General features: G+C 44.2%; 50 protein-coding genes, 1 rRNA gene and 2 pseudogenes (1 of these 53 running past the window's edge). 22 read left to right on the top strand and 31 right to left on the bottom strand.

Annotated features, from left to right (window positions below; genetic code table 11):
- Positions 1–626: the 5' portion of an aminotransferase class V-fold PLP-dependent enzyme gene (locus ACLGGO_RS10725; RefSeq protein ID WP_446419302.1), read on the bottom strand. Its footprint begins 550 nt before the window's first position; the window shows 626 of its 1,176 coding nt (coding positions 1–626); it begins with the start codon at positions 624–626; the stop codon falls past the left edge of the window.
- Between the two features lie 124 nt (positions 627–750).
- On the opposite strand from ACLGGO_RS10725, the gene rpsB reads away from it, so the two are divergent.
- The 4 genes from rpsB to recG all read left to right on the top strand — a co-directional run bounded on the left by rpsB (position 751) and on the right by recG (position 6,807).
- Positions 751–1,662 carry a 30S ribosomal protein S2 gene (gene rpsB / locus ACLGGO_RS10720; protein WP_446419301.1) on the top strand — a complete coding sequence of 304 codons (912 nt, stop codon included), beginning with the start codon at positions 751–753 and terminating at the stop codon, positions 1,660–1,662.
- A gap of 94 nt (positions 1,663–1,756) precedes the next feature.
- Positions 1,757–2,371: a translation elongation factor Ts gene (gene tsf / locus ACLGGO_RS10715; protein ID WP_446337842.1), complete on the top strand. Its 615-nt coding sequence runs from the start codon at positions 1,757–1,759 to the stop codon at positions 2,369–2,371.
- Between the two features lie 1,064 nt (positions 2,372–3,435).
- Complete coding sequence (locus ACLGGO_RS10710) at positions 3,436–4,278, top strand: hypothetical protein (protein ID WP_446337843.1); 843 nt, start codon at positions 3,436–3,438, stop codon at positions 4,276–4,278.
- Positions 4,279–4,326: 48 nt separating this feature from the next.
- Entirely contained in the window at positions 4,327–6,807 is a 2,481-nt protein-coding gene (recG, locus tag ACLGGO_RS10705; protein ID WP_446419300.1) for an ATP-dependent DNA helicase RecG, read from the top strand.
- 144 nt (positions 6,808–6,951) lie between these two features.
- Here recG and ACLGGO_RS10700 read toward each other — a convergent pair whose 3' ends face one another.
- Positions 6,952–7,299 (bottom strand): hypothetical protein, encoded by a 348-nt coding sequence (locus ACLGGO_RS10700; RefSeq protein ID WP_446419299.1) that lies wholly within the window; start codon positions 7,297–7,299, stop codon positions 6,952–6,954.
- 268 nt (positions 7,300–7,567) lie between these two features.
- On the opposite strand from ACLGGO_RS10700, the gene ACLGGO_RS10695 reads away from it, so the two are divergent.
- Genes ACLGGO_RS10695 through ACLGGO_RS10685 form a run of 3 tightly spaced genes read left to right on the top strand, consistent with a single transcriptional unit; the run spans position 7,568 to position 9,575 of the window.
- The gene (locus ACLGGO_RS10695; RefSeq protein WP_446419298.1) at positions 7,568–7,690 is read left to right on the top strand and encodes a hypothetical protein; all 123 of its coding nucleotides are present in this window, start codon (positions 7,568–7,570) and stop codon (positions 7,688–7,690) included.
- A 54-nt stretch (positions 7,691–7,744) separates the two neighbouring features.
- Positions 7,745–8,686: a glycosyltransferase family A protein gene (locus ACLGGO_RS10690; RefSeq protein ID WP_446419297.1), complete on the top strand. Its 942-nt coding sequence runs from the start codon at positions 7,745–7,747 to the stop codon at positions 8,684–8,686.
- 31 nt (positions 8,687–8,717) lie between these two features.
- Positions 8,718–9,575: a sulfotransferase family protein gene (locus ACLGGO_RS10685; RefSeq protein ID WP_446419296.1), complete on the top strand. Its 858-nt coding sequence runs from the start codon at positions 8,718–8,720 to the stop codon at positions 9,573–9,575.
- Between the two features lie 12 nt (positions 9,576–9,587).
- Here the strand turns inward: ACLGGO_RS10685 and ACLGGO_RS10680 are convergent, their stop codons facing one another.
- The 6 genes from ACLGGO_RS10680 to ACLGGO_RS10655 form a co-directional block, all read right to left on the bottom strand.
- On the bottom strand, positions 9,588–11,495 hold the full coding sequence (locus ACLGGO_RS10680) for an ArnT family glycosyltransferase (RefSeq protein ID WP_446419295.1): 1,908 nt from the start codon (positions 11,493–11,495) through the stop codon (positions 9,588–9,590).
- A gap of 287 nt (positions 11,496–11,782) precedes the next feature.
- A complete protein-coding gene (locus tag ACLGGO_RS10675) occupies positions 11,783–14,047 on the bottom strand; it encodes a WD40/YVTN/BNR-like repeat-containing protein (protein ID WP_446419294.1) in 2,265 nt (754 codons plus the stop codon).
- A 502-nt stretch (positions 14,048–14,549) separates the two neighbouring features.
- The gene (locus ACLGGO_RS10670; RefSeq protein ID WP_446419293.1) at positions 14,550–15,719 is read right to left on the bottom strand and encodes a serine/threonine protein kinase; all 1,170 of its coding nucleotides are present in this window, start codon (positions 15,717–15,719) and stop codon (positions 14,550–14,552) included.
- Positions 15,720–15,742: 23 nt separating this feature from the next.
- Positions 15,743–16,753 (bottom strand): serine/threonine protein kinase, encoded by a 1,011-nt coding sequence (locus tag ACLGGO_RS10665; RefSeq protein WP_446419292.1) that lies wholly within the window; start codon positions 16,751–16,753, stop codon positions 15,743–15,745.
- A 61-nt stretch (positions 16,754–16,814) separates the two neighbouring features.
- The gene (locus tag ACLGGO_RS10660) at positions 16,815–18,212 is read right to left on the bottom strand and encodes a serine/threonine protein kinase (RefSeq protein WP_446419291.1); all 1,398 of its coding nucleotides are present in this window, start codon (positions 18,210–18,212) and stop codon (positions 16,815–16,817) included.
- Between the two features lie 35 nt (positions 18,213–18,247).
- On the bottom strand, positions 18,248–19,549 hold the full coding sequence (locus tag ACLGGO_RS10655) for an RNA-guided endonuclease InsQ/TnpB family protein (protein ID WP_446419290.1): 1,302 nt from the start codon (positions 19,547–19,549) through the stop codon (positions 18,248–18,250).
- A 411-nt stretch (positions 19,550–19,960) separates the two neighbouring features.
- Between ACLGGO_RS10655 and ACLGGO_RS10650 the strand changes: the two genes are divergently transcribed.
- Positions 19,961–20,458 carry a hypothetical protein gene (locus ACLGGO_RS10650; protein ID WP_446419289.1) on the top strand — a complete coding sequence of 166 codons (498 nt, stop codon included), beginning with the start codon at positions 19,961–19,963 and terminating at the stop codon, positions 20,456–20,458.
- A gap of 38 nt (positions 20,459–20,496) precedes the next feature.
- On the opposite strand, the gene ACLGGO_RS10645 is transcribed toward ACLGGO_RS10650, so the two are convergent.
- The 4 genes from ACLGGO_RS10645 to ACLGGO_RS10630 all read right to left on the bottom strand — a co-directional run bounded on the left by ACLGGO_RS10645 (position 20,497) and on the right by ACLGGO_RS10630 (position 28,175).
- Positions 20,497–21,894: a hybrid sensor histidine kinase/response regulator gene (locus tag ACLGGO_RS10645; RefSeq protein ID WP_446419288.1), complete on the bottom strand. Its 1,398-nt coding sequence runs from the start codon at positions 21,892–21,894 to the stop codon at positions 20,497–20,499.
- The gene (locus ACLGGO_RS10640) at positions 21,884–23,107 is read right to left on the bottom strand and encodes a hybrid sensor histidine kinase/response regulator (RefSeq protein ID WP_446419287.1); all 1,224 of its coding nucleotides are present in this window, start codon (positions 23,105–23,107) and stop codon (positions 21,884–21,886) included. Before ACLGGO_RS10640 ends, ACLGGO_RS10645 begins: the two co-directional genes overlap by 11 nt.
- 119 nt (positions 23,108–23,226) lie before the next feature.
- Positions 23,227–27,204, bottom strand: a complete 3,978-nt coding sequence (locus ACLGGO_RS10635; protein WP_446419286.1) for a PAS domain S-box protein — start codon at positions 27,202–27,204, stop codon at positions 23,227–23,229.
- A 341-nt stretch (positions 27,205–27,545) separates the two neighbouring features.
- Positions 27,546–28,175: an alpha/beta hydrolase gene (locus tag ACLGGO_RS10630; RefSeq protein WP_446419285.1), complete on the bottom strand. Its 630-nt coding sequence runs from the start codon at positions 28,173–28,175 to the stop codon at positions 27,546–27,548.
- On the opposite strand from ACLGGO_RS10630, the gene ACLGGO_RS10625 reads away from it, so the two are divergent.
- Positions 28,153–28,509, top strand: coding sequence for a hypothetical protein (locus ACLGGO_RS10625; RefSeq protein ID WP_446419284.1), 357 nt, complete (start codon positions 28,153–28,155; stop codon positions 28,507–28,509). The two genes, ACLGGO_RS10630 and ACLGGO_RS10625, sit on opposite strands and share 23 nt — an antisense overlap.
- 6 nt (positions 28,510–28,515) lie before the next feature.
- Here ACLGGO_RS10625 and ACLGGO_RS10620 read toward each other — a convergent pair whose 3' ends face one another.
- Positions 28,516–28,743 carry a response regulator gene (locus ACLGGO_RS10620; RefSeq protein WP_446419283.1) on the bottom strand — a complete coding sequence of 76 codons (228 nt, stop codon included), beginning with the start codon at positions 28,741–28,743 and terminating at the stop codon, positions 28,516–28,518.
- Between the two features lie 27 nt (positions 28,744–28,770).
- On the opposite strand from ACLGGO_RS10620, the gene ACLGGO_RS10615 reads away from it, so the two are divergent.
- A complete protein-coding gene (locus ACLGGO_RS10615) occupies positions 28,771–29,136 on the top strand; it encodes an NACHT C-terminal helical domain 2-containing protein (RefSeq protein ID WP_446419282.1) in 366 nt (121 codons plus the stop codon).
- Positions 29,137–29,184: 48 nt separating this feature from the next.
- Positions 29,185–30,111: a histone deacetylase family protein gene (locus tag ACLGGO_RS10610; RefSeq protein ID WP_446419281.1), complete on the top strand. Its 927-nt coding sequence runs from the start codon at positions 29,185–29,187 to the stop codon at positions 30,109–30,111.
- Between the two features lie 106 nt (positions 30,112–30,217).
- Here ACLGGO_RS10610 and ACLGGO_RS10605 read toward each other — a convergent pair whose 3' ends face one another.
- Positions 30,218–30,895: a hypothetical protein gene (locus ACLGGO_RS10605; protein WP_446419280.1), complete on the bottom strand. Its 678-nt coding sequence runs from the start codon at positions 30,893–30,895 to the stop codon at positions 30,218–30,220.
- Positions 30,896–31,028: 133 nt separating this feature from the next.
- Complete coding sequence (locus ACLGGO_RS10600) at positions 31,029–31,229, bottom strand: hypothetical protein (protein ID WP_446419279.1); 201 nt, start codon at positions 31,227–31,229, stop codon at positions 31,029–31,031.
- Positions 31,230–31,544: 315 nt separating this feature from the next.
- On the opposite strand from ACLGGO_RS10600, the gene msrA reads away from it, so the two are divergent.
- Positions 31,545–32,207: a peptide-methionine (S)-S-oxide reductase MsrA gene (gene msrA, locus ACLGGO_RS10595; RefSeq protein ID WP_446419278.1), complete on the top strand. Its 663-nt coding sequence runs from the start codon at positions 31,545–31,547 to the stop codon at positions 32,205–32,207.
- A 551-nt stretch (positions 32,208–32,758) separates the two neighbouring features.
- On the opposite strand, the gene ACLGGO_RS10590 is transcribed toward msrA, so the two are convergent.
- On the bottom strand, positions 32,759–32,881 hold the full coding sequence (locus ACLGGO_RS10590; RefSeq protein ID WP_446364605.1) for a hypothetical protein: 123 nt from the start codon (positions 32,879–32,881) through the stop codon (positions 32,759–32,761).
- Between the two features lie 251 nt (positions 32,882–33,132).
- On the opposite strand from ACLGGO_RS10590, the gene iscB reads away from it, so the two are divergent.
- The 3 genes from iscB (at position 33,133) to ACLGGO_RS10575 (ending at position 38,699) form a co-directional block, all read left to right on the top strand.
- Positions 33,133–34,416, top strand: a complete 1,284-nt coding sequence (gene iscB, locus ACLGGO_RS10585) for an RNA-guided endonuclease IscB (RefSeq protein WP_446419277.1) — start codon at positions 33,133–33,135, stop codon at positions 34,414–34,416.
- A gap of 227 nt (positions 34,417–34,643) precedes the next feature.
- A complete protein-coding gene (locus tag ACLGGO_RS10580; protein WP_446419276.1) occupies positions 34,644–37,301 on the top strand; it encodes an EAL domain-containing protein in 2,658 nt (885 codons plus the stop codon).
- 108 nt (positions 37,302–37,409) lie between these two features.
- Positions 37,410–38,699: an alpha/beta hydrolase fold domain-containing protein gene (locus tag ACLGGO_RS10575; protein WP_446419275.1), complete on the top strand. Its 1,290-nt coding sequence runs from the start codon at positions 37,410–37,412 to the stop codon at positions 38,697–38,699.
- Between the two features lie 59 nt (positions 38,700–38,758).
- Here ACLGGO_RS10575 and ACLGGO_RS10570 read toward each other — a convergent pair whose 3' ends face one another.
- Positions 38,759–39,001: a hypothetical protein gene (locus ACLGGO_RS10570; protein WP_446354868.1), complete on the bottom strand. Its 243-nt coding sequence runs from the start codon at positions 38,999–39,001 to the stop codon at positions 38,759–38,761.
- A gap of 282 nt (positions 39,002–39,283) precedes the next feature.
- Positions 39,284–39,616 (bottom strand): annotated as a pseudogene (locus tag ACLGGO_RS10565) (Uma2 family endonuclease); the annotation flags it as partial.
- 384 nt (positions 39,617–40,000) lie between these two features.
- Between ACLGGO_RS10565 and ACLGGO_RS10560 the strand changes: the two are divergent.
- Entirely contained in the window at positions 40,001–40,213 is a 213-nt protein-coding gene (locus ACLGGO_RS10560; RefSeq protein ID WP_446419274.1) for a hypothetical protein, read from the top strand.
- 41 nt (positions 40,214–40,254) lie between these two features.
- Here the strand turns inward: ACLGGO_RS10560 and ACLGGO_RS10555 are convergent, their stop codons facing one another.
- Together ACLGGO_RS10555 and ACLGGO_RS10550 are read right to left on the bottom strand one after the other, a co-directional pair.
- The gene (locus ACLGGO_RS10555) at positions 40,255–40,683 is read right to left on the bottom strand and encodes an HNH endonuclease (protein ID WP_446419273.1); all 429 of its coding nucleotides are present in this window, start codon (positions 40,681–40,683) and stop codon (positions 40,255–40,257) included.
- Positions 40,683–41,042: a hypothetical protein gene (locus ACLGGO_RS10550; protein ID WP_446419272.1), complete on the bottom strand. Its 360-nt coding sequence runs from the start codon at positions 41,040–41,042 to the stop codon at positions 40,683–40,685. The genes ACLGGO_RS10555 and ACLGGO_RS10550 overlap by 1 nt, the downstream gene beginning before the upstream one ends.
- Before the next feature lie 266 nt (positions 41,043–41,308).
- Here ACLGGO_RS10550 and ACLGGO_RS10545 point away from each other — a divergent pair, with 266 nt between their 5' ends.
- From ACLGGO_RS10545 to ACLGGO_RS10530, 4 genes are all read left to right on the top strand, one after another.
- A complete protein-coding gene (locus ACLGGO_RS10545) occupies positions 41,309–41,725 on the top strand; it encodes a XisH family protein (RefSeq protein ID WP_446354865.1) in 417 nt (138 codons plus the stop codon).
- On the top strand, positions 41,713–42,048 hold the full coding sequence (locus ACLGGO_RS10540) for an element excision factor XisI family protein (protein WP_446419271.1): 336 nt from the start codon (positions 41,713–41,715) through the stop codon (positions 42,046–42,048). The genes ACLGGO_RS10545 and ACLGGO_RS10540 overlap by 13 nt, the downstream gene beginning before the upstream one ends.
- Positions 42,049–42,327: 279 nt before the next feature.
- On the top strand, positions 42,328–42,540 hold the full coding sequence (locus ACLGGO_RS10535; protein WP_446419270.1) for a hypothetical protein: 213 nt from the start codon (positions 42,328–42,330) through the stop codon (positions 42,538–42,540).
- Positions 42,540–42,719: a hypothetical protein gene (locus ACLGGO_RS10530; RefSeq protein ID WP_446419269.1), complete on the top strand. Its 180-nt coding sequence runs from the start codon at positions 42,540–42,542 to the stop codon at positions 42,717–42,719. The genes ACLGGO_RS10535 and ACLGGO_RS10530 overlap by 1 nt, the downstream gene beginning before the upstream one ends.
- A 130-nt stretch (positions 42,720–42,849) precedes the next feature.
- On the opposite strand, the gene ACLGGO_RS10525 is transcribed toward ACLGGO_RS10530, so the two are convergent.
- The 8 genes from ACLGGO_RS10525 to ACLGGO_RS10490 all read right to left on the bottom strand — a co-directional run bounded on the left by ACLGGO_RS10525 (position 42,850) and on the right by ACLGGO_RS10490 (position 49,464).
- Positions 42,850–43,362 carry a hypothetical protein gene (locus ACLGGO_RS10525; protein WP_446419268.1) on the bottom strand — a complete coding sequence of 171 codons (513 nt, stop codon included), beginning with the start codon at positions 43,360–43,362 and terminating at the stop codon, positions 42,850–42,852.
- 148 nt (positions 43,363–43,510) lie between these two features.
- Complete coding sequence (locus tag ACLGGO_RS10520) at positions 43,511–43,894, bottom strand: hypothetical protein (protein WP_446419267.1); 384 nt, start codon at positions 43,892–43,894, stop codon at positions 43,511–43,513.
- 140 nt (positions 43,895–44,034) lie between these two features.
- Complete coding sequence (locus tag ACLGGO_RS10515) at positions 44,035–44,610, bottom strand: hypothetical protein (RefSeq protein ID WP_446419266.1); 576 nt, start codon at positions 44,608–44,610, stop codon at positions 44,035–44,037.
- Positions 44,611–44,643: 33 nt separating this feature from the next.
- A complete protein-coding gene (locus ACLGGO_RS10510) occupies positions 44,644–46,326 on the bottom strand; it encodes a S8 family serine peptidase (RefSeq protein ID WP_446419265.1) in 1,683 nt (560 codons plus the stop codon).
- Between the two features lie 41 nt (positions 46,327–46,367).
- Positions 46,368–46,604, bottom strand: a complete 237-nt coding sequence (locus tag ACLGGO_RS10505; protein WP_446419264.1) for a hypothetical protein — start codon at positions 46,602–46,604, stop codon at positions 46,368–46,370.
- Between the two features lie 55 nt (positions 46,605–46,659).
- Positions 46,660–47,307 (bottom strand): DUF2589 domain-containing protein, encoded by a 648-nt coding sequence (locus ACLGGO_RS10500; protein WP_446419263.1) that lies wholly within the window; start codon positions 47,305–47,307, stop codon positions 46,660–46,662.
- Between the two features lie 122 nt (positions 47,308–47,429).
- Positions 47,430–48,431, bottom strand: a complete 1,002-nt coding sequence (locus ACLGGO_RS10495; protein WP_446419262.1) for a hypothetical protein — start codon at positions 48,429–48,431, stop codon at positions 47,430–47,432.
- A 229-nt stretch (positions 48,432–48,660) separates the two neighbouring features.
- A complete protein-coding gene (locus ACLGGO_RS10490; RefSeq protein ID WP_446419261.1) occupies positions 48,661–49,464 on the bottom strand; it encodes a DUF2589 domain-containing protein in 804 nt (267 codons plus the stop codon).
- Between the two features lie 314 nt (positions 49,465–49,778).
- On the opposite strand from ACLGGO_RS10490, the gene ACLGGO_RS10485 reads away from it, so the two are divergent.
- On the top strand, positions 49,779–53,315 hold the full coding sequence (locus ACLGGO_RS10485) for a WD40 domain-containing protein (RefSeq protein ID WP_446419260.1): 3,537 nt from the start codon (positions 49,779–49,781) through the stop codon (positions 53,313–53,315).
- A gap of 447 nt (positions 53,316–53,762) precedes the next feature.
- Here ACLGGO_RS10485 and ACLGGO_RS10480 read toward each other — a convergent pair whose 3' ends face one another.
- Positions 53,763–54,365, bottom strand: coding sequence for a hypothetical protein (locus ACLGGO_RS10480; RefSeq protein ID WP_446419259.1), 603 nt, complete (start codon positions 54,363–54,365; stop codon positions 53,763–53,765).
- A gap of 259 nt (positions 54,366–54,624) precedes the next feature.
- Between ACLGGO_RS10480 and ACLGGO_RS10475 the strand changes: the two genes are divergently transcribed.
- Complete coding sequence (locus ACLGGO_RS10475) at positions 54,625–55,599, top strand: SDR family NAD(P)-dependent oxidoreductase (protein ID WP_446419318.1); 975 nt, start codon at positions 54,625–54,627, stop codon at positions 55,597–55,599.
- Positions 55,600–56,483: 884 nt separating this feature from the next.
- Here the strand turns inward: ACLGGO_RS10475 and ACLGGO_RS10470 are convergent.
- Positions 56,484–57,183, bottom strand: a pseudogene (locus tag ACLGGO_RS10470) (RNA-guided endonuclease InsQ/TnpB family protein); the annotation flags it as partial.
- 406 nt (positions 57,184–57,589) lie between these two features.
- Positions 57,590–57,671, bottom strand: a 5S ribosomal RNA gene (gene rrf, locus ACLGGO_RS10465); the annotation flags it as partial.

The following is a 57,671-nucleotide window of genomic DNA, read 5'->3' as shown; positions in this document are numbered from 1 at the left end:
GCTGAGAGCATATCGCAGCCAATTTCATGCACATCAATGGGCATTTGCCCCACCGATTGACAGGCGTCGAGTAAATATAAAATACCCGCCTCTTTTGCCACTTTCCCCACTTCCACGGCTGGGTTAACTAACCCGCCATTGGTGGGAACATGGGTAATCGCAATTAACTTCACCCGCTCATCAATTGCTTGGCGTAATCCAGCAATGGAAATTTGCCCAAATTCATCATTCGGAATCACCTCAATTGTTGCCCCTGTCTTCCGGGCAACTTGCAGAAAAGCAATGAAATTACTACCATATTCCGATACACCCGTAAGAATGCGATCGCCTTTTCCTAGAGGAACGCTATAAAACCCCATATCCCAGGCTCTTGTAGCATTCTCAATCATGGCAACCTCCTGGCGCTGACACCCTAACAAAGTCGCCACCGCATCATAAACCCGTTCCACTGCCTCAAATTGCTGTGCCGCCGCTTCATATCCACCGATTTGGGCTTCTAACTGTAAATGCCCAACCACAGCCTCTAAAACCGACTCTGGCATTAATGCTGCACCCGCATTATTGAAATGTAAAACAGTCTCACAGCCCGGTGTGTCTTGACGGGCGCCTTGCCAATCCAATGTCATGAGCAAAAATTATGTTACCTTAGGAAGGTTGTCATAAATCGCACATTCAGGGTTTCGGGTGTTTCCCTCACAGGAAATCCGCCTGAATGGAGGATAAACCCGAATTAAGGAGTTTAAATTAATTATGCCAGTCGTCTCTTTGGCTCAAATGATGGAGGCAGGGGTTCACTTTGGTCATCAGACCCGCCGTTGGAACCCGAAGATGGATCAGTACATTTATACTGCCCGAAATGGAGTTCATATCATTGACTTGGTGCAAACTGCCCAGTTGATGGAAGAAGCCTACAGCTATATGCGAACCGCTGTAGAGCAAGGTAAACGCTGTCTTTTTGTCGGTACAAAGCGGCAAGCGGCGGGAATTATTGCCCAAGAAGCCAGTCGTTGTGGCGCGTACTACGTCAACCAACGCTGGTTGGGTGGAATGTTGACCAACTGGGAAACGATTAAAGGGCGGGTTGAACGACTCAAAGAACTCGAACGCCGCGAAGAAAGTGGTGCTCTTGACCTCTTGCCGAAAAAAGAAGCAGCAGTACTGCGCCGTGAACTGGGTAAGCTGCAAAAATATCTGGGTGGCATCAAAATGATGCGGCGAATCCCCGACATTGTCGTCATCATTGACCAGCGCCGGGAATACAATGCCATCAAAGAGTGTGAAAAACTCGGCATTCCCGTGGTGTCGATGCTTGATACGAATTGTGACCCGGATGTGGTCGATATTCCGATTCCCGCGAATGACGATGCGATTCGGTCGATTAAACTAATTATTGGCAAGTTAGCCGATGCCATCTATGAAGGGCGTCACGGTGAACTGGAGGTAGACGAAGAGGAGCGAGAGTTTGCCCAAGCCCTAGACGAGATGGAAGACGATTACAGCGACGATGTGGACTCCTTTGAGTCAGACATGGAGGAAGTTGAGGACAGCGCCGAGGAAGTTGAGGACAGCGCCAAGGAGGACGAGGACAGCGCCAAGGAGGACGAGGACAGCGCCAAGGAGGACGAGGACAGCGCCAAGGAGGACGAGGACAGCGAAGAATAAGCAATGATGCATTTGTAGGTCTACCCGATACACTGGGGTTATCTGTCCGTTGTTCACTGGCACTGACAAACAACAAAGGAGGAATAAAGGCAAGATGGCGGAAATATCAGCAAAACTCGTCAAAGAGTTACGAGAAAAAACTGGCGCAGGCATGATGGACTGCAAAAAAGCGCTCAAAGAAAATGACGGCGATATGACCAAAGCCATCGAATGGCTACGTCAGAAAGGGATTGCTTCAGCCGAGAAAAAATCCGGTCGGGTGGCGGCTGAAGGAATTATCGGTAGCTATATCCACACGGGGGGACGAGTTGGTGTCTTAGTGGAAGTTAACTGCGAGACGGATTTTGTTGCCCGTCGCGAGGAATTCCAAGCCTTGGTTAAGGATATCGCGATGCAAGTTGCGGCTTGTCCGAATGTCGAGTATGTGTCTGTGGACGATATCCCAGCCGCTGTTGCCCAAAGGGAAAAAGAAATTGAAATGGGGCGCGATGACCTGGCAAAGAAACCGGATAATATTAAGGAGAAGATTGTTCAGGGTCGGATTGAGAAACGGTTGAAAGAATTATCGTTAATTGATCAACCCTACATCCGGGATCAAAGCAAGTCCGTCGAAGAGTTGGTCAAAGAAACCATTTCCCTGTTGGGGGAAAATATCCAAGTACGCCGCTTTACCCGTTATGTTTTGGGTGAGGGGATTGAATCAGAATAAACTCACTTCGCTCAAGAAGTAGCCGCCCAGACAGGTCAACCAAAATAGACACTCAACTCTTGTGTATCGTGGTGTCCACCAGAAATATAGAGACGTTGCAGGTAACGTCTCTATATTTCTAGAGAAAGTAGAATGTGGGGTGTCGGCTTGCGCCCTGCCCTTGTGGGAAAAAATTTTCAATCTCGTAGTGGACTGACACAGCTAAAATGTTGGAATAGGTTGTAGGTTGGGTTGGCGCATGTTACTAGGGCGGAATCTAGGGATTTAACCCTTACTACAAGCTGAATCTAATCTATCAATTTAGGTGTGCCACGCCGCCATCGTGGGTTAGGTGGAATTGAAGAAACTATCCGCCGTAACCCACCCATATTCAGGCGATAAATGTATTAAAATTGACTGAATTTTTGGGTAGATGTTGGGTTCAACTGTGCAATTAAATTAAGCGAGTTCGTAGTTAGGGATGTGAGCCTTTAATTCCTTGAATAAAATTTTACAAATATTTACAGATAAGCGATGGTGCAGGCTCCCTCGTGATTTATCCGAGGGATGAAACCAAGCAAGGCGTTTAGCCTAGCAACTTTAGTTGCTTTTTTTGTTGGATTTAGGTACAATAGTGACGTGAGAAACAGAGTTTGTAGGTGATAACTCTGTATACATAAAAACCTTCTGAAAAACATAAATGGTGTAATTGGTCTTGCTAGGATTTCAAACGAGCCAAAATTCGTAAAATGCCGATTTTCTCAGTCGGAATAGCATTTTTGTAAAAACTAAATAGTTAATAAGTACCGTAGGGCATACGGAAACTTCCTAATTAATTTAGGTAAAAGCTTGGAGAGCTACCCGAAAAAGTGGAGTTCTAGATATTAAGTGATATTCGAGTTGGCTTCGGGTAGGACATAATTGTGTAAGACCTAATTAGAGGTGACTCGAAAGGGCAACGATTAGCTCAAGAATTCCCCGTATTTTAAGCGGGGGAGTGTCAATAAGGGGTGTCAACTTCGTCGGGGGATAATATCATGTTCGGTTGAATACTTACATTTTGATATCGCCCAAGGCAAATGACAGTGAACGCAGTTGAACGCATTGAGCAGGATTTAGCTAAGATGGAGGAAGCGAGCGCACATCTGGCTTCCCAACTCCACGACAGTTACGCCACCTATGTGACCCTGTTGGGGCAAACGGTGCAAAAACATTTGAAACAGGCAAGTTATCAGGTTTGTACTCAAGGCTATCCAGACGCATTTTTAAGTTTGTCCTTCAATCAGCGCCAAAATCTACAGCAAGCCTTGCGTCAGCTTGGTAAGGAAGGACAAGAGGAGTTAATCTTACACCTACAGCTTCCTCAAGACCTATCATCAATCCTGGAAGACGAGGATTTAGAACCCATAGCGGAGTCAACGGAATCCTCGGCTGAAACCACAGCAAACCATTCCCCAGATTCAGCCCTAGCCCCACAAAAACCGATTCTGCCCAATCAACTGCTACAGTGGCAAGAGATGCTAGAAGATAAAATTGCTCTCACCTTGCAAACTGTTTCCGTGAAGACCAATCATCTTTTACAACAAGAGGGTATTATTCCCGATAAACTACCACCAACTGTCCTGGAAGCGGCAACCAAAGCAGATGCGGCGGGTGAAAGCAGTCCCGGTTCAAATCTACTCAACCTTTTAGTCGAAACCCAAAGGTCGGATGATGACGATGATACAACCCTAACCCGAATTGTTGCGGTTAACCTGCGCCTATCCGAAATTGAGTTTACTGAACCGCAATTAGTCAAAGTGCGGAATCAAATTCGGCACCTGATTGCCCATACCACTAAATTTCAGCAACAGTATCGCAAAAAACAACGGGAGTGGACAGTGGTTCAAGCCGAAGCCGCATGGCGTGCGAGTTGGTTTGAGGATTAGTTATTCGTCATTGGTTATTGGTCATTTGTCATTCATAATTCAGAAATTGTGGGTACAGAATTTCCAGATTGGACACGATTACAAAAAGCACTTTCTGTCGAAGCAGAAAAGGGCTTTACTGATTTGCAGGGGAATCAGTACCGTTTTAGTGAATTTCTCTGCCTCAGTTTAGGGAAAACACCAGACGGACTTCTACCTGTGGAACGGCGCAAATGGCAGTCCATTGCGGCTGAGTTTGGGCGTTATGATCATAAGACTGTTGAAGACCGTCAACATCTGGTAGCTGATACACGACAGTTTCTCCACAAGCTGCAACAGGAAATTCAGCGTCGGGAATGGGAAAAGACTCATCCGCCTCAAACCCCAACCGTTAAATCCCCCCAGACTACGCCTCTGGTTGCGGAAACATCAACGTTAAACGTCAATTGTACCCTGGACTCACCTTTGTCCGAGTTACCCGATATTGGTCGTCGCCGCAGTGATTATTTAGGGCGTTTGGGAGTATATACGGTGCGAGATATGCTCTACTATTATCCGAGGGATCATATTGATTATGCCCGTCAGGTGAATATTAAGGATTTAGTCGCCGGGGAAACGGTAACGGTGGTGGGTACGGTGAAGCGTTGTAACTGTTTTACCAGCCCTCGGAATAAAAAGTTATCGATTTTTGAGTTATTACTTAAAGACAACACCGGTCAACTTAAACTGAATCGCTTCTTTGCCGGAAATCGCTACAATCATCGCGGTTGGCAAGAACAACAAAAGCGTCGCTATCCGGCGGGGGCGATTGTGGCGGCGTCAGGGTTAGTGAAAAAGAATAAGTATGGGATTACCCTAGATACCCCAGAAATTGAGGTTTTAGACCATTTGGGTGGGAGTATTGACTCCTTAAAAATTGGTCGAGTTATGCCCGTTTATCCTTTAACGGAAGGGGTACCCGCCGATTGGGTGAGACAGGCGGTGATGGCGGCGTTACCCGCAGTGAATCAACTGAAAGAACCGTTGCCGAAGGGGATGCGCCAGCAGTATGATTTGATGGGCGTGAGTGATGCGATCGCGAATTTACACTTTCCCACAGATACAGATACCCTCAGCCGCGCCAGACGCCGCTTGGTCTTTGATGAGTTCTTCTATTTACAGTTAGGATTTCTCCAGCGGCGGAAAATGCAGCAGCAAATTCAATCCAGTGCCATTCTCGCGCCCACGGGGAAACTCGTTGAACAATTTTATCACCTGCTGCCCTTTGAACTCACCTGTGCCCAAAAACGGGTGGTCAACGATATTCTCAACGACTTACAAAAATCGAGTCCGATGAATCGTTTAGTCCAAGGGGATGTGGGTTCGGGGAAAACCGTGGTAGCTGTGATTGCGATTTTGGCGGCGATTCAGTCGGGGTATCAAGCCGCATTAATGGCACCAACGGAAGTATTAGCAGAACAGCATTATCGTAAATTAGTCAGTTGGTTTAATTTACTCCATCTACCCGTCGAATTGCTAACCGGTTCGGTGAAGGTGAAGAAGCGCCGGGAAATCCATTCCCAGTTAGAAACCGGGGAATTACCCCTGTTGGTAGGAACTCATGCATTAATTCAGGACCCCGTGAATTTTCAGCGCTTAGGATTGGTGGTGATTGATGAACAGCATCGGTTTGGCGTGGAACAACGGGCGCAGTTGCAACAAAAGGGACAATCCCCTCATGTGTTAACCATGACAGCTACACCGATTCCTCGGACACTGGCGTTAACCTTGCATGGGGATTTGGATGTGAGTCAGATTGATGAGTTACCGCCGGGACGCCAAACGATTCACACCACAGTATTAACCGGGAAAGAACGCCAAAACGCTTATGACTTGATGCGTCGAGAAATTGCCCAAGGGCGTCAAGCGTATATAGTCCTACCTTTAATTGAAGAATCAGAAAAACTGGATGTGCGATCGGCAGTAGAGGAGCATCAGCGACTATCTGAGAGTATTTTCCCACAGTTTCAGGTGGGATTATTACATGGGCGGATGAGTTCGGCGCAAAAGGATGAGGCGCTGAATGCGTTTCGGGATAATCAGACGCAAATTATTGTCTCCACCACGGTGATTGAGGTGGGGGTAGATGTCCCGAATGCGACGGTGATGATGATTGAAAATGCGGAACGGTTTGGCTTGTCACAGTTGCACCAATTACGAGGGCGTGTGGGAAGGGGTTCCCATCAGTCCTATTGTTTATTAATGAGTGGGTCGAAAACTGATACAGCGCGTCAGCGTTTGGGGGTGTTGGAACAATCCCAGGATGGCTTTTTTATCTCGGAGATGGATATGCGGTTTCGCGGTCCTGGGGAGGTTTTAGGGCGGCGTCAGTCGGGGTTGGCGGATTTTGCCTTAGCCAGTTTGGTAGAAGACCAAGAGGTGTTGAATTTGGCAAGAGATGCGGCGGAGAAGATTGTGCTTGAGGATAAGGCGTTAGAGAGTTTGCCGTTAATTAAGGCGGAGTTGGACTATCGGTATTCTAAGTTAATGGGTGGGGCGATTTTAACCTAAAGGAATACTGTTGTAGAAACCGTCCATGTTTGGTCTCTACATAAATGATGCATCCTAACCGCTATGGCGATTGCTATAATTCTGCTATGGTGTTGGGTTTCACTATCGTTCAACCCAACCTACTGGACTAGAGCCTTCTGCCTTTTAGTTTTCCTTGAACAGCGAGTTAAACTGGGCTTTGAGCGACGGCATATCTGCGATTCGTGACACCAGTACATTGGCGTTCCCGGCACCCTCTAGACGATCTTTCCAGTAGCGAATCCGCTCCGGGTGATTCATCCAAAATTGAATTACAGTATCCACCGCTCTATCCATATCCCATCCTTTCTGAGTCGGAACGGTTTCAACCGATTCTAAGAAGGCGTCCAGGGTACATTGATAGGTTCCTAAGTATTCAACACCTAGGGCGGTGGCTTTTTGACTAACCTGCTGTTGATGATTAAAAAATTCTAAGACGGGCGAAACGCCTAGGATATCAAATGTATAGTTCATAGGATTCGACCTCTACTTTTACAGCCTTTATCCCCAATAATAATCAAAGCGATTGATTTTAGATTATCATTGTGAACAATTTTATAAAAATTTTATTTAACGGTCGAGGGCAAGTTCAAGTGAGTCGTAAAATTAGCACTCAATGACATGGAGTGCTAATAAAAACTAGAACAAATTCGGTGGTTTAGCAACAACTAAAAGAGCCAATGAGCAGCAAAACCTTAATGATGCAAGGGATGGTGCGATCAAACATCGCCGCTTTGGAAAATTGATTAGTGAATCAGAAGCGATCGCACTCCTTAAGGATATCTTACAGGTCTTAGCCTTTGTTCGCCAACAGCAGGTGATTCACGGCGACATTGAACCAGCGGACTTGATCCGTCGTGGTTAGAGAAATCGAATTCAGTTTATAATAGGGAAAGGGTGTTTACTGATTAATTAATTAATGGTATCTGCAACCTGTTCCCTATCCATTATGGTGGCGCGAACTGATATCCCATTCATGATGCATACAATTCCTCATATTGTGAGGATGTGTAATTTTCCGTTTACTCAACGTCTTTTAGCCGTAGATACAGCCCCATTGTCCGGTGACAAAGTGAATCGTCCGGGTGTGGGAACCCTGGAACAACTCCGGAACTATTGTGATCAGCTACTCGCGGCGGGTGTGGTTGACAAAGTTGTTGATATTGATTACTCCCCGGATTACCAAAAACGGATCTATCAAAAACATTTTGGGACGAGGATACGCCAGAGCCATAACTATAAAGGCTATCCAATCCTCGGCACAATTTTCTCCATTGAAGAAGTTCCCGGAGACTACGTGGTTCACTTTGATAGTGATATGCTGATTCACCAGCAACCAGACTACAGTTGGATAGAAGAGGGAATTAAATTACTGCAAAACCATCCAGATGTGATGTCAGTTAGACCTCTGACTGGTTCACCCAAAGATGATGGTGAAATCAATCAGCGGGTTTCTTACGAACGAGATCCGCAGGGATTCTATAAATTTAAGTTTTTTAGCAGTCGTGTTTATCTGAGCGATCGCAAACGTTTTGATAGCTTACTTCCACTTCCGATTTTCTGGAGAACTTACAAAAATAAGGTATTGAATGGATTACCGATATCATTAAAAACCCAACTAAATTATTTAACTGGAAAAGGACAATTAGATTCTTGGGAAGTTATGGTATCAAATCGCTTGGAAGAAACGTCCTATGTTCGAGCGGTGCTGGATTCACCCAAAGCTTGGACTGTTCACCCCAAAAATCGGGAGCCAGAATTCATAAAAGCGCTCCCTAAACTTATTGATAAGATTGAGAAAGGGTGGTATCCGCCCGAACAAGCAGGGTATTATGATCTTATTTTTGAGCATTGGTTATAAATGATATTCGTAACGATTCAGTTGGCTTACCATGAAACAAATGCAAACACTACGTCACCGGATTAGACTGTATAAAAATGATCTGGTTTCTGGATACTTTCACTTTCGGATCAACACCCTTGCTGATCCGTACACCATCCTTGGACGAGCGCAACCGTACAAAATTCTTTTTATTCTCAGCCACATGCGATCGGGTTCATCGCTACTCACTCATCTGTTAAATTCTAATTCCGAAATTATCGGATATGGAGAAACCCATATTCAATATGATTCCGAACAAGATTTTAAAAATTTATTTTTGAAAGTTTACTTACATTCACGAGAATTCACTAAACTGGAAGACTTGAACAAGTTACAGATGAATCATAAATATGTTTTAGATAAAGTTTTACATAACAATAAATTTTTAACGGAAGATTTTCTAAAATCTCAGCAAATCTACGCTTTGTTTCTCTTAAGAGAACCCCAGAGAAGTCTAGCCAGTATTATGGACTTAAAACCCCATTGGGATGAAGAAACAGCTTACCACTACTACATTAAACGCTTATCAAGTTTAGTCAGCTATGCTCAGCTAATCAACAGCAAAAAACGCAGTATGTTTTTGACTTATGAGCAACTCTTAAATCATACTGATTCTGTATTTATGGCTTTAAAGCAAGTTTTAGAAACCAGAGAAAATTTTTCCGAGCAATATGAAGTTCTCAGAACAACGGGAATGCCAAATGTCGGCGATCATAAGGGAAATATTAAAGCGGGTCGTATTATCAGAAATCAGAGAAAGTTAGAAAATATTATTTCTGCCGAGTTAATCGATAAAGCAAGGCTACACTTCGATAAATGCTCTGAAACCTTATCGGAATATTGCAGCACAATTAATAACAAACTATAAAATTAAAATTGTTTATTCTTTTAGAAATAGTTGAATACTTCCCTGTCCTGAACCTTTGGAAAAATCTTTAGACCAATATTTTGTGTAAATAATTTCATCCTTAGCTAATTCTTTTTCTTGTTCATCCCCTGTCTTATTCGTCGCGATTGACAGAATTGCACAGGGTTCCGAATTGATACTAGGAGATGTACGAACTTGAGCTGACTCGTTAGTCACATTAATATGTTGAATCCTAATCTCTTGCTGATGCTGCTGAAAAAGTCTCCACAAGGGGTATTCAAACGATGTACCTTCTAGCATCAAGCCAATATTCGAGCAACTTTGAGATTGGGTAACCTTAACGGCTGCTTCATAAGGGGTTTGGAATTGTTGCTGAGTGATGAAATATTGATCAATTCTGGGTGTTGCCAAAATACTACTCTTTCCTAATAGAGGTCGAGTTGAATTCTGCAAAACCCACGGATAGGAAAGAACGATGAGAAGAACGGCTATAACATTAGTAATTTTATAATTTAAAGATTTTGATAAAACTATTCCCACAAATGGAGAGAATAGAATAAAAACTGGCAAATGAAGTCGGCAACGCCAAGGCGACCAAGTAAATAGAAAACAAAAGAGTAAAAATCCAGCAAATACAGCAATAAAATACGCAACTAAACGTGAGTCTTTTCTCAATTGTTTATTAATTATTAAAAGCAAAAAAGATATGCCAGTTAATAATAAATGACCGGGATTACCTGCGGTATCTTCATAGGTAGATAATGCGGGAACATAAAATTTAGATACTTTCGGACTCATTGTCCGAACATCATTGATATCTAACCCTAAAATTTGGTGTAATATTTGAATGAGTTTATTCGTGATACCCGTTGTTGGTGCGATTATTTTTTCTAAGCCAAAATACCGAACAAAATCAGCGTGTAAAGATAAGTTTTTGCTCAGGCTGGATATCCAGATAACTAAAGTAAACTCTTTATTCGTTTCACCCGTCGATAGACCGAGAGGAGATGCAAAAAGCGAAAAATTACGCATGTAATGATTCAGATTAATCGCCATCATTATCGCTAAGACGATAAGCACAGGTTTCCAAACTCGCCAACGCAGTGTTTTAATCCCCCAGAACGCTAACCACAGACAAAAAGGAAAGGCATAGAGATAGGCTGTCCCTTTTGTTAAAATTCCTAGACCCAAACTTGCACCTAACAGGCAGGTATTAGCTAGATTCGCTCCCTCCCTGAGAGTCAAAAGTGTAAAGTACGCAAAACACACCAGCCAAAGCGACACAACATAGTCATTATTTGTACTAGAACTTTGAAGAATTCCCATCGGAATTGTTGCACAAAAAACAACAGACAGAATTTGCCCCCGTAATTTAGCGCCCAGTTGTTTGGCAATCAAGGATACTCCAATCAGGCTAGCTACCATACTGCCCCATTGAATCAGATTAGCAAACCGATCGCCACCACTCAAAATCTGAAAATGGGTGATGGCGAATTCTGACCAGGGATTTTGATAGAGCTGTTCTAGAGTAGTTGTGGGATAATGAGCCAGACTATGATTTTGCATCCAATGAACAACACGGCTCATGTGATATTCCATTGAATCGGAGTGGTTAGGCGGCGCTACGATAGCAATTAAACCGACTACCGCAACAATTAAGGTAACACCGCCAACTAGTAGCTGTAAAAAAAACGGTAGTTTAACTATTTTTTTAAAGGGGTTTTTGAAATGGCTAATTAGGTAGTTCTTTTGACCATAAAACCGCCAATATGTGGCAATCAGTCCGATATCAATGGCTAACCAAAGGACGAGCAACCAGCCAAAAGTCAAAAGTTTTAGAAGACTCAACAGTTCAGTGATGGCTGTTAAAATTACTCCCCAGGTAACGAGCGCCGATAACAAGGAATCACGCCAATTCATTTTTGAGGATGCAAAAATCAATAGTAGAAAAATAAGGGATAACAGTGGCAATACATTGAACATCATTAATTTCCTCGTAATATCATAGCTTTTTGTTTTTTAATCGTGTTACCTTAAATCATATAAATAAGCTGAAGCACCATATTTTTCGATTTAATGGTTTCACGAATCGGAGACAAGATAGGAATCTGCCCTCTGGCTTGTCTCCACCTAGGTGTGTATTCAACCGGACATGAATGATACTATGGGAGTTGACGCTTTACTTAAGATGAGTAAGTATGTACCATCTATAATATTTTGAACAAGACAATTACCGATCCCAGAAATACGATAAACGTCCCCAATGCCTGTATCTGTATTTTCTTCAAGGGCAATCGTTTTTCTAACCCGATATATCCTAAAACAAAGTAAGCCAATAAAGCCGCGATTAGAGACAGTAGCAACCTCAGCGTTTGACCCCGGTAAACATAAAATGCCAGACTTACAGACGTGAGTAATCCAGGTTCTTGATCTTCATGTTCTGGAAGTTCCATTATTGCCCAGGTATTACCGCCATCGGTTGATTTAAAGATTTCTGCTTGGGCTGACCCAAAGCCATATAGGGTATTATCCGTAGCGTAGGCGGGTGAAAACTGGATGGGTATACCAGCACAGGGGACGTTATTCATTCTGGCAAATGCCAGGTTATCATTCCCAATTGGTGTGAAGCTTTGTCCTCGATTAACGCTCTTAAATAATCCCTTACCCCTGACGCTAACAATCAAGGTTTGGTCGTTTTGATAATTCGGAGATATGGCGACGCCTTCTATATAGCCGTTTTCGATAGCAGCAGAACTCGATAACTTGTCCCATATTTTTCCAGCATTGGTTGTTACAAAAAGTCCTCGGTCAGTCCCCGCAAAAACAGTTTGATCCGCCTTGTAATTCGGTGAAATGGCCAAGCGGATACTGCTAGTTTCACCTAAACCACTGTCTTCACTAACAGATTGCCAAGTTTTACCTGCATCACTAGACTGAAAAACTCCAGGATCAGAACTAGATGCGTAAAGAGTTGGATCAGATAGGAAATCTGGAGAGATGACGATGGACGCTGTTTCATTACTAAAGTCTTTACCAATTTTGCTGAGAACTGAGAATTTTTTTCCGGCGTTGGTTGACTTGTAAATAACACCTTGCTGGGTGAGTAAGTAAATAGTTTTATCGGAGTCAAAGGCTGGTGAAGTGGCGATGGTCATTCCCCTTGTAGAATACTTAGGAACTTTTGGAAGTTGACTTCTCTGCCAATGCTTTCCTCCATCAGTCGATCTTAAAAAATTATCCCATAATAAGGTGGCAAATAGAGTTTTATCAGAACGGTAATTCTGAGAAAAGACAATATCGAAAAACCGTCGCGGATCTTGTGTTGGTTCTTCAAAACTTTGGGTTAAATAAGGAGCTTCTAACCCTTTATACATCTGAGTCCAGTTCATTCCAGCATCGTTGCTGATATACGGATCACCCACGTAAGGAGCAATAGCGACTGTTGAATCATTTGCATAATCAGGAGATACTGCTAGAGCAACAATTGTTCTGGGGGATAAGGTTTCTAAAAGTTGCCACGTCTGTCCACTATCTGTAGTTTTAAATAGACCATCAAATCCTCCTAAAAACAGGGTGTTTTCAGAGACACTCAAATCCGTGAAATGAGGACTTTTCATGTCATCGGCTTGACTATCTTTCACCAAACCTTGACTCGATTTTTTCCACGTCTTTCCTTTATCTTGTGAGTAAAAGAAGCCGTCATTCCAGGTTGAGGCAAATAGAGTTTTATCGTTGGCATAACTCGGTGAAATGACAATATCTTGGACGGATAGGTCAGACAATCCCTGATTTAAGGGTGTGAATGAGTCTGCCAAATCAGTTGTTTGAAGTACACCGCCTTTGTCTGTGCCAACAAAAATAGTTTGATCTGAGGAAAAATTGGGTGAAACGGCTATAGCTGTAATGGCGCCACTATTTTCAACAGGAGAATTCATTTGCCAGGTTTCACCGCGATCCCCTGACACATAGATATTCCCTTCCTTATCTCCAATAACGATTGAATTTGTATCATTCGGAATAAAGCTAATTGTCTTAATTTTATTCTGGTTATCTAGAACTTTATTCCAGTTTGCACCGCCGTCATCGGTTTTATAGAGTCCACCTTCACTTCCGGCTGCTAAAACGAAATCCGAAGCGTTGGGATCTATCTCTAAGACTTCAATGTTTAAATTGTCTAATCCGTTATTTACGTTTTGCCATGAATCTCCCCCATCTGAGGATTTATATATCCCGTCTCCAAAGGATGACATAAAGAGAACCGGACGGGTTGGAGAAATAGATAAACCCGCTAAATTCGCTATATTATCCAAGCCATTAACGATTCTTTGCCACGAAGAACCTCCGTCCGTTGATTTAAATAAACTACTCCGCACTATAATAAATAATGCTTGATCTTGCTCATACTTCGGAGATAAATCAACTTGAGTGACAACATCATGAGGTCTATGGGCTAAAGCAGGTTTTGCTGTCAAAGAGAAAATCGTCAATACCAGGAAGAACCCTATAACAACCCTTTTCAGCAAAAGCCGAACCTTTTGCCTATTGTTTTGAGTAAATTTCAACCCACTCTTAAAAAACATATACACCCCAAGGGAAATAAAAAATAATAAAAAACAGGAAATGCTTCAATAATAATAAGCCGTAGACGGAAGTTGACTATTTTTTGTCATCGGTCTAACCCCTAACTTGCATTGAAAACTAAAAACCAATAGCTTTTATTAAGCTACCAGCCTCTTAATGGCTTGCTTATGGATGAGTTTTGACTTTCTCCTCTCCTATCCGTTGAGAAGGTCTGACAACTTGTATTGGGCTAAGTGATGCTACCTTAGCAGATGTTCAAAGTTTATGGAAATAAAATTTTGTTAATTTTTTTAACGTTTCTGTGAAGTAGGCATGAGACTAACACAATACCTGTGGTATGTTCACAGTGAACAGCGTAATCAGGCGGGAGAAAAGCATCAGTTGCCTTAAAGGTTACAGGATAAACATGGCAAGTAATCCGATATATATCCATGCCATAGGTATACCAATAAACAGTCCGGCAATCGTCCAGCCGCGTTGATGGGCTTTGAATTGCTCAATGCTGCGCCATTTTCTACTTTTCCAAGCCCATTCATTCCCCTTCGCGCCTAACACGATTGCCATCAACCATCCCACTTGCGGGACTAATGCCAACAGTCCAATCCAAACTTTATTGGTGAGGGGCCACAAGTAGGGCATGAAAAACGCACCCCAATTCCAGCCTTTGATTTCATCGGGGACAGGGATTAAGGCGTCAAATAAACCGCCACAGCCTGAATTGTTAATAAAGGCGGTGGGAGTCAGTTGAATAGAATGGCGCATTGTCTTACCCGATTCCAGGGCGTTGAGGGCAGCAGCAGCACTTTTAAATCGCTGTTCTAGTGCGGGTTCGGTTAGGGTTTGCATCCAACTGACTAGACTGGGATTGAGGTTCACTCGGTCTTCAAAGCAAATGCGTAAATTCCGTTGGGGCAAATCAGCCGGGGCTGTACCTGTGAGCAGATGAATCAGCGTCGCGCCGAGGGCATAGAGATCAGAGGAGGGAACTGCCCGACCGCCAAACTGTTCCATGGGAGCATAGCCATAAGTTCCCACTACGGTAAATGTAGCACCTTCTGTGGTTGCTCGATCCTGCACCGCACCAAAATCGACTAAATAGATATGCCCATCCTCACCCCAAATCACATTGCTGGGCTTGATATCGCGATGGAGTACGGCGGGATTGAGTTGATGCAGAAACTGGAGAATGTGCAGGAGTTCGCGGGCAATTTTACGGATATCGGCTTCAATAAATCGCTGACCCTGACTCATCAAGGTTTTCAGGGAAACGCCAGGAATATAGTCTTGCACTAAGCCGAACCACAGCGATCGCTCATCGATGTGAAAATAGTCTCTATACTTGGGTATGCGGGGATGCTTTAGCTGTTTGAGGATCTGTGCTTCCCGTTCAAATAGCCGTAAATCGTCCCATTGCACCTCACCGCCAAAGGTTAAGAGTTTCACAATCACGGGTTGAGGCACAGATAGGGTTATATCATCTGCCAGCCAGGTTTGACGCCGAGGATTGTCACCCAATTTTTGCTTAAGCTGATAGCGATCGCGTAAGATCTGTTGGTGTAGCATATCGCCTTGGATTAGTTAAAGACTTATGTCTCTAATCTAACCCTTACCTGGGTGCGGTTCATCAAACTCACATCATCTTTGGCGTCCACGGGTTGAGTTTGTCTGGTTCCCAAAAAATTGGGCAAAATCAGACCGAGTGCAATACTGGCAATGATCAACTGGAGTAAGGTCAAGCCAGCTATACGACCATAACGCACGCGAGGCTGTCCAGGCTTTCTCAGCGAATCTTCACCTGATTTTAAACTCAATAGCCCTTGACGCGCCCCAATAAACCGTCGTTCTGGTGCCGGTTCTGTCAGACGTGCCAACCATTGGGAAAAATGGGGAGTGAGATTGACACAATGGCTAAATTGTAAGCGCATCTGATGTTGGGGTAAATCAGCCGGTGCTATTCCCGTTAACAAATGAATTAATGTCGCCCCTAATGCATAGAGATCCGAGGCGGGAACCACTTTTCCCCAAAGTTGTTCTGGTGGTGCATAGCCACTGGTTCCCACTACTGTAAATGTTACACCTTCTGCTGTTGCTCGGTCTTGTACGGCACCAAAATCAACCAGATAAATCTGTCCATCCTGACCTAAAATTAAATTACTCGGTTTAATATCACGGTGAAATACAGGGGGCGAGAGTTCATGCATATAAATAAGAATCTCTAAAATACTCTCGGCAATTTGACAAACGTCCGCTTCTGTGAATCGTTTTCCCTGATCTAATAGCGTTTGCAAAGAGTCCCCAGGAATATAGTCTTGGACTAAGCCAAACCAAGGTAACCCATCGCCCAGTTGCTTTTCGATGGTAAAGGAACCGCGATAATCGGGAATTCGGAGATGATTAAGATGCTGAAGAACTTGCGTTTCTCGTTCAAATAGCTTTAACTCATCCCAATGCATCTGAGGATTAAACGCTAACAGCTTCACCACGACGGGTTGCGGCGGTGACAGGCAAATATCTTGGGCTAACCAAGTTTGACGCCCTGCATTTTGTCCTAATTTTTTTTCGAGTTGATAACGTTGTGCTAACAGTTGTTTTATCATTTTTTATTCCTGATTAGATAAGAAACAGGGAATTGATAATTGATAATTGATAATTGATAATTCAGAAAAGCCATCCTTGAAGTTCCTGAACTAGCCAGCGCCGCTCGTTTTCGGTTAAGGTTTCACCGAAGGAATAGGAAATCATCCAATTTTCGAGCCGGATCTCTGTAAAGGGAATCAATTGGATGCTTTTGATGTCAGCAACTTGACCGATATGACGCTGATAGGTTAACCCAAACAGTTCTCGTTCAATAATGAAATGTTCTTGAGTCAAGTCAAGACAATAACACCCGAACAGATGACGCAAATTATAGGCGACTTCATCTTGCACTTTGCCTAACTCCTGGTTGGTATCCCGCCAGAGCCATCCCATAAACGCAACCAGGGGGAGCAGGACAAGAAATAACGTGCCATTCTGGGATAACGTGGAAAATAGTCCGATGCCTAATCCTAAAAAGATTAACCCGAATAGTAATAAAAGCGGGAGTGAACAAGCCGTGAGCAGTAAGTCACCCCCTAGTTTGAGAATATCCAGGAGCGATCGCTTGGGTTGGGGAATTTTCAGGCTAAGCTGCTGGGGTGATTTCTTCAGCTGAACGCGGCTACCCTTAGGTTGAGGTAGATTAGTTAGGGAACGTTGGGGATAACGATGGTGATTCAGCGCTAAGAGCGCCTCAGCCGCGCTCCTAAATCGCTCGTCTAAATCTGGTGCACTCAAGGCGTCTATCCAACGAATCAACTGGGGATCAACCGAAACGCGATCGCTCCATTGAATCCGTAAATCTTGTTGGGGTAAGTCAGCCGGGGTAATCCCAGTGAGTAAATGAATTAAGGTTGCGCCTAAAGCGTACAAATCCGAGGCGGGTACAGCCTTTCCCCAAAACTGTTCCAAGGGAGTATAGCCCGTCGTTCCCACCACCGTAAATGTTACCCCTTCTGTCACCGCCCGATTTTGCACCGCACCAAAATCGACCAGATATATGGACACATCATCCGCCAAAATTAAGTTACTGGGTTTGATATCCCGATGTAGCACCGGAGGCTGTAAGCCATGCAAATAACTTAGAATCTCTAACACCGATTCAGCAATACCCTTCACTTGCTCTTGGCTGAACCGTTTCCCTTGATCCAATAATTGCCGTAAGCAAGTCCCCGGAATGCATTGTTGGACTAATCCGAACCAATACAAGCCCCCTCCTACCTGGCTATCCAAAGAAAAATAATCCCGATAGCGGGGAATTTGAGGATGGGTTAGCTGTTGGAGAACCTGGGCTTCGCGTTCAAACAACTTAAACTCATCCCACTGCATCTGAGGGTTAAATGCCAACAGCTTAACAATCACCGATTCTGGCGGGGATACAGAATGGTCAAACGCCAACCAAGTTTGGCGTCCAGGGTTATTGCCAAAGGGATGGTGAAGGTGATAGCGATCGCATAAGACCTGTTGTGCTTGCAGCATTTCCCGTGTAAGTCGTGACGTACTCCTACAGTCAATCAAAGATTAGCCCTTCGACTACGCTCAGGGCTAATCTGTAGGCTTCTCCTCCCTTTACGGGATTCGCGTTTTATAGTGAGGCGAACGCCCAACCCCACTTTTTTAATAAGTATCCCAGAGTTAACATCCCGTGGCATTTGGATACCGCAATGAGGGCAACTGTGCCAGCGATCAGATAATTCTTTAGGAACTTCGTTTAGACAATTTGCACAATATTGAGATGTACCTGCTGGGTTAACCTTAATCACCTGCCTACCAGCTTTCGCGGCTTTGTCAGGCAAGATTTCATTCTGGAACCCAGCTATCCCAGCATCAGCAAAACTTTTGTTTAGACCCGATTTGGCAGCCTGCCCATTAGCCAGGAATGTTCCATCAAGAGCTTGTTTAGGCTTGTTGCGTCGGATCAGGTTAGCAATTTTTAAGTCTTCGATAAAGATGACATCCGCCTTATTTACCAATTCGCCAGCTAACTCAAAATGCCATTGTTTCCTCTGTCTGGCAATTTTTTGATGAAGCTTGGCTATACGCTCGTTGAGCTTACGACGGGAGGTCGAGCCTTTCGGTCTTAATTCCCGTTTGGCTTGAAGTCTCCCTAATTTTTCTTCAGAGTGTCTGTAAAACCTAGGAGGCTCTTTGGTGTCACCATCCGAGCAAGCAATGAAATATTCTAGCCCAGCATCTACCCCGATACTGTTGGCTTCAGTTGGCTGGATGTCGATGGTTGGAGTATCAGGTACAGATTTATCTTCTAAGGTTAAAGTCACATAGAAGCCGTCAGCCTTTTTTGTAACATAAGCTCGTTTAATGGTAAACCCATCGGGAATAGGGCGATGCTGGATTAATTTAACCTCACCTAGCTTAGGTAAAGTGATTCGATTACCCTGGATGCAATCAGGTTTAACTCTAGAGTAAGCATAAGTCCGGTAACGGTTTTTACCTTTAAACCTTGGTTTGCCGCTACGCTTACCTTTGCTGTCTCCCCTTATAAACCTTTTGAACGCCAGGTCTACTCGCTTCACCATGTCCTGTAGGACATCAGCGTGAATATCCGCGTACCATTCCCTCTCTTTTTTGAGAGATACCAGAGAGCGTTTCTGACCATAGTATTCAGGTTGTTCTCTGGGTTTAGCAATACTACAAATTAATGGGCAAGTATTAACAGAGCAGCGGTTCATCTGCCACCAGTCGAACCTATCTGCCAACAGATAGTTGTATTGGCAGCGCAGCATATCGAGCCACTTATTTATGCGGCAACGCTGCAAATAGGTCGGCAATAGCTTGAACTGGTGAGCAAGTTTCATGCTACTATTGTATTGCAGGTGTACGTAATTTTGCAATAGATAAAAAGTATATCTCTTCGCATATCCGATAGAGAAAATCAGCACTTTGAGTAATATTGCCGCATCACAGAAAGGACTCAGAGTGATGTGTTAAGGGAATACATTAGGGCTTTGTCTATCTCAGGGGCATTGAACCCCCAAGGGCAGATCCCGCATTCGGATCAACGCGCTCATCAAAGATTTCAGCGTGAGGCTCCTGCGGATGATAGCTGATCAAGCCTATTTCTCTACTTTAACCCTATTCCTATCGGTTGATCCTTTCTCAGGAGATGATATGCTCCCCCAGCTTCCCCGTGTTTTCCCCTCATTTACTTGAAAACTGCTGCAAATCGGCTATCCTAGCCTAGGATATCGTTCACCAGAAAACCCACTATGAACAGGAAAAATCGCCTTAGCCGTCGTCATTTTTGGCAAATGTGTGCTAGTCAGCTAGTTACAGCGAGTTTATTCACCCTAGCCTTTCCTACTACTCCGGTGAGTGCTGGTGTCGATCAGTTTCAAATCTGCGCCGCAGAACTCTTGCGTGCGGGTATCTCTAGGGAAAATGCAGCAAGAACTTGTGCTGAGGCGCTTTATCCCAAGGATTTATCTCTGTGTGTCCTGAAAATCGAGGAGTTAACGCCAGTTGCTGCTGATGAAGCCTTATTTGCTTGTATGCGCGTCCGGCGTCCCAAGGAATTGGCAAGCTGTATGGTTAATATTAACCAGCGTACTCAAGGCTCTGATCCACTCTTGGTGCTAGCAAACTGTCGCAGCACTATTCGCCCCTTGCGTTTTTCCGAATGCGTAATTGGTTTGAGTCGCGAAATTGATTTTTCTTTGCCAAGTGCGCTAGCCACCTGTATTGATGCTGAGGATTTTCCCCGTTAAGTAGGGGCGTTAGCGAAGCGGTAGCGACGTAAGGAGCGTCACGACTGAATGGGAATCTCAATCACAAACTCTGTACCGTTTCCCATTTCACTCGTGACAAGTAATTGACCTTGGTGCTTTTCCACGATGATTTGGTAACTAATCGTCAATCCTAAACCCGTTCCAGAACCGACGGGTTTGGTGCTAAAGAAGGGATCGAATATCCTGTTGCGTATATCTTCTGTTATTCCTAATCCGTTATCGGCAATACGGATAATAATATTTGTCTGTTCGACAATCTCTGTACTAATCCAAATCCTAGGGGTTAGGGATTGTTCCCGATGGAGTCGCGATCGCAAAAATTCTCCCTCCTCCCCCTCCTCTCCCTCATCCCTTCTAATTGACCCCAAATTACTCCCCCGTCTGCCATACTTCTCATCTAAAGCATCAATAGCATTAGTCAGGATATTCATAAACACTTGGTTGAGCTGACTAGCATAACATTTGACTTGAGGTAAATTGCTGTAGTTTTTGATCAGGTTAATCCTGGGTCGTCCCGGTTTAGCATCTAAGTGGTACTGTAAGAGCAAGAGTGTGTTATCGATATTTTGATTAATATCAATGAATTTTAACTCAGCCTCATGCAGATGAAAAAAATTCTTGAGTAACAATACAGTTTTGCGGATGCGATCAGCACCCACCTGCATAGAGTCCAGAAGTTGGGGTAAATCGGATTGGATAAACTCTAACTCAATCGCCTGGATTTGGGTAGTAATTTTCTCGGTCGGATGAGTATAAGTTTCTTGATAAAGCGTGATTAAATCAAAAAGTTGTTGAATATATTCATTGGCGTGATAAAGATTTCCGTAGATGAAATTGATTGGATTATTAATTTCATGAGCAATACCCGCTGCTATTTTGCCAAAGGAGGACATTTTCTCGGCTTGAATCAGTTGAACTTCAGTTTTTTGCAGCTTTTGTAGCGCCTTTTCAAGTTCCAACGCTCTCTGCTTTTCTTGCTGTTGGGATTGTAACAAGTGTTCATTTTTGACTTGCAGTTCCTTTTGCAGGTTTCGGAGGGTCAGATGAGTCTGGATTCGGCTTACAACCTCTTCCGGTTGAATCGGTTTCGTAATATAATCAACCGCGCCAATTTCAAATCCATGAACTTTTTTGAGTGTATCTGATAGTGCTGTCATAAAAATGACTGGAATATCCCGCATTGAGGGATTACTTTTCAGTCGTTTACATACCTCAAATCCATCAATTCCAGGCATCATCACATCCAGCAGGATCAGGTCAGGTTGAGCCGCTTCAACTCGCTGGATCGCCGTTTCCCCATCCGTGGCGACAAGTACCTTGAAGCCAGATTTCGTCAAATAATTAAACAGAAAACTTAGATTCGTTGGATTATCTTCAACAACTAGCAGGTTGCCTTGAGCTATTTTATGATTCATTTCTTTGACTGTTTTTTTTCGGTATTCTTACAGTAAAAATGCTCCCTTTGTTAATCTCACTGGTTACTTTTATCTCACCCCCAAAACCTTTTAAGATCTGCGTACAAGTATAAATACCCAGTCCTGTACCTGTGGGTTGATTTTCCTGTTTTTCTTCACCTTTAAAGGGTTTAGTTGTATAAAACGGGTCAAAAATTTTGGCTAGATTTTCTGGGGCTATACCACAGCCTGTATCTTGAACATCAATGTAAACGTTTTCTTCGTCTTGTCGGGTGATAATTGTTAATTTTTGTTTCGGCTTACCCCACATAGCATCTAGAGCATTACTGATTAAATTATCAAAAATTTGAGATATTTCAGTATAGACTAAAGGAATTGATGGAATAGTATCATCCCAGAAATAGCATTTTTTTACCTGATGTTTAAACTGGAGATTAGCCTGCCAAAAATCGAGTTCTTTATTTAAAATTTCATTAATATTGAGTGGAGTTAGCTCCAAGGAGTGATCCATTATACTTTTATGCATGAGATTATCCAGTATTTTACTCATATCCCAGGCAGCTTCAGCCATCTTATCAACATAAGCGAGCGTCATTTTTTGAGAAATATCTTCTCCGGTCATTTCTCCAGTTGCCAAACATTTGTAAGATAAAATAAGCTGAATGCGATTTCTTAAATTATGAACAATTCCTTGAGTAAGCCGTCCAATCAAAGCTGTTTTCTCTTGTTCAATGAGTTGTTGAGTTCTCGCTTGCACAATTTCTTCCAGATTCTGATTAAGGTGCGCGAGTTCCTCGGTTTTCTTTTGCAGTTGATTTTGCAGGTTATGGAGTCTGAGGTGAGTCTGAATTCGGATCAAAACTTCTTCCTGATGAATGGGCTTAGTGATATAATCGACTGCACCCAGATTAAATCCCTGGACTTTATCTACTGTGTCAGAAAGCGCTGTCATGAAAACAATGGGAATGTCTTGAGTGGATGGATTTTCTTTCAACCGTTTGCAGGCTTCAAATCCATCAATTCCCGGCATCATTATATCTAAAATGATCAAATCCGGTTTAGTTACTTCGGCTCGTTTAATTGCACTTTCACCATCTAACGCAACAAATATCTTGAATCCGGATTGGGTCAAGAAATCAAATAATATTCCCAGGTTGTGAGGTTGATCGTCAACGATCAACAGTCGGCTGGTTTCAGATGTTTGATTATCCATACTAATTAAGGGGAGGAGGGTAAAAGGGTAAGACTTTTTCTAAAATACCCTCTATAGGATATACGACTAAATCCGCACATAATAGGCACTTTAAATGACTTATGAATTATTATTACTTATCAGGTGTATTGATTTAGAATTTGCTCAATTTTTGGTAACTGGAAATCTTTAGCCAGAGAACGTATCTGTGTGGCAAAGGGAACCCAATCATTGTTTTCTTTTTGCCAATGCTGTGATTGGTCAATAATTCCTTGAATATCCCCCATTTCCAAGAGTTCCCACAAAATCCCTAGTTCCGAGGGGGGTGGAGGAACAAGGGGTATATCCTTAGTTTCCAGTTCAATGGTTGGGGAATCTCGATGTTCTTCATAAATTCCTTCAACACCTAAATGGACAATCAGTAATTCTAGGAGTTGCTGGATTGGCACAGGTTTTGAGAGAAAGTTTTTGCATCCAGCCGCTAAACTTTCCTGCTTAGTCGTTTCAAAAACATTAGCGGATATAGCAATGATAATCACCTTTGGGAGTTGGATCAATTGTCGCAGTCGCCGCGTTACTGTCAAGCCATCTAGTCCTGGCATGATTAAGTCCATTAATATCAGATCAGGCTGAACATCGACTGCCTTTTGTAAACAATCTTGACCATCGACGGCTTCAAAAATGTTCAACCCGAACGGTTCTAGCAGTTGTCGCAATAGAGAGCGATTAACGGCATTATCATCAACAATGAGAATATTTTGCTGTTGTCCTTTAACACCGATAAGTCGTCGAGGGCACAATTGTGCCGATGCTTGTCCTGGGGAAACGTCAGACAACTCTAAATCGAACCAGAATACACTACCTTGACCCAAAGTACTGCTAACTTGAATCGCGCTACCCATAAGCTGAACCAGCTTGTGGCTGATAGCAAGTCCCAATCCAGTCCCTTCTACCGCGTGGGTGCAATCGCTAACTTGATGGAAGGGTAAAAAGATTTCGCTTAATTTGTTCGGATCTATGCCAATCCCCGTATCTTCAACTTGAAAACGAATTCTGGTAATTGGGGAAGTTTTAAGTTTTGAGTTATCTCCCTCATCTCCCCCATCTTCAAGATAGCCAACTCTAAACGTCACGCTACCTTGATCCGTAAACTTCACCGCATTGCTGAGTAAGTTGATCAATATCTGTCGCAGTCTTTTCTCATCAGCGATAACGCCTTGGGGGAGAGGAGATAAAAGTTCGTAAGTAAAGTCAATGTCTTTTTGGGTAGCACGCAGCCGAAAAAGATTGGCAATGCTGCTGAGAAAATTCGGTAAATGAAACTCTGTCGGATTAAGTTCTAATTTTTGGGATTCAATCTTGGAGAGGTCTAAAATATCATTAATCAGTGTGAGCAAATGTTCGCCACATTGGTGAATAATGCTTAAATTATCCCGTTGATTTTCGGTTAAATTGGTATCGGTTTGCAGGAGTTGAGCATATCCTAAAATGCCGTTAAGGGGGGTTCTGAGTTCATGGCTCATCGTTGCCAGGAATTCACTTTTCGCCCGATTCGCCACCTCGGCGGCGTCTTTGGCTTGTTGCAGCGCCACTTCTATCTGTTTATGCGCCGTAATGTCGCGGCTAATGCTTAACACCGACCGAATCGTGCCATCGGAATTAAACTCAGGTACGATGTGAGAGTGAAAAAATTTCATGCCGCTAGGTGTGGAAAAGTCATATTCAATGAGCTTTTCTTGTCCAGTGGTCAAGACAGATTGCAGCGCTTGATTCCAAAACTGGGCTTTCTCTGGCGGCATTCTCAACTCCAAATTGGTTTTACCGATAAAGTTTTGGGGGGAGAGTTCCGTTGCTTGTTCTATTGCCGGATTCACATAGAGATGACGCAATTGGTGGTCAAAGCGTGCTATAATATCTGGTGAATTTTCCACCAACGCTCTAAATTGTTGTTCGCGGTGGTAGAGTGCCTCTTCAGTCTGCTTGCGATCGCTAATATCGCGGTTACTTGCCCGTTGACCCAACCAACGTCCATCCGCGCTATAGACGGGTTGACAGGCGTGGGCAATCCAACGGATCGCTCCCGTGCGAGTGATAATGCGAAAGTCCGTGGAATAGACATGGGGGTTGTCTAACTGTTCGCGTATATGTTCAGCAATTGTCAGGCGATCATCGGGATGGACAATTGCCTCAAGTAATCGCGCATCCTGGAGGAATTCCTCAGCGCTATAGCCGGTGATCCGTTGACATGAGGGAGAAACATAGATAAAGGTTCCATCTGGATCTCGCCAATACTCCCAGTCATAGGTAAAGTCAGCTACAGTGCGAAAGCGTTGTTCACTTTCTTGCAGGGCTTTTTCTGCCTGTTTACGTTCAGTAATATCATGAGCAACGGTATAAATTAACCGTTCCTCCAAAAATGGCGCGGCTGTCCAAGAGAACCATTTGTAAGATCCATCTTGACAACGAAACCGATTCTCAAAGGACTTGATCGTGATCCCCTCGGCGAGTTTTTTCATTTGCGCCTGAGTCGCTTCCCGATCATCTGGATGAACCCATTTGATAAAGGGTTGGGCTTTTAAGGCGTCACAAGTGAAACCCAAGGTTTTCTCTAAAGCTGGGTTAACATCGATCAAATATCCCTCAAAGTTGGCAATCATTAGTATATCCAGGGAGAGATTAAACAAGCGATCGCGTTCTCGCTGGATTTGTTGACGTTCCGTTAATTCGGCTTGAAGCTGGGAGTAAAGTTCCGCCTGCTGGATGGCGATTGTGACTTGAGTGGCTAATGACGTGAGCAGCTCGGCTTCATCAGGCTGCCATTTTCGAGTGGCTTTATACTGATGAGCAATCAGCAATCCCCACAGGGTTTCGTTCTGAAGAATCGGCACAATGAGTTTAGACTTAGCACCACACTGCCTGAGTGTATCAGCCAGACAGGGTAACATCTCATCCCGTTCAACATCCGCGACGGTATGAATTTCACCCTGACAGTAAAATTGATGACAGGCATAAGGAAAGATATACTCAGGTAGAGAATTTTCCTGGGGAACACAACAGTCTGGCGCTAAGGCTTGGGCAACAATTTTGCCCGTACCATCGCCCTGAGTGCGGTAAATCGCCACCTGATCACAAGCTAAAAATTGCTGAACTTGGGTTACTGTCGTATTGAGGATCTGATTCAGGTCTAAAGACTGGCGAATCTGTTGGGTGATCGCGCTGGTTAACCGCTCTTGTTCAGCTTGCAGGTGCAGTGCGGCTTCGGCGCGTTGGCGTTCCTGAATTTCCTGTTTTAAGTTTTCATTAGTACGCTGTAGTTCCTGGGTGCGCTCAACTACCCGTTGTTCTAACTCAGCGTTCAAGGTATGGATTTTGGCTTCAGCTTTTTTGCGATCGCTGATATCCATCACTGTACCCAGCATCCGCACCGCTTGACCCGTTTGATCATATAAAAATTTCCCTTTTGCCCCGATCCAGTGAATACTACCATCAGACCAAACCACCCGAAATTGCTGATCATACTCATGCTGCTCTAACCGAGAATGGTTCACGGCGCCTTTAAAGGCTTCTCGGTCATCCGGATGAATACAAGCTTCAACAGCAGCATCGCTACCATCAAATGTACCCGGAGTTAAACCAAACAGCACTTCATGACTCTTGGACCAACGAATCTGGTTTGTCAACAGATTCCAGTCCCAAATGCCCATCTGAGCAGCATCTAGTGCCAGGTTGAGGCGTTCTTCACTTTGGCGAAACTCCGCTTCTACCTGCTTACGTTCTGTAATATCCCGCAAAATTGACAAATGACAATGGGGGATCACGTTAGCCGTTGCTGCATATTCCGTCTCCCGCACTGTTCCATCCTTGCGCCGGAGACGAAACTCTCCCTTAACCTGTCCCTGTTCGAGAAAAATTTGCCACACCTGTGGGAAATCAAACTCCGATTCGGCAAAGTCTGATATGCAGTGTCCTAAAAGTTCGTCCCGGGACAAACCAAATAGCTGACAAGCCGCCGGATTGACCTCAACGTACTTTCCTTGATCATCCGCGATCGCCATGGCGTCGAGCGCTTGATTAAACAGCGCCTGAAATAAAGAGTGGCTGTCACTGTTGCCATACATACTTTATATTTACTGATGTACTTATAACTTTGGACGTGAACCATCACTCCGGGAACCGCTTCACCCTCATCCCCTAACCCCTTCTCCCATCATGGGAGAAGGGGAACCATCATAAAAGACTTTGCTGCTCATATCTGGAACACGACTCCCTTGCTCCCTTGCTTCTCCCTTGCTTCTCCACTCTCTCACACCAAAAGTCGTCTCCATCCTGGTTTCCCCTGCTTTATGAGCTGGCTACGACGGCGATAACTTTCCCTGATTTTCGGTGGATCAAACCCTTGTTTGTAAAGTACTATACTTTATACTTTATACTTTAATGGTTTCTGTCGCGATCGCTTGGTCTATTGTGCAGAACTTGAACCAATAACATCCAGCACAAAACGCCGTGCCAACATCAAAACCTCTGGCAGAATCTGATGCGCCATATCAAATTCTTGATACGTTACCGCGATTCCCAACGCCTTTAAATTATCTCTGGCGTGTTGTGCTTTACTTACAGGCACAACCGGATCTTGTCTACCATGCACGATCAAAACTGGGGGTAACGATTCCCGCGTCAGTTGAGCCGAATCATGCCAGTAGCCACTCATTGAAACTAAGGCGGCGCAGGGTAATCTTAACCCTACATCTAGTGTCATCGCTCCCCCTTGGGAAAATCCACTTAAAACGGTGCGGGATAGGGGAACACCTGTACTTTCTTCCAGAGACGTTAACCAATCGATTAACTTTTGGCGACTTTCCTCTAACCCCCAATGATTTTCGCTTTCTAAGGCATACCAGGCATTGCCCCAGGGGACATTGGGATGAGGAAACGGAGCATCGGGAAATAGAAACTGGACATTGGGTAAGTCTAATGCCGAGGCTAATGGGACTAAATCCTGAGAGTTAGCCCCCCAGCCATGCAAGCACACCATCAAATGGGTTGGGGATTGACCATGGGTTGGTCCAATGGTGACGGATTCTAAAGACAAAGACCTAGATCCTAAATCAGAGGTTGTTGGAGTTCTAGCAGATGGAGAACGGTTTTGGCAAGTGTTCACCCCCCAAACTGTTCCCAGTGCGGCACAGCCTTGTAAGAAAAATCGCCGTCCGATTGGTGTCATATTGCAAGATGAAAATGAATTTAAATTATTCAACTCCATTCATCAACCTTGGATAGAAGTATTTCGATTAGTTGCTGAACTATTGCCCAATCCAGATCAACTATTGCTTTTGATCAAACAGCACAAAGAAGTAGATGCATTGATAATCAAATGTAAACAGCAGCACTTTCGACTAGCCAATGCTCTGATAACCCAAAGATGATACCCTTTAATCTAACTCACAACTATCGCCACAAAACTGACACATCCTTAACGCTGCAACTAATTTATCAACTGCCAATGGCTTACTCAAACATTCATTCATCCCGGCTTTTAAGCATTCCTCACGCACCTGTGGCATTTCATCAGATGTTACCGCAATAATACAAGGACGCTGTTCCGGTAACCATTCTTGGCATAAGCGGCGCATCATTGCCAAACCCCCCATCTGTGGCATTTGCACATCAGTTAAGACAACATCATAATGGTTTTGGCGTGCGATCGCGCCCTGAATCTTGACCCCAGGTTGGACAAAGCCTTACAGGAACTCAAGCAACAACTCCCTAATCCAGATTTCAATCTACATGGGAATGAGTGGCAGTTTAAGCAATGGTGGCAAACTCATGGTATCTCTTGGACAGAAAAATTGTCGGCTGCGATTATTAAGTATCGCCAGATTGGTTATCCTTGGCAATTTAACTCTCAGCAAAATAAACTTCTCAAGCACTATTATGATGCCAATCGATTATTAGTGGACTGTCTCAATAGTGATTGTTATGTCAGTCGTGAGGTGCGACAGGAGATTGAGGATACCTTATTATTGCCGATTGCTGAAATACCGAACCAATAATTATACAATTATAGAAAGCACTCATTTGCTGCCAATTCTACTGAACCTATGTTTCCAGTTATTTACTCCGACGAATTTCTTAATCATGACAACGGTAAATTCCACCCTGAACGCCCAGAACGATTGACAGCTATTGTCAATGCCTTAAACGCTGCACCCTGGGCACATCTTGTGGATTGGCAGTTACCTACACCCGTAGAAAGTCGTCCTGTAATGCCTTTGTTGCAAAAAATTCATGACCCGGATTACATCAATTTAGTCAAACAACTTGCCCACGACGGTGGAGGAATGGTAGATGGTGACACGCGGGTTTCTCCACGCAGTTTTGATATAGCTCTGTTAGCCATCAGTGCTTGGCTAGATGGGGTCGATCGCGTCCTCACTAGCAACAACCCGGCATTTGTCCTCGCACGTCCTCCTGGACATCATGCTGAAGGTCCACGGGGGATGGGATTTTGTATCTTTTCCAATGCTGCGATCGCGGCTTACTATGCCCTAGAACAACCGGGTATCCAAAAAGTCGCCATTTTGGATTGGGATGTTCATCATGGTAACGGCACTCAAAGCCTCGTGGAAAACGATGCCAGAATTGCCTACTGTTCCCTCCATCAATATCCTTGCTATCCTGGCACCGGTCACCCTCGCGAACGCGGCTCATACAATAATGTCCTGAATGTACCCATGCCACCAGGCAGTGCATTCACAGAATACCAACCCATGTTTGAGCAGGGGGTTATACCCTTTCTCAGGGAATTTCAACCTGATTTACTCATCGTCAGTGCAGGTTACGACGCTAACGCAGATGATCCCCTAGCCAGCATCGCTCTGAAACCGAAAGATTTTGGCGTATTCACTGATTACTGTTTGCAACTGACTCACCGCATTTTATTTGGCTTAGAAGGAGGTTATGACCTTACTGCCTTAGCCAAGTCCGTTATTGCCACCATTGAACCCTGTTTAAACCTTGGTGAATAGTTGCCACAAATAGCTCAATCGATAACCTCTCATTTCTGGCTGGGCGAGTGCGTCTATCATACCAGTAGTTATGCGGAAGGGAGCGTTACCCTTCTATCTTCTACCCCTAAAACAGCTTCAGATTGTAACCTACACCTAAAACAAGTCCCACATCCGTCTCATCATCCTCAGGAAATACCACATTGACACGCACTGTTCCGGTAAATCGGGGAGGGATGGGAATATCGACACCACCGGAAACCAACGGATCAGCTTCCCACTCCTTATCGGGTTGCAGCAGCACACCTCCTCCAACAAAAGGAATCACAATCGTTTGTCCGGTAACTGGAGCCTTGATTGGAAAATTCGCGCTAAGGGCAACGGTTGTAGTGGTTTCGTCACCAAACATGACCGCATTGTGCAAGGAGAAATTCTCAGTAAACCCTGCTTTAGTGACAATAACCAAAGACCCTTCCCCTAAGTTGGTTTCCTCACCATCCAGACCAATATTCCCGCCTACGCCGATATAACTGCGTCCCAGTATTTTTAGGGGATTAATCACAGGGACTTGTGCCACCTCTGGAGTGGCGGCGGCGACAGTTTGGGGTTGAACTAAAACCAGTGTGGGCTGGGCATTATCGGTCGCTGAGCCAGAAGATTGAGTCGAGTCAGAGGGAGTAACGGTTATATAACCATAGTAGGCGGAGTCTGGCGTCTGGGCTTGAGCGGATAAACCACTACAAAGCAGGGACGAAGCGGTGAAACCGAATAGCCACGAAAAAAGTTTTGCCAAGTTCGGTTGCATGGTTGTTCACTTTTGGATTTAGGAAAATCATGCCACAATTCAACCCACATTGGAAGGTGAAGATGAATAAATTGAACCTTTCATCCCCATCTAACATTCCGATAGAATCCCTGGTATTCATACCAGGAAGATATCAAGCTGCTGGTAGTAACTCCCTACTACTATGCTGGATTTGAGCCAGAATCTGCATCGCTTCTGTCAAATTCTCACAAAGATAGTTGGTTTTGAAGTAAAAGGGTTTCAGGCGCTCGTTAGTTATTTCAGCCGGTTCCCAAATGATCAGCTTTAAGGGTTTTTGGGGATTGTTCGTTGCACAAAGTGAGTGGAGTATCATCGTAGTATGCACCTCAATCGGTAGAATGCTCTGGGTTCGGAATCCAGATTAAGCCTCCCACAGCCAGATGGCTGACAGCTATCAGGAATTTCCCAGGGTCTTTACAAAACTACATTCACTCCGGTGTCTATCAGGACGTTTCATCAAATCTTTACAACCGGGGAGTAGAGGAAGCAGGGGGAGCGATTTCCTAATCAACAAAGGACGAATGACGTAGCTTGCTTCTTGTCGGATGACGAATGACGAATCCCCAATCACCAATCCAAAATATTAAGTAAAGTAAATATATGGCAGCAAAATCGGAGTCGTAATTCTATGGTGTTATTTGGATTTGGCGGATTTGGCAAAAAGCTCAGCTTACCTAAACCCGAAGAGGCGTTACCGGGGCGGGAAGAGCCCATAACTGTCCCAGCAAACCACTATGTCAACGGCAATCCTCTCAAACCCCCTTACCCCGATGGTATGGAAATGGCAATGTTTGGGATGGGCTGTTTCTGGGGGGCTGAACGCAAGTTTTGGCAACAAGAGGGAGTGTTTGTTACGGCTGTGGGTTACGCAGGCGGGATAACGCCTAATCCCACCTATCAAGAAGTCTGTACAGGGATGACAGGTCACAATGAAGTCGTGCGCGTCGTATTTGACCCGCAGGTGATTACTTATGAGCAATTGCTGAAAGTTTTCTGGGAGAGTCATAATCCCACCCAAGGGATGCGCCAAGGAAATGACACGGGAACTCAATATCGTTCGGGAGTTTATACCTATTCCGAAAGTCAAGGGAAACTCGCAGAAGCCTCACGAGAAGCCTATCAAAAAGCTCTGAGCAATGCGGGTTATGGAGAAATCACGACAGAAATCGTTGATGCTCCAGAGTTCTACTATGCAGAAGGCTATCACCAGCAATACTTAGCCAAGAATCCTAATGGGTATTGTGGGCTAGGCGGAACTAACGTGACTTGTCCGACGCCAGTGGCACTGTAGGGATAATAGAAGAGTAGGGACACGACATGTCGTGTCCCTAGTTGTAGTGGTTCAACGAGCAAGCCAGCCTAAGATCAAGTCCGTCTCTCACCGTTATCATTTCCTTTTCTCTTACACCTTATTTCTTACTGCAACTTGGCATAAGGATTGAATGGCAAGACTTCATCAGTCTTAAGGCGTATAATTGAAGTAATAGGAGAAATTTTTATTAAGTCTTGAACTCAATCGTCCCGCCGTTTATCTTCATCAAAGTTAAGATTTCTGCGGGGTTAAGTTAGGGTGATTTAGGTAGTTTTCTATATAATCATCACAGCTTAATTGTGATTTAAATCAATTGACCCAGTGATTGAACATACAAAGAAATACTGAATTATTCATAACAATAGAAAATAAGCAAATGGTGGGCTAAGTCAAAATAAGGAGCGATCGCCGAGCCAATAACCAAACAACGGCGATTTTCCAGGTCAGTGACAGCTAGGAACTAGACAGAACATTTCCCAGTCAAAACTCGCTCTGAGCAGACGAGGAACTCAACATCTGACCCAACCGACTTATGGCTCAACATCTTCCAGCTGAGGCTGGATGTAAGGGTTGCATCTATCGTAGAGCATCAAACAAGTGCGATTATTCACATCGATATCAATATCGGTGACAATCGCGCCCTGTGAAAGCATCTGTCAGGAACCCCACGGCTATAGGTTCCGGGGGCTTGGAATTTGCCCATACCTGACCAGAAGGCTAGAGCATTCTAGCAGCCGTTATTAGGGAGAGTTAAAGTTCTCACCTTGGGATACGTGCCAGTCCTGAGCTACTGAAATTCCAGCATTAAACAGGTGTACAAGGGTTAAGCCAGTGTGTTGGGAAAAGTACCGCCTAATAACAACTTCGAGGCAAACTTTACCCTGGAAACAGGAGATTAAAACTTATGTTCGTACTTGTTGTAGATAAAAACCGAAAACCTCTTAATCCGTGTCATCCAGCACGGGCGAGGAAGTTTCTCAAATCCGGGAGAGCGGCTGTGCTACGACGCTATCCGTTTACCATCATGCTCAAAAATGTTGAGGAAAAACCAAATAGTGTATACCAAGAATATCGACTTAAACTAGATCCTGGTAGCAGGACAACAGGGATTGCCATCCTCAAGAACGAGAAAATAATTTGGGCAGCCGAATTAAATCATCGCGGTTACTCAATTAAAAAGTCCTTGGAGTCTCGCCGTATCCTACGGCAAGGGAGACGAAATCGACATACCCGTTACCGTAAACCCCGTTTTGACAATCGCAAGCGTCCTGATGGTTGGTTAGCTCCTAGTCTCCAGCATCGAGTGCTGACAACTAGAACCTGGGTTAATCGACTGATGCGTTTCTGTCCAATCAGTGCCATCTCAATGGAGTTGGTTCGATTCGACACCCAACTGATGCAAAACCCAGAAATATCTGGCACAGAGTATCAGCAGGGCGAATTGGTAGGGTACGAGGTGCGACAATATCTCTTAACCAAATGGGGGCGGCAATGTGTTTACTGTGGCAAAGAAGGTGTCCCCCTGGAGGTAGAACATATTCATCCCAAATCTAAGGGAGGTAGTAATCGAGTCAGCAATCTTACTCTGTCCTGTGTTAAGTGCAACCAGAGAAAGGGAAACAAGCCTATTGAAGAGTTTCTGAAGAAAAAGCCTGATCTGCTTGCTCAAATCTTGGGTCAAGTCAAACGTCCATTAAAGGATGCGGCGGCTGTCAACTCAACTCGATGGGCATTGTATCGAGCTTTGTCTGAAACAGGTCTACCCGTAGAAACCGGAACTGGTGGTAGGACAAAATTTAATCGTACTCGTCAAGAGTTTCCCAAGACTCATTGGCTGGATGCTGCCTGCGTTGGTAAATCAACTCCAGATAAATTACAGGTGTTGATAGACAAGCCGCTCACTATCACTTCTACGGGTCATGGTACTCGCCAGATGTGTCGCACTGATAAGTACGGATTTCCTGTCCGTTATGTCCCCAGAAATAAGTTTGTTAAGGGCTTCCAGACGGGCGATATCGTCAAAGCGATTGTGACTAAAGGCAAAAAGATAGGAGCTTACATTGGTCGTGTCGCTGTACGAACTACAGGTAGCTTCAATGTCTCAACAGTCAATGCTTTAGTTCAAGGTATTAATCATAAATATTGCAGTCATGTACACGGGAAGGATGGATACCGATACAGCTTTTAAGGAAGTCCTGTCGGACTGCTGTCTATGTAAGGGGGCGAATTCCGTTCGGACTTCGGACGTTCGGCGATGCTCAGTAGAGCCGCGTGAGCGCTCAGACTTCGGCGAGCGCTCAGTCGAGCCGTCGAACGCTGACGCTCACGGCGGAAGCCTCCCCATACATAAATGACAGGGGTTTCCATTCGTCCCCTTACCAACCCCGATTTTCGATGATAAAAGGATTTTAGTGCATGTCCGAACAACTCCGTCTGTTGCAATCTCTGATTCCGGCAATCACCAACGTTCCAGATTTTCACTCAGCACTGGATCTGGTGCTGCATCGCGTCTGTGAAGTGACCCATTGGGATTATGGTGAAGCATGGCTTCCGACTTCTGATTCTCGTCGTTTAACCTGTAGCCAAGCCTGGTATGGTGATCCCTGTGATCTGCTACCATTGCGACGCACCAGAGAAATGCTAACATTTCCCCCCAATATCGGCTTACCTGGACGGGTGTGGACATCAAAACAGCCAGAGTGGATTGACCAAACAAAGACAGATGGGATTTATCCTGATGCCGAATTCACTCTTGTTAGCGCGACGGATCAGCCGCAAGAGTTTCAAGCTGGAGGCGCGATCCCCATTCTCCTCGATGATCGCTTACTCGCTGTCTTAACATTTTTTACCCGCCACTCTCATCCGGGCGATCGCCAATGGATGGAATGGGTGGCTGCGATCGCGATGCAGTTGGGGTTGGTGATGGAACGCCAACAATTAACGGAACAACTGCACCAGCAAGAGGAATTTAATCAAAATTTAGTCGAAACCCACGGTGGCTTTTTTGTCGCCATTGACCCCCAGGGAAAAACTCGGATGATGAATCCCAGATTACTGGAAACGTTGGGTTATACCCTGGATGAAGTGAGGGGAACAGATTTTGTGACCACGTTTCTTCGAGACGTTGACCGCAAACCCTTTGCCAAATTAATCAAAACCCGTGGGGAAAAATCAGAATTAAAATCGCCCACTGTACATCAAACCGGAGTCCTGACCAAAGAGGGTCAAGAACTTTGGGTAGAATGGCGTAGCCAACAGGTTTTTAAGAAAAGCGGTGAACTTGACTTCTTGTTTGCCATCGGACGGGATCAAAACGAACATTGTCTCACCCATCAAGAAACAGCCCGTTTAGCCTCGTTTCCCCTATTGACCCCCAATCCCATTGTCGAAATTGATTTAGCAGGGCGTGTGCGTTATCTCAACCCAGAAGCCATGCGCTTGTTGCCCGAATTATTAGATAGTGAAGCTGAACATCCATTTTTGGCAGAAATGCCCTCGATGATTCGGTTGATGCAGCAGCAAAGTTCCTTGAGACGCGAGATAAAAATTGGGGAAATTGTTTACGAACAAGTCCTGCATTACGTTCCCGAAATTGAGTGCATTCGCATTTATGCCTTAGATATTACCGATCGCAAACGAGCAGAAGAACTATTATTGTTTAATGCTTTTTATGATCGCCTCACCGGACTAGCGAACCGCGCCTTATTCATGGATCGCTTGCAGCAAGCCGGACGACGCGCCCAACCGGGTCAAGGGGAGAACGGGAATTCTCCATCCTATCGATTTGCCGTGGTGTTACTCAATCTCAATCGCTTCAAAGTCGTGAACGAAAGTTTGGGGAATCATTTAGGGGATCAAGTGCTGCAAGAGTTTGGAGAGCGCATACAAAACTGCTTGCGTTCCACGGATACCGTTGCCCGTTTAGGTGGTGATGAGTTTGCTATCCTGCTAGAGGGGATTCAGGGGGTTTGTGATGCCATTCAAGTGGCAGATGCGATTGAGCAAACTTTGACATTACCCTTTAACCTGGAAGGGCGGGACGTGTTCATGACAACCAGCATTGGCATTGCCCTAAATACGAGTCGCGATCGCAGAATTTTGTCGGCTGAAGAGATACTCCGTAACGCTAATACCGCCATGCATCGCGCCCGTTCCCAAGGCAAACCGGGCTATGCCATCTTTGATAACCAGATGTTGAGTCCCACGGTTGATCGATTACAGATTGAAACCGACATGCGGCGTGCGATCGAACGGCAAGAATTTCAAGTCCATTATCAACCGATCGTCTCCCTACTCACCCATCAAATTACCGGCTTTGAAGCATTATTACGTTGGCAACATCCGCAACGCGGGTTAGTATTTCCCGCCGACTTTATTCCCATCGCTGAAGAAACCGGATTAATTATTCCCATGGGGTGGTGGATACTGCGGGAAGCTTGTCGCCAACTCAGTGTTTGGCAGCAGCAATTTCAAAGTCCCCAACCCTTGACGATGAATGTTAATTTGTCCTGTAAACAGTTTATGCAACCGGATTTATTGGCGCAAATTGACCAAATCTTGGAGGAAACCAATATTGCCGTTGGCAGTTTAAAGTTGGAGATTACGGAAAGTGTGGTTATTGATAATCCGGAACTGGTCAAAGATTTACTGTTGGAATTAAAGAAACGGCAAATTCATCTATGTATTGACGACTTTGGCACTGGCTATTCCTCCTTAAGTCGCCTGCATAATTTTCCGATTAGTACGTTGAAAATTGATCGCTCATTTATCAGTCGGATTGGTGCGTTAGGTGAAAACTCGGAAATTGTTCAAGCGATTATCACCCTCGCCCGAACTATGAGTATGGATGTGGTTGCTGAGGGAATTGAGTTATTAGAACAAGTTTCGCCTTTAGTGGCGTTGCAATGTCATTATGGTCAAGGATTTTTATTCTCAAAACCCGTAGACAGCGATTGCGCTAGAGAATTACTTCGAGGAAAATCGGTTCAGTTGGAGCGTCAGTTGAATCGCTCAGTGAGCGTTATAAATGAAGTCAAAACTTCTGTGTCTGTAGAGGATGAGCGAGTACAATGATTTTATCGACGTTTCCTGATATTAGCCGATATTATATATATGTCCGGAATTGTATTAGTTTTATATAGCCGATGTAGGATGAGAGTGTAATCATCGATTTCTCACTCCATGCTCCAAGCTAACTGGAACAAAAGCAAGCGGCAAAACATCAAAGGGAAAACAGCACTGATTTTGTTAGGGATGTTCCTACTCTCGCTGTTCTTGCCTTTGTTCCTGAGTGGAGTAGGATTGTTTCTTAGTCTCTGGGTGATTGTCCCAGCACCTAAATTTTGGATGTTACCGCTAGCCGTGGCTGCGCCAGAAGTGAGTCCTTGGCTGCTGGGTGTTAATGCGATCGCACTAATGCTGGTTATCTTAAACCTACACAAAGGCGGGCTGTACAAGGTGGCAGTAATCTGTAGCCTGATTGGTTTAATCCTCAGCCTTTTGCCGTTAATTCAGTTTCCAGGGGCGAATGCACGAATTGCGGCTCAAATGCAGCAAGTTTTAGGTGTAGACGATTTGGCAACAATTCATCAGGATGCACCAACACCCATGCGTCCCCAGCCTTTTATTTTAGCAGATGCGTTTCGGGGGATTGCGATAGCGAAGCGCTGCTGCTTTCAGCAGATCGGGGAGGTTCGCATTGACCGAGGGATTATATTTTCTCAGCCGGATGGGGTAAACCTTAAACTCAATGTTTACCGACCGTTGACTACTGGCAAGTATCCGGCGATTATTACAATCTATGGTGGGGCATGGCAATTTGGGACTCCCGATAACAATGATACATTCAATTGCTATATGGCAAATCAGGGCTACTCTGTAATTGCGATTGATTATCGCCATGCTCCCCAGTATCACTTTCCGGCTCAACTTGAGGATGTACAGGCGGCTCTATCCTATATCCAAAGCCATGCTCATGAGTTAGAAATTGATACGGAACGAATTGCTCTCATGGGGCGATCATCAGGGGCGCAACTAGCAGCACTTGCGGCTTATCATCTAGAGACGATGCCGATTCGGGCTGTGGTGAATTACTACGGACCTGTTGATTTAAAAGAAGGATACCATGACTTGCCCTTTCCTGACCCGCTCAACATTCGGGCGATTCTCCGCGCCTTTTTAGCAGGAACACCGGATGAAGTACCAGAACTTTATCAGGAAGCTTCTCCTATTGGTTATATTAAATCCGATCTGCCTCCTACGTTCTTGGTTTACGCGGGTCGAGATCATATCATTAAGGTAAAGTTTGGACGCCAACTCTACGAGCAATTACAAGCGGCTGGGAATTGTGCTGTTTGGTTAGAAATTCCCTGGGCTGAACATGCTTTTGATTCGGTTTTTAATGGCGTGAGTAATCAGTTGGCATTGTACTACACTGAGCGATTTCTGGCTTGGGCGTTGAAGTCTCCTTGAAACTTATCAATGTTGAGCAATAACATCAAGTAAGATATCACTATCAAATAACACCCGTCTCACTGGTATTTTGTCTCCAGATAATCAATGTAGGACTCGTTGGCATCCTCTGGACTTAGCTGAATAACACCCAGTAAACGTTGAGTCCAAGGATCAAGCTCCGTCATGGGTACTGCACTGAAGCTTGGAGATATCGATGATAGAGTTTCTTGTTGAATTGAAGTCAACAAAGACTGAACTAAACGCCAGCGATCGCTGATGGGTAATTGCAATGCTTGGTTTTGCAATTCTTGCCATGTCATTGATTCTCTCCTTCAAGAACTTTTCTCTTCTAATTACATAGATTAGCATTGTAGGGGCGCACGCTCCGTGCGCCCTTTTATCACACCAATGAGCGCCCAACTTAACGGCAAAATCTATTCCACCATTTTAGCTGTGTCACCCCAGTCATTTGAGTTAAGGGTTGTATCCTTGGTGTGAGGCGATCGCACTTATGGAAAAGAGCGATCGCACATTACTATTGGGTTCCAGAGATGATGCGATCGCTTTCCTGAAAATCGATGAAATAGCGATCGCTAAGTGAGTATTACTGTTTGATCAGGGGAGCGAATTTCAATTAGCCAATCCGGTGCGCCATCGAATGGCCCGTCTTGGTCAGGAAGACGAGCGATCGCAATAATAGAAATATCAGGCACTGGCGAGTAAGGAGGCACCAAACAGCGTAGCTCTTGCACGGCTTCAAACTCGTCTGTATGACTGTTAATATAATTAACCAGATTGCGTTGTAGGCGCGAGTGAAAGAGGGTTGGCATTGGTTTTTGGATCACACACCCATTGATGAGTTCCCATGCTGGAGACGATTCAATATTGGCTTGAGATAAAAACTCAGCCAGTGGGGTAGTGATGGTTGAACTCATGATAATTTTCCCCCCAACTTCACTACTTTTGTGTAGATTATAACTTCTAGAACCTGTTACTTTGATGGAGAGCAGCGATCGCTCTTTGTGTGAACGGGATAGTGGTTACACGCAATCAACGGGATTTTGGTAAAGTGCCAGGTTTAGAGTTGGCAGATTGGATGGTTGGGGAATTCCAGAGGTAGCGATCGCGTGGAAGTGATGGTTAGAGTCTTAATCGGATTTGGGTTGTGGCTTGTATCATTGAGGTGAGGCGATCGCACTTAGGGAAAAGAGCGATCGCACGTCCTCATCACCAAAGCTAATGCACGTCCTCACTCTCAATCTACAGGCGATCACCGACAATGCCAGAATAGTTAATAGAAGAAATTGGAGAAGTCTAGCATGGCATCAGCAAAAATAGTAGATATGACGATTGATGACATCAAAGCCTTGATTACCGAAGTGGTGGATGAAAGGTTGTACAACTGGTGGCAACAATCAAGGGATACTCGCTCTATTGAAGAGGTTTTAGCGGCTATGGATCGTTTGAGATGGACACCACCTCAAAGATCTCCCAGCACGACTGAATTATTACGGGAGGATCGAGTCCGCTAATGGCAATTTATGGAGTGGATGCTAGTGCCGTTTCAGCGTCTCTATTGATCTGGCGCTCGCTCAATTATTCCTGCCTCTAATAGTAGCTGACGCTCCTCAATTCTGTCTTTACGGTTCAACTGCAATAGTTGAATTGTAACTCGACCTGCGCCAGTTAAAGGCACAAATTCAGCCCCACTCAGACGAAAATGCTCATTCCATTGATTTAAACGAGGATGGTACAAGGGGACAATTTCTCCAGTTTCTGGATCAACTGAAGCCAGATCACTTCCCTTGTGTTTGTTACACAGCGTACAAGATAGAGCTAAATTTTCCGCTTCAGTCCGTCCACCATGTTTTTCTGCAATAATATGATCAATCTCATGGGGCGCAAATGTAGCCCTATCAGGAATCAGACAATATTCACAACATCCCTTGGCTCGTTCATAAACCTGTTTGCGTAGAACGACAGGAATATAGGTTTTGCTCATTAGGCGTGAGCATCCTTAAGCTTCAAAAATGCTCTAGCTTTAGCCATTCTGACGATATGCTCTAAATATTGATAATGTTGCCATAGCTGTTCCTCTGTCGGGGTCAAACCCACTGTCTGATTTTTCTCTAGTAGCGTAGATAACTGAGTTTGTAAAGCTTCTGAGGGACGTAGCGCAATAATGGCTTCAGGGTTAGGAAGACTTGCCAAAAATTCCCAGACTTCAGCCATCCCGGAAAAACCGTCTTGAGTAATGGCATTAAATTCTCGCAACCCTAACGCGATGATTTGCGGTAGCTGATCTTCAAAGGGTTGAAGCTGAGTGACAACTTCATCAGGTAGCTCGAAGGTAACTTGCATGGGCTATTTTTTGGGAGCATTCGGGGGTTTAATCTATTCTAGTCGCTAGTAGCAGAAGGATCAGTCATCAAAGGAGCGATCGCGTGGAAGTGATGGCTAGAGTCTTAATCGGCTTTGGGTTATGGCTTGTATCTTTGGGGTGAGGCGATCGCATTTAAAAAAACCTAGGACGTCTGAGGACACGCCAAGGGTAAAATCGCAATCAGCCACTGTGGGTTTAAATTATTTATACTGACGGTAGAGCTATAGTACTCAGGTTAACCAGCGTGCCAGCTAAAGATATCTATCACGATAGTGTTAAAAATGCTTTGATTAAGGATCAATGGACAATTACCCATGATTCTCTTACCTTGAAAGTGGGTAAAAAGGATATGTTTGTAGACTTGGGGGCTGAGAAATTCCTGGCGGCTCAGAAGCAAGACCGAAAGATAGCGGTGGAAATTAAAAGCTTTATTGGTGCTTCGGAAATTGAAGATTTAAGGAATGCTTTAGGACAATACATTTTGTATGAAAATGCTCTGGAGTTGGTTGAGCCAGATAGAATTCTTTATTTAGCGATTCGTGAACTAATTTTTTATGATTTATTTGAGGAAGTTATCGGCAGGTATTTATTAGAGAAGCGATTGCTTAAAATTGTAGTTTTTGACCCGGACAGCGAAGTAATTGTAAAATGGATAGATTAGAGACTTACCGCCAGATTATTCGGACTGTGTTGAAGCGATATGTCAATATTGACTATGCCAATGTTGAGGTGGAGAATCAAGCAGTTTTTGACTCAGAAACAGACCAATACATTATTGTTTCTTATGGTTGGGGGAATAAGAGGCGTATTCATGGTTGTCTGATTCACGTCAATATTATTGAGGGGAAGGTTTGGGTGCAACGGGATGGCACAGAAGATGGTATTGCGAATGAATTAGTAGAAGCAGGTATTCCGAAAGAAGAGATTGTGTTAGGATTTCACGAGCCGGGAGTGAGAAAGTATACGGGTTTTGCTGTGGCGTAGATGGTTGAATTGTAGTCGAGAAGGTTTTGGGTTGAAAAGAGAGCGCTCGCCCTGGCGATGACTTCAAATGTGCGCCCTTTTATCACACCAATGAGGTAGCGATCGCGTGGAAGTAATGGCTAGAATCTTAATCTGACTTGGGTTAAAGGTTGTATGCTTGAGGTGAGGCGATCGCATTTAGGGAAAAGAGCGATCGTACTCCCTTACTCTTCAACCTAATCAACAGGCGATCGCCTACAATGCCAGAATAGTTAATCGGAGAACTTGGAGAAGCCCAGCATGGAATCAGCAAAAATAGTAGACATGACGATTGATGATATCAAAGCCTTGATTACGGAAGTGGTGGAGGAAAGGTTGCACAACTGGTGGCAACAATCAAGGAATACGCGCTCTATTGAAGAGGTTTTAGCGGCGATGGATCGTTTGAGATGGACACCACCTCCCGGATCTCCCAGCACGACTAAATTATTGCGAGAGGATCGAGTCCGCTAGTGGCAATCTATGTAGTGGATGCTAGTGTAGTGATTCAGTACGCCATTACCCAAACTTATACGCCAGAAGCACGAGTCTTAGTCACTTGGATGTATCAAGGGGATCAGTTGTGTATCCCAGAATTTTGTTTGCTGGAGTGTGTTAATAATTGGTTTGAGTTATCAATTAGCTTTGTATGACTCGCTGTATATTGCATTGGCACTGAATCTAAATTGTCCTCTGGTGACAGTGGATGAACGCCAAGGAAACGGTGCGATTGCTAGTGGTGTCATCCTTAAAGCTATAATTATTCTATTTATCCTGCTTGTCTCAATATTTACGACGCACTAGAGATGATTGAAAAATAATATCTTGATGAACCATTAGAAACATTTGAACATTATCTAGTGTTTCCGTTCGGAATCCGGTCATTTTCTTTGTTATCCTGGAATTAGTCCTAACTTTTAAGTAATTACCTTTTCGATTTTCAGGAGATTGACATAACAAGAGCATTCCATTGTTAATTTCATAAATACAATGAATACTCTCAATCATTGCTTCCTCGTATGCTGGTATTGTTTCGATAACTTCAAACCTGAACATAATTTTAGGATTGAAAGCGGCATAATCATAGTTATCATATTGATTCATTTGGTATTCGAGTAAGTCCTTTATTTGTTGACTGCTTTTAAATTTTTCTACCTCAGTACAGATTTTACCAAAATTTGCCTGCATAGCTTGGTTTCGATTGCAAGGAGCGAAACATAATCCCAATACTTTTTCCTGACTATGATTTATTCTTCTATAGCCAAAAGTGTACAATGCTATTAATTCTCTACCCAATACCCTAGGCCGCTTTTCTGATGAGTCCCATATAGTTTCATCTTTTAACCAATTCTCATAAGACCCAGGTGTATGTAAGTAAAAAGTGATGAAATTATGCGCTCCTCCAATAACCCAAGCATCATTAAATAAAGGCCACCAGTTTTCTTCAGAAAGTACTCCACCAAGATTTATATCTGCATGCTCGGCATTCTTCGCTTTTTTTTTGGTTGTCTACTGTAGCCAGGTAGGGTTTGTATGCTGATATGCCAAAACTTGATAAAATATATTGCCGTTGTCTTATGGTTTCCGGCCCTATTATCAGGCTGCCTAAGCTATTTCTACTACCTATTTCATAAAAGAACCAAGCATATTCAATGTTGACATTTATTTCATCATCTTCTTTGATTTGAAAATTTGTTGATAGCTTTGGTATCTTCTCTACTGTTCTGTAAATAGCCCTAATTTTTTTGTCGTAATTCTTTGGTTTCGTTTTAACTATATTTTGCCAATTAGTGCGGATATTCGCTGCAAACGATTCTTTATCCCACATATTCTAACCCTCCATTCATTTGACGTAAAATAGAGTTTTACAGTACTGAAATTAAATACTGAAGAGGCGCTACATAAACTTGGGATAGATTTAGCCTCGCTCTTTAAGAAAGAACCTCAGATTTTTCTTACCCCTAGAATTCACCACCACGAACGATTAGGCATGGCTACAATATAATTATGACCGACATTTTGATCGTGCCAATATGAATACAGAATTCTAACTTGGTCAAGCTTATTCGCGCATTGTAAACAGCAGGGCTTGGAGACACCAATCGTGTCATTATATAATCGCCATGCTCTACTGAAAAAATAATTTACAATCTGAACCTCAGCATGGCAACTACGATCTCGATATCCATAGCGGTTAGGAATGAAACGGATTCTTCCTCCAATGCCTTGATTGCGTAGCTCATGCTCCACGCGCTGCATGGTACTACCAACATCCTCGACATCATCATTCCACAAATCATTAGCTGCTATGAAAAGCTCACCATTATAACGAGCAACCGCCACTGTTCTCTGTGAGATAAAATGCTGCTCTCTATGAGTTCCTGCATATTGCCCAGAATGTGCTGCTGCTAGGGCAAATCTCGCAATTTTGTCTAGCTCATTTAGACCACCTGCATTCACTGCTGTATACACTACATTAGTGGGGCTGAGGCTTGCATCCCCAGGTACATTTGCCTGGTGATATGCGTAGTTTCCTTGTGGCATTATCTTTCTTTCTCCTCTGACTTGATCTCTTCCTTACGCTCCTGCGAATGCTGTTTCTTGCGCCATCTCTAAAACATCACTATCATCATCGCTGTTTTCATCCACCTGTTTCGTTATTTCTGAAAGTATTGCCTGAGCTGCACTAGCAGCATCAATACATCCGTAACCATAGTAAGGCGAGTGCCCTTGAGGATCAAAAGATGCTCCATCGCCTATCCGTCGAGCCGTTTTTTGAATCAAGTCTTTTACTTGCTGACTCGTCAAATCAGGTTTGATAGAAAAAAGTAAGGCGCAAATACCTGCAACCAGTGGACATGCACTTGATGTTCCACCAAAACCACTCCTATCAAAACCATTGGTGTATCCTTGACCTTGGCTGTATCCAGCACCTCGCTTGTTACCAGATTGGTCAATGTAGGTTCCCCTAACATCGGAGGTTGTAATCCTCCATCCCCCGGCACCACTAGAGGGGGCGCAAACCGATATTTCTGAACCGTAGTTGGAATAGTCTGCTTTTTGATCTCGACTCGTGGATGCAGCCACCGCAATCACATCTGGATGAATCGCAAAACCATTCACACTTCCTGATGCCGGATCGTTGATATGACGATTGTCGTTCCCGGCTGCGAAGCAGATAACACAACCCAAGCCATTTCGCCCTTCCCTAGCACATCGAGCAATTGCTCGTAATATGCGGGTTGATAAGGGAAAGTTACGCGCTTTTGCTCCCCAACTACAACTAACAACCCACGCGCCTTGTTTTTGAACGTAGTTAAACCATGCTTCAACCTGACTATCTGAGAGAGAACCTCCCCAACGAATCGGCATTAGCCGACAATTCGGAGCTGCACCTAGAATCTCGCTCATAGAGCTTCCTACGGCTACTCCAGCACATGCTGTTCCGTGCCAGTCTTGGTTCTGATAATTGGGTATAGGCTCTTCGTTCTCCCGTGTAAAATCCCAAGGCTTCACTAACTTATTTCTATCAGAAAAAGCTGGATGGCTGAGGTCAAAGCCATCATCAATGACAGCAACAATAACCTCTGATGAACCCAAGGTTTGGGATTGTTTCCAAGCTTCAACGACTCGCGCATCAGCACCCTGCAAAAATCCCATAGATGTGTTGCCATGTCTACCTAAATTTTGCAAGTGCCACTGGTCGGTAAACCGTTTTACAGATGGAATGATAAAGTCATGTAAGTTAGGAGCAGTAATTAACTCTGGCTCAGCCACTTCTATTAAAGGGGATTGCTGTAAAGCTGCCGCGACTTTAATCGGGTTCTCCGATCCAGGAGTCAACCGAACAATAAACTCATGCTCATCTCGCGCCTCAATAAACTCTAACTTTTGCTCTTCAAAAAGCTGTTGGCAGTCTTCAAGTTGAGCGTTGTTAGCGCAAATTACATATAATTCCCCACTGGGGATAAAAGCGACTTTATCATCAGAAGAATAGAAAACGTGGGTGCCAACATCAACGGCGTTGTTTTGTCGTAAAGCATCTAGCTGATCGTCTACTCTTTCAGGAACATCCTCTGATTTAACAAGAATGTATCCTCCAAGAGCTGTTGGTTCGACTCCGCCAGTAGCAACCGTGGAGTTGATCGCCGACAAAGCCTCTTGCATATGCCCTGGTTGTGGCTTGATGGCAATCAAATCCTCGCTTTTTTTAAGCTCTAATACTTGATTACCATAATTTAGGCGTACTTCTTCCATCATTTTACCTCTTTAAATTTAGAATTCACATGACTGAGATGTACTCATGAATAGTTCCTTTTTGCCTCATCTATCCGTTCTTGCGCCTGCTTCAGCCCCAAATCAAGTTTCTCTAAAGCGGCGATACTCTCAGAGGATTTTTCTCGATCAACGGTTAGCTTTAAGCCACAAGCCGGACAATGGATGGGACTACCAGACAAAAGTAATTCAATATACATAGGGATACGAAAGTTGCATTCTGGACAAGGTAAGCCAGGAGCGCTTTGGGTTTGAGTATTCATAGGGATGTTTCTCTCTTCTTATCTACAAGGGCAAAACTACAGGAGTCAAAATCTACTATTCTTGCTTATCTTGTATATCTTGCCCTGACGATACCTGAATCATCTGAGGCATTAAGTTATGCAACTGTAACAAACCAGATGGCATATCTGAGCGTTCAACTGTGAGGTTTACTTTCATATTTCTCCGTTGATAACGATGGCGTACCTTTTCTCTAGGGGCTATCCCCATTTTTGTCATGAGAGTTACAGGCTGAGGTTCCAAGGGGATTGGCGTTGGGTTACCTTGATCATCGGATTTGAGGATTTCACCCGGACGGATCTCAGAAATCTCAGCATAGAACTCAAAATTAGCCTGCTTGATTTGAAGCATGGGAATTGGTATTAAAGATAAGAGGGGAATCTGGATTGTATTTATTTTTTGTACACCTTTATCATCTCTACTAGAATAGAGAAAGGTAATCATTCGGAGATTACCAAAATTGAATCCCAATTCTTTGATCGACTGCTCGGCTGATGGCGTAGAAGCATTCGCTGGTAGTTGAGATTTTTCTTGACCACTGGATACGGGTTGAAAGCCTATTTCTTTGATAAATTCGGTTGTCGCTATAGCGGCTTGGCGTTCTGCTTCTATAAGCGCTGCTAAAGGAGCGCCTAAAAGATATCGAAATTCTAGTAAGTCTTGTTCTTTGCCTTCGTCACTCATTTTTCCAATTAATTTCCAAAGTTTGTTTAGATAGAGTATAGATTAACACTCGGTTAAAAAATAGAATTTTATATGGATAGTTAAAAGACTATGATTCTATGTTTAACCGTATCACATTAGCATCATTCACTATAGGGGAAACTATCATTATTCTTTTCCGTTTTAATTTTGATAGAAGAAATCGCCGATTCAGGAATTTCTGCTAGTTTTTCATTGGTGACATAAACGCTTACAGTATAGTCGTCGTCAGATTCAGCAATAGCTTCAATTTTACTGAGTATATTCGATAGCAAATTCTCAATTTCTAATTCAATACTTTTTCTTATTTCTTGAATAATTGTAGTTTGTCTTTTTTTTCTTCTTTGATTTTTACCTGTTTTTTCGTTTAAAAAACAACCGAGTAAAGTTTCAATATATTGATCCAGTTCAGTATAGTTAAATATGTTTTTATCTAAAATAGAATAAATGCCTGTTAACACAATTTGCTTACTCGACTCGCTGTTGACATCTCTCAACACTGGCTCCTGCGTCTTTAAATAATCAATTAGTTCAGTTTTAATTATATCTTTAAAATCAGCAGAAAAAAGTTTTTGTTCTAAGGCTTGTCTAGCCAAACTCATTTGAGCAATTCCTTTTAGCTGGACAATAATTTCATTTAAGTCTTTAACTTCTTTATCGACCTGCTCAACTATACCTGAAAAATTTTCAGGTTGTGCTTTAAAGGAATGAATCAAGTCAGCATGAAGATTAGTAATAGAATCCGTATAATGAAGCTTTTGGCTTAAATCTTGACTCAAGAATTCAGGTTTATTTAAGCCTTCTAGTTTAGAAATCGTATTTAAAATACTTTTAGTCAAGGTTATAACTATTTCTTCGCTATAGGATTCAACTATATCTTGAATAATTTTATTATTATCATCATCTTTATCTAATGAAACATCTGCTATGGCAAATTTTAGTTCAATTTCAACCTCAGACAGATGAATATCTGGAATTGATAATAGTGACAACATATCATTTTCTTTATAAGATTCAGCCATTTTACCAGAGTGAGCATCTGCTATGATTTTTGCTTTGGTAATGTCTCTAAATATTGCACTAATTACTTGTTGTAGTTTTATCACTTTGGTATCTAATTAAGATACAGATAATTAAACTAAGTAGTCGGACATAAATAAACGGTAATCTGTCAAGACCGCAAAAAAATGCCACTTTTGATGCAAAACAATTTGAGCAACAAAATTTCCCATAGTGCCACAAACTTCTGTCCGACTACTTAACATCAAGCAAAATACACTGAGGTTATTTATTTATTTTAATTAACCATCTCAGTGTAAGTTTTTGGAGAAAGGATTAAGGAGTCTGAGTACCTTTCTGTTGTGTTTTATCAATAATACTCTCACTAAGTATGCCCAAGACCGTCTGTAATCCTTTTGGCATATCTGTATTCGTTGCATGAACATTAACATCCATCGTGTATTCAACAGAATATGATGAAGTCTGCGCTGCTTTTGATTCCCGCTTGCTAGAAACACCTGCGGAGAAGTTAGCTTTAACTGCCCAATAATTAATATTTGTACTTGCTTGAGCGTTTGCATCTAGCTTATTAGTGTCTGTTTTTGTTGCTTCACTTTTTGCATTTATTTTTGCTGTAAATCCAATTGTCATACTATCAATACTCAGATAAGGTATAGGCACAATTGTCAATAGAGGAACAACTAAAGTTGCATCTTGTGCCTCACCCTGATCATTCGTTTTTTTGTAATTAAATTCGATTGTTCTTGTTTTGTTTTTCTTATCGGCACCCTCTCCCTCTGAATCAAAACCAATAGCCTGAATAAACTCAACAGTTTCTCGTGCAGCTAAACCTTGCGCTTTGACAGCAGCAGCAAGGGGAGCACCAATAATATTTTCAAAAGGAATTTCACCTAGGAGTTGCGTTGCCTTTGTTTGTATTTTGTCGTCGAGTTTGGGAAAACCATTATTATCATCAAAGCGCGAAATTTCATTCCTTGACTTCTCAATTTGTGACTCTGCCATCGCCTGAATATCTTCCCCCTGTTGAAATACCTTTTGTGCCGCTTGTTTTTGAAGTGCCTCTTGCGATGCACTTTCTGAGGGATTGTTAGGAGCATTTGGGGTAAGTTCGTTAGCCATGTTAGTTCCTCCTGAAAGTGTTGAGTTTATTACCTGATTCAGTAACGGTCAATAGGAATCAATAACTAAGAAGCATAAGCTGATACCTTTACCCTGTCGTTACAGTAAAGTTCTGGACTTCCAGAAAAAGTCAGTTCAGCTAAAGTCAGGTCAACTCCCCCAAACCCCCTGAACTTGCCCGCCCATACCTCCCATTGAAAAAAATCTATTCTTCAGATAAAAATCAGAAATCCTGTAAAAACAAAATTTCCCCAAAAAGTTCAGGTCAGTTCAGGTATAATCAGCTCACAAGTGTGGGAATGTGGGTGGTAAACATGAATAGTGATCAAGCCCTAGAAGTCGTCAACGCAACGATTCGTGCCTTCACAGGCAGAGGACTCAGTGAAGTCGAGACCGCCATCCTCCTGGGTTCACTGCAAAACCAAACCTACGAACAGATAGCCGAATCCTCTGGCTATGCCATCAGCTACCTCAAGCGCGATGTGGGTCCCAAACTCTGGAAACGTCTCGGACAAGCCTGGGGAGAACCTGTCAGTAAAATCAACTTTCAAGCCGCACTCAAGCGGCAAATCGCTACTTCAACCAGTCCCCCCTTACCCACAACCTCCCCACCCCCGCTATCCCTCAACCCGCCCCGCGCCGACTGGGATGACGCCATGGATGTCACCCAATTCTATGGACGCACCACAGAACTTGCCACCCTGCGACAATGGTTAACCCAAGACCGTTGCCGTCTGGTGACAGTATTAGGTATGGGGGGAATCGGCAAAACCGCTTTAGCCATCAAACTGGCACAACAGGTTCAGTTTAAATTTGATTGCATCATCTGGCGCAGTCTGCGAAACGCCCCACCCTTAAACTCCCTACTGCAAGAACTGATACAATTTCTCTCCTGTCAACAAGACACCCAGGGTGAAATCCGGCAACTCCTGCCTTACTTACGCACCTCACGCGGCTTAATCATCCTGGATAATCTAGAGACAATTTTACAGCCCGGTTCCCCTGGAGAGTATCGCATCGGCTATGAAGGATATGGAGAACTATTTCGCGTCATTGGACAAACCGCCCACACCAGTTGCTTAATCCTCACCAGCCGAGAAAAACCCCCAGAAATTGCTGCCCTGGAAGGGGTAAAATTACCAGTACGCACCTATCGACTCTCTGGCTTACAGTCAGAAGCCCAGGAATTATTAACCGCCAAAGGACTTTTCGGCACAGACACCGACAAGGAACAACTCATCCAACACTATAACGGTAATCCTCTGGCATTGAACATCGTTGCCACCTCAATTCAAGACCTATTTGAAAGCAAAATTGACAACTTTTTACAACATAATACCCTAATTTTCAACGGCATCCGCCGCCTCCTCAACCAACAGTTTGAACGCCTCTCCCCCTTAGAAACAACCATCATGTACTGGTTGGCGATTAACCGGGAATGGACATCAATTACTGAATTAGCTGCCGATATCCTCCCCCCGGTTTCCAAAGCAGAACTCTGGGAAGCCCTAGAAACCTTAAATGGACGCTCACTCGTCGAGAAACAAGCTGAGACTTACACCCAGCAACCCGTAGTCATGGAGTATGTTACTGACTGCTTAATTAATCGCATCAGCCAAGAACTCCTGACCAAAACCCTGTCTCTGTTTCTCACCCACGCCCTAATCAAAACCACGGTTAAAGACGATATCCGAGACAGTCAAATCCGGCTCATCATAAACCCCATCGCCAACCGATTCCAGACCCGCTTCCGGTCAACCTTAGCCCAACAACAGCACATCCAGGACATTCTGGAAGTCCTGCGACGGTCAACGCTGGGCTTATCGGGTTATGGTGGGGGGAACCTACTTAACCTCTGCGTCAATCTGCCCCTGGACTTAACCGACTATGACGTTTCTCCTTTAACCCTTCGCCATGCTGACCTGCAAACCACCCCCTTACCGGGCGTAAATTTCAGCTATTGCCATCTGGATAAATCCGTCTTTGCCCAAACCCTCGGCGGTGTTATCTCAGCCGCGTTCAGTCCCGATGGTCAACAGTTAGCCACAGGCGATAATACTCCAGACGTGCGTCTGTGGCGGGTGAGCGATGGTCAACCCTGGTTAACGCTTCAGGGACATAGTAATCTAGTCTGGTCAGTGGCATGGAGTCCCGATGGACAAACCCTCGCCACTAGCAGTAGTGACAAAACCATCAAACTCTGGGATACGCGCACCGGTCGATGTCTAAAAACCCTCCAAGGACACCAGGATTGGGTCTTATCCGTCGCATGGCATCCCGATGGACAAATTCTCGCGTCTAGCAGTAATGACCAAACCGTGAAACTCTGGGATATCCACACCGGTGAATGCCTGAATACCTTGCAGGGACATACTCACATCGTCTGCTCAGTCGCCTGGAGTCCCCAGGGACACCATCTCGCCTCGGGTAGTGCTGACCAAACTATCAAACTCTGGGATACCCACAGCGGTACCTGTCTGAACACCCTCCTAGGACACCAGGATTGGATTTGGTCTGTCGCCTGGAATCCCGATGGATATACCCTCGCCTCTAGCAGTTCCGACCAAACCATCAAGCTCTGGGATACTCGCAACGGTGAATGTCGGAACACCCTCCAGGGACACCGGGATTGGATTTGGTCAATCGCATGGCATCCCGATGGGCGCCTACTCGCCTCCGGGTCTCATGACCAAACCGTCAAACTATGGGATACTCACACAGGGAAATGTCTGAAAACGCTCCAGGGACAAAGGAATTGGATTTGGTCAGTCACCTGGAGTCCCGATAAACAGACCCTCGCCTCCGGTAGCGCTGACCAAACTGTGAAACTGTGGGATACCCGCACGGGTCAATGCCGGAAAACCTGGCAAGGATACCTTGATTCAGCCTTATCCGTCGCTTGGAGTCAGGATGGGCAAACCCTTGCCAGTAGCAGTAACGACAAAACCGTGAAGCTGTGGGATAGGACGACGGGTGAGTGTCTGAAAACCCTCCAGGGACACAGTAATTGGGTTTGGTCAGTCGTCTGGAGTCCCAATAAACCGATTCTGGCGTCCGGTAGCGCCGACCAAACCATCAAGCTGTGGGACGCGGACAGGGGTGAATGTCTCAAAACCTTGGTGGGGCATTCCCATGTCGTCTCATCTGTGGCGTGGAGTCCTGATGGACGCATCTTGGCGTCGGGGAGTTATGACCAAACCATAAAACTGTGGGATACGGACAGGGGGAATTGCCTGAAAACCTTACGGGGGCATAGCAATATCATCTGGTCAGTCGCCTGGAGTCCCGATGGACGCACCCTGGCATCTTGTAGTTCTGACCAAACGATAAAACTATGGGATATTCATACGGGAGAATGCCTGAAAACCTTGTCTGGGCATCACCATATCATCTGGTCAGTGGCATGGAGTCCCGACGGACGCACCCTAGCATCTGGCAGTTCTGACCAAACGATAAAACTATGGGATATCCATAGGGGTGAATGCCTGAAAACCTTGTCTGGACATACCAATTCCATTTCCTCAGTCGCATGGAATCGGCAGGGATGCCTCCTAGCTACAGGGTCTCATGACCAAACCATAAAACTATGGGATACCCACACCGGTGAATGCCTTAACACCTTACGGGGACACAGCAATTGGGTTGGGTTCGTCGCCTGGAGTGCCGATGGTCAAACCTTGGCGAGTGGCAGTTCCGATGAAACGATTAAGGTTTGGGATGTGAATACAGGAGAGTGTCAGAAAACCCTCAAATCTCAACCCCCTTATCAAGGAATGAATATTACTCAGATTACAGGTTTAACAGATGCCCAGAAAGCCACACTCAAGCGGCTAGGGGCTGTGGAGGGGTAGGAAGCAGAGGGAGCAGGGGAAGCAATGTACCCATTTCCAACTTACAGCACTTTTCACGTTTATGGAATACAAAGTATCCGCTTGCCTTTCAGCTCAATCATGTTCTGTAGTCTACTAATACCAAATCTGCCTTTATTACCCCCTTTTGCCACGGCGATTGAAATCGCTGCTACACGAACAAAGTCCGCCTGCGCGGACTGGTTTATAACGGGGGTAGCTAACCCGGATTTGGTAGAACTTGAAAACCGCTGTCAATGCATGAAAGCTTATTGTTATATGATGTCCGGCAAATCACCCATAATAAAAACTTCTCCCCATTTCCCCCTCACCCCATCTCTCCCTCACCCTAATTATGGGTATTCAACCGGACATGATATGATAGGGTCGTTTCAGTCCTTAAATCTGTCCCAACTTCAAATAATCCTAACCTTTAGGGTGATAGGTCTATCAACTATTCTGCACCATCCAAACCAAAAATCCCAAAATTTGCTCAACTGGTGGCAGTGGATAATCTGTCAAGTCGATTACAACAGACTGCCCTTCTAGTTTGAGAAACCGCCACACTGTACCACTTGTCACGGTTCCGTAAATCGTCGAAATCTGCTGCTGCTTCTGTTGATTAAAGCGTTGAGCTGCCACCATCTCTGCTAAACATTGCCCCAGGGCAGGTTTCAGGTCTTCTTTCTTCGCTTCCACCAAAACTATCACCGGGGCTTTAATAAATAATTGTTCGGGAGAGCGACTAATTAAAAAATCAACATAGCCCGTCAAATCAACATCTGGCTGCACGGGGAACTCTTCCCCAGAAAAAACGCTAATCTGCCCCTTCAGTTGCCGTTTTACTTCTAATAATACTGGATTAATAATTCCTTCAGAACGCGCTTTTTCACTACTCACCGCGATTGCCCAAGGAATTGTTTCTTTTAGCGTATCTTGAAGTAATGGGCTTGGCTGAACTGGAGGAAGTTCTGGTAGGAAGCGCTCTCCTTCAATGATTGTGAGTTGAAAATTTTCTACAACTTTACTCAGAGTAAATTTATTGTAGGGCATAATAATTATTCTAAATGTTAAAGAACTTATTTTCTAGAATTGGGGTCTGAATAGTGGGAGAATATAAAAAATATATTCCGCTTCCCTCTCTTTATAGGAGAGGGCTAGGGAGAGGTCGAGGAAGGGTTTGGGGAGAGGTCAGATCCTTCAGTTAGTTAACCAACAGTATCATACTGTTCCTATTCTGGTACGGTTGATCACGGCTTGGGTGTCGCCATCACTTGAAGTGCTGCCAAGATAAATTGATAAAAAAACAATGATGAAACACCTTGTAGGTAAAATCACATTAGTCACAGGGGCAACGCGGGGTCTAGGTAAGGGAATTGCGATCGCGCTTGGTGAAGCTGGGGCGACGGTCTATATCACAGGGCGCACCCTGGAGCCTTCGACCTCTGACAATGGTGTCGGGAGTCTCCAGGAGACCCAATCAGCCGTTGAGGAAGCAGGTGGCGTATGCATTCCCATCCAAGTGGATCACAGTGATGATGAGCAAGTGCGTTTGCTGTTTGAGCGTATCCAGGATGAACAGGGACAACTTGACCTACTGGTTAATAATGCTTACGCTGGCGTACAAGCCTTAACAGAGGCGGCGGGAAAGCCCTTCTGGGAGAGTGAACCGAGTTTATGGGATGCTTGCAATAATGTTGGGCTGCGTAGCCACTATGTTGCCAGTATTTTCGCCGCCCGGATGATGACCCCACATCAGCAAGGACTTATCTGTACTATCTCGTCTTGGGGTAGTTTATCCTATATTTTTAGCCCACCCTACGGTGCAGGTAAATCAGCGTGCGATCGCATAGCCGCAGATATGGCGATTGAACTCAAACCCCATAACATTGCATCCCTCTCAATTTGGCCCGGAATTGTGGGTACGGAAAACTTTTCCCAATTTGCCGCCAATATGGATGAAAGTGCGGCGGCTGACCCGAAAAAGTCAGCCATAAAAGAGGGGTACAACTGGGAAACGCCTTTACTCACCGGACGGGTTATTGCTGCGCTCACCGCAGATTCCACAGTGATGGGACGAATCGGTCGGGTGCAGATTGTGGCGGAATTGGCTAAACACTACGGACTGGTAGACAAAAACGGTGAGTCTCCTGTATCTTTACGGTCTCTGCGTTTCCTGCTTCCCCTGGTTTTTCCCGGCCTGAGAACGTACCCCGGGCTGATACCTAATATTAATGTGCCTTGGTCACTGCTACTGCTACAATCACTAAGTTCACCTAAAATATGATAGTCCCGGCTTATCAGACTGGATTAGTAATGAGTTCTCCAAGAAATTAAAACGTGGTGAAAGTTAGTCGTTCTTTTCCCATGCCATCCGTCTGGTTTATTCCTAAAACAATATCATGGTCAGATGAAACCGGAATATCTGGTCTTTAATCCTACATTCCGCAGATATTTAAACAGAATTCATCGCGATAAAATTGAATAAATAAAAGCCCAAAATGCTTTTTCAGTAATCGGCTCAGGCGTTTTTAAGGTAAAATAATTCAATCAAAGACTAAGATAAAAAAACATGAAAGAGAGCCAGGACACGCTAAAAATCTGAAAAATTAAACCCTTAAATATCTTTTCAAGAAACAGTAATTGTTTTGGGGATTCTTGGAAGTTTTTTTGAGCAGCCTAAATTTAGGAGTATCTACTCTCCTTACTAAGATTTATTCATTATCAAAAAATGCCCAAATTGCTACGAAAAAAGTGTAACTAGACCAGCGCGAAGCGCTATATCCCTCTTCTGTCATTCTCCGAGTTTAATTAATAGGAAATAAGTAAACTATCCGGAAAGATAAAAAGGTTGAAATTGATTAATAGCATCAATTAACTTGTTAAATCCCAGTAATAAAGAGGAATTCGGAAAAATATCTAACCAAGGCAAAATTGTCCACAGAAACACAACAATTGTTAGTCTTATCGATTTTGTCGGAGTGAAATTTTTATGCCTTCCTAATGCTCTCAGTCAGGATCTGCGGAATGTAGGATAGTGACAACTCCCATCACTGACTCGGAGTACCGAGTACAGTGTGGGCTTCCAAGACAATCCGGCTACTGCTTAGGAGGCTCTTGGCTTTAAGAACGGGTTGCCCCACCGCTCTATTTTTGATGTTGATAGCTGTGCCTACGGTTACTTCCCTTTTTGCGTCGTGACACGCGCTTTTGGATTACCCGTAAGCGTTTCTGAGCTCTCCTGTAGTGCTGAGGAATAGAAACCGTTTCACCCTCCGAAGTTGTTAGAAATTCCTTCAAGCCAACATCAATTCCAGTAATTTTGTCTGGGTTTAAATCTGGCTTAATTTCTGGAACTGTCTTGTCTTCCAGTGAAAGGGTGAGGTAATACCCATCAGCTTTCTTAGTGACAGAAGCCGTTTTGATTTTGAACCCGTCAGGGATAGGGCGATGCCAAACAACCTTAACTTTTCCGAACATTGGCAAGTTAATCAGGTTGCCCTGTAAGCACCCCTCCTTCATCTGAGGGTAAGTGAAAGTGCGGTAACGGTTACGAGCCTTGAACCGTGGCTTACCGCTATGCTTGCCGTTACTGTCACCTTTGAGGAAACGGTCGAATGTTACCTTAACGCGCTTAACTACATCCTGAAGGACTTGAGAGTAAATCTCCGAGTACCAAGGATGTGTTTTCTTGAGTTGAGGTATGACAAACAAGAGGGCAAGCATTGACAGGAGAACGGTTTTGTTCGTACCAGTTAAACCTAGCCGCCAACAAATAGTTGTACTGACTGCACAGCATTGCCAGCCACCTATCAATATTGGTGGCTGGCTGATGAGTTGGGCGTAGTCGGTACTGGTAAGCTGTTCTCATGGCAAAATTATACCAATGACGACATGACAAAGACAACAATTCGCCCAACTGATAGCGAGTACGAACATTTGGTGAAATACTGTAAAACGAAAGGACGAACTCAGAATGACTTGCTCCCTTGAACTTATTAGGAGATTGTCAATCAAAAGGGTATTGAACCCCCTTGATTGACCGCCTATCCATCCCGACACCTCTTCGGTGTACCGCTATGGTGCGGGGCTTCCGGCGAAGCAAGCTAAACCCATTGAGTTGCCAAAACTGGTTCAGGCGTTGCAGAAGGTATTGGATAGTAATCATATAATGTCCGGCAAATCACCCATAATATAAATCAGTGCGCTTTTTGTATTCCCACAGCATAAAACCCTCTTTCCAGTACGAAAAGAGGGCTTTATTAATAAAATGAGAAGTCTAGCATCGAGCTATTTTCCCAGGGGGCTACCCCCAAAGTATCTTCGCCGCAGCAACGTTTCACAGCCGAGTTCGGGATG

The organism is Coleofasciculus sp., from assembly GCF_046565525.1.
Taxonomy (GTDB): domain Bacteria; phylum Cyanobacteriota; class Cyanobacteriia; order Cyanobacteriales; family Coleofasciculaceae; genus Coleofasciculus.
Note: the sequence above shows the minus strand (reverse complement) of the source record. Positions and strands in the feature narration are given on the sequence as shown.

Excerpts from the sequence above, each read along its gene's own strand:
- rpsB (WP_446419301.1), top strand. The coding sequence starts at position 751 with ATGCCAGTCGTCTCTTTGGCTCAAATGATGGAGGCAGGGGTTCACTTT.
- tsf (WP_446337842.1), top strand. The coding sequence starts at position 1,757 with ATGGCGGAAATATCAGCAAAACTCGTCAAAGAGTTACGAGAAAAAACT.
- ACLGGO_RS10700 (WP_446419299.1), bottom strand. The coding sequence starts at position 7,299 with ATGAACTATACATTTGATATCCTAGGCGTTTCGCCCGTCTTAGAATTT.
- ACLGGO_RS10690 (WP_446419297.1), top strand. The coding sequence starts at position 7,745 with ATGGTATCTGCAACCTGTTCCCTATCCATTATGGTGGCGCGAACTGAT.
- ACLGGO_RS10685 (WP_446419296.1), top strand. The coding sequence starts at position 8,718 with ATGAAACAAATGCAAACACTACGTCACCGGATTAGACTGTATAAAAAT.
- ACLGGO_RS10680 (WP_446419295.1), bottom strand. The coding sequence starts at position 11,495 with ATGAATTGGCGTGATTCCTTGTTATCGGCGCTCGTTACCTGGGGAGTA.
- ACLGGO_RS10670 (WP_446419293.1), bottom strand. The coding sequence starts at position 15,719 with ATGCTACACCAACAGATCTTACGCGATCGCTATCAGCTTAAGCAAAAA.
- ACLGGO_RS10665 (WP_446419292.1), bottom strand. The coding sequence starts at position 16,753 with ATGATAAAACAACTGTTAGCACAACGTTATCAACTCGAAAAAAAATTA.
- ACLGGO_RS10660 (WP_446419291.1), bottom strand. The coding sequence starts at position 18,212 with ATGCTGCAAGCACAACAGGTCTTATGCGATCGCTATCACCTTCACCAT.
- ACLGGO_RS10655 (WP_446419290.1), bottom strand. The coding sequence starts at position 19,549 with ATGAAACTTGCTCACCAGTTCAAGCTATTGCCGACCTATTTGCAGCGT.
- ACLGGO_RS10650 (WP_446419289.1), top strand. The coding sequence starts at position 19,961 with ATGAACAGGAAAAATCGCCTTAGCCGTCGTCATTTTTGGCAAATGTGT.
- ACLGGO_RS10645 (WP_446419288.1), bottom strand. The coding sequence starts at position 21,894 with ATGAATCATAAAATAGCTCAAGGCAACCTGCTAGTTGTTGAAGATAAT.
- ACLGGO_RS10640 (WP_446419287.1), bottom strand. The coding sequence starts at position 23,107 with ATGGATAATCAAACATCTGAAACCAGCCGACTGTTGATCGTTGACGAT.
- ACLGGO_RS10635 (WP_446419286.1), bottom strand. The coding sequence starts at position 27,204 with ATGTATGGCAACAGTGACAGCCACTCTTTATTTCAGGCGCTGTTTAAT.
- ACLGGO_RS10625 (WP_446419284.1), top strand. The coding sequence starts at position 28,153 with ATGGTGACGGATTCTAAAGACAAAGACCTAGATCCTAAATCAGAGGTT.
- ACLGGO_RS10620 (WP_446419283.1), bottom strand. The coding sequence starts at position 28,743 with ATGCCACAGATGGGGGGTTTGGCAATGATGCGCCGCTTATGCCAAGAA.
- ACLGGO_RS10615 (WP_446419282.1), top strand. The coding sequence starts at position 28,771 with ATGGTTTTGGCGTGCGATCGCGCCCTGAATCTTGACCCCAGGTTGGAC.
- ACLGGO_RS10610 (WP_446419281.1), top strand. The coding sequence starts at position 29,185 with ATGTTTCCAGTTATTTACTCCGACGAATTTCTTAATCATGACAACGGT.
- ACLGGO_RS10605 (WP_446419280.1), bottom strand. The coding sequence starts at position 30,895 with ATGCAACCGAACTTGGCAAAACTTTTTTCGTGGCTATTCGGTTTCACC.
- ACLGGO_RS10600 (WP_446419279.1), bottom strand. The coding sequence starts at position 31,229 with ATGATACTCCACTCACTTTGTGCAACGAACAATCCCCAAAAACCCTTA.
- msrA (WP_446419278.1), top strand. The coding sequence starts at position 31,545 with ATGGTGTTATTTGGATTTGGCGGATTTGGCAAAAAGCTCAGCTTACCT.
- ACLGGO_RS10590 (WP_446364605.1), bottom strand. The coding sequence starts at position 32,881 with ATGCTTTCACAGGGCGCGATTGTCACCGATATTGATATCGATGTGAAT.
- iscB (WP_446419277.1), top strand. The coding sequence starts at position 33,133 with ATGTTCGTACTTGTTGTAGATAAAAACCGAAAACCTCTTAATCCGTGT.
- ACLGGO_RS10580 (WP_446419276.1), top strand. The coding sequence starts at position 34,644 with ATGTCCGAACAACTCCGTCTGTTGCAATCTCTGATTCCGGCAATCACC.
- ACLGGO_RS10575 (WP_446419275.1), top strand. The coding sequence starts at position 37,410 with ATGCTCCAAGCTAACTGGAACAAAAGCAAGCGGCAAAACATCAAAGGG.
- ACLGGO_RS10570 (WP_446354868.1), bottom strand. The coding sequence starts at position 39,001 with ATGACATGGCAAGAATTGCAAAACCAAGCATTGCAATTACCCATCAGC.
- ACLGGO_RS10560 (WP_446419274.1), top strand. The coding sequence starts at position 40,001 with ATGGCATCAGCAAAAATAGTAGATATGACGATTGATGACATCAAAGCC.
- ACLGGO_RS10555 (WP_446419273.1), bottom strand. The coding sequence starts at position 40,683 with ATGAGCAAAACCTATATTCCTGTCGTTCTACGCAAACAGGTTTATGAA.
- ACLGGO_RS10550 (WP_446419272.1), bottom strand. The coding sequence starts at position 41,042 with ATGCAAGTTACCTTCGAGCTACCTGATGAAGTTGTCACTCAGCTTCAA.
- ACLGGO_RS10540 (WP_446419271.1), top strand. The coding sequence starts at position 41,713 with ATGGATAGATTAGAGACTTACCGCCAGATTATTCGGACTGTGTTGAAG.
- ACLGGO_RS10535 (WP_446419270.1), top strand. The coding sequence starts at position 42,328 with ATGGAATCAGCAAAAATAGTAGACATGACGATTGATGATATCAAAGCC.
- ACLGGO_RS10520 (WP_446419267.1), bottom strand. The coding sequence starts at position 43,894 with ATGTGGGATAAAGAATCGTTTGCAGCGAATATCCGCACTAATTGGCAA.
- ACLGGO_RS10515 (WP_446419266.1), bottom strand. The coding sequence starts at position 44,610 with ATGCCACAAGGAAACTACGCATATCACCAGGCAAATGTACCTGGGGAT.
- ACLGGO_RS10510 (WP_446419265.1), bottom strand. The coding sequence starts at position 46,326 with ATGATGGAAGAAGTACGCCTAAATTATGGTAATCAAGTATTAGAGCTT.
- ACLGGO_RS10505 (WP_446419264.1), bottom strand. The coding sequence starts at position 46,604 with ATGAATACTCAAACCCAAAGCGCTCCTGGCTTACCTTGTCCAGAATGC.
- ACLGGO_RS10500 (WP_446419263.1), bottom strand. The coding sequence starts at position 47,307 with ATGAGTGACGAAGGCAAAGAACAAGACTTACTAGAATTTCGATATCTT.
- ACLGGO_RS10490 (WP_446419261.1), bottom strand. The coding sequence starts at position 49,464 with ATGGCTAACGAACTTACCCCAAATGCTCCTAACAATCCCTCAGAAAGT.
- ACLGGO_RS10485 (WP_446419260.1), top strand. The coding sequence starts at position 49,779 with ATGAATAGTGATCAAGCCCTAGAAGTCGTCAACGCAACGATTCGTGCC.
- ACLGGO_RS10480 (WP_446419259.1), bottom strand. The coding sequence starts at position 54,365 with ATGCCCTACAATAAATTTACTCTGAGTAAAGTTGTAGAAAATTTTCAA.
- ACLGGO_RS10475 (WP_446419318.1), top strand. The coding sequence starts at position 54,625 with ATGAAACACCTTGTAGGTAAAATCACATTAGTCACAGGGGCAACGCGG.